The 42,420-nt window shown below is 72.1% G+C and carries 42 protein-coding genes and 1 riboswitch (1 of these 43 cut by a window edge); of the genes, 23 read left to right on the plus strand and 19 right to left on the minus strand.

The window, feature by feature from the left end; genetic code table 11:
• Nucleotides 1–12, plus strand: the 3' portion of a protein-coding gene (locus ACZ61C_RS45770; RefSeq protein WP_465314257.1) for a hypothetical protein. Its footprint begins 144 nt before the window's first position; the window shows 12 of its 156 coding nt (coding positions 145–156); the start codon falls outside the window, past its left edge; the stop codon is at nucleotides 10–12.
• 1 nt (nucleotide 13) lies between these two features.
• Here ACZ61C_RS45770 and ACZ61C_RS45775 read toward each other — a convergent pair whose 3' ends face one another.
• Nucleotides 14–313: a YciI family protein gene (locus ACZ61C_RS45775; protein ID WP_465314258.1), complete on the minus strand. Its 300-nt coding sequence runs from the start codon at nucleotides 311–313 to the stop codon at nucleotides 14–16.
• A gap of 172 nt (nucleotides 314–485) precedes the next feature.
• Here ACZ61C_RS45775 and trpS point away from each other — a divergent pair, with 172 nt between their 5' ends.
• Nucleotides 486–1,505 carry a tryptophan--tRNA ligase gene (gene trpS, locus ACZ61C_RS45780; RefSeq protein WP_465314259.1) on the plus strand — a complete coding sequence of 340 codons (1,020 nt, stop codon included), beginning with the start codon at nucleotides 486–488 and terminating at the stop codon, nucleotides 1,503–1,505.
• 78 nt (nucleotides 1,506–1,583) lie between these two features.
• On the opposite strand, the gene ACZ61C_RS45785 is transcribed toward trpS, so the two are convergent.
• The 3 genes from ACZ61C_RS45785 to ACZ61C_RS45795 form a co-directional block, all read right to left on the minus strand.
• Nucleotides 1,584–1,973: a (deoxy)nucleoside triphosphate pyrophosphohydrolase gene (locus ACZ61C_RS45785; RefSeq protein ID WP_465314260.1), complete on the minus strand. Its 390-nt coding sequence runs from the start codon at nucleotides 1,971–1,973 to the stop codon at nucleotides 1,584–1,586.
• A 144-nt stretch (nucleotides 1,974–2,117) separates the two neighbouring features.
• Nucleotides 2,118–3,437 carry an ATP-binding protein gene (locus ACZ61C_RS45790; protein ID WP_465314261.1) on the minus strand — a complete coding sequence of 440 codons (1,320 nt, stop codon included), beginning with the start codon at nucleotides 3,435–3,437 and terminating at the stop codon, nucleotides 2,118–2,120.
• Entirely contained in the window at nucleotides 3,434–4,150 is a 717-nt protein-coding gene (locus ACZ61C_RS45795) for a response regulator transcription factor (protein WP_465314262.1), read from the minus strand. The genes ACZ61C_RS45790 and ACZ61C_RS45795 overlap by 4 nt, the downstream gene beginning before the upstream one ends.
• Nucleotides 4,151–4,297: 147 nt before the next feature.
• Between ACZ61C_RS45795 and ACZ61C_RS45800 the strand changes: the two genes are divergently transcribed.
• Genes ACZ61C_RS45800 through ACZ61C_RS45810 form a run of 3 tightly spaced genes read left to right on the plus strand, consistent with a single transcriptional unit; the run spans nucleotide 4,298 to nucleotide 7,241 of the window.
• Nucleotides 4,298–5,395: a LolA family protein gene (locus tag ACZ61C_RS45800; protein WP_465314263.1), complete on the plus strand. Its 1,098-nt coding sequence runs from the start codon at nucleotides 4,298–4,300 to the stop codon at nucleotides 5,393–5,395.
• Nucleotides 5,392–6,366, plus strand: a complete 975-nt coding sequence (locus tag ACZ61C_RS45805) for an ABC transporter ATP-binding protein (protein WP_465314264.1) — start codon at nucleotides 5,392–5,394, stop codon at nucleotides 6,364–6,366. The genes ACZ61C_RS45800 and ACZ61C_RS45805 overlap by 4 nt, the downstream gene beginning before the upstream one ends.
• Entirely contained in the window at nucleotides 6,363–7,241 is an 879-nt protein-coding gene (locus ACZ61C_RS45810) for an ABC transporter permease (RefSeq protein WP_465314265.1), read from the plus strand. Before ACZ61C_RS45805 ends, ACZ61C_RS45810 begins: the two co-directional genes overlap by 4 nt.
• Here the strand turns inward: ACZ61C_RS45810 and ACZ61C_RS45815 are convergent.
• A complete protein-coding gene (locus ACZ61C_RS45815) occupies nucleotides 7,211–7,942 on the minus strand; it encodes a dienelactone hydrolase family protein (RefSeq protein WP_465314266.1) in 732 nt (243 codons plus the stop codon). The two genes, ACZ61C_RS45810 and ACZ61C_RS45815, sit on opposite strands and share 31 nt — an antisense overlap.
• 134 nt (nucleotides 7,943–8,076) lie before the next feature.
• Here ACZ61C_RS45815 and ACZ61C_RS45820 point away from each other — a divergent pair, with 134 nt between their 5' ends.
• Nucleotides 8,077–8,886, plus strand: coding sequence for a helix-turn-helix transcriptional regulator (locus ACZ61C_RS45820; protein WP_465314267.1), 810 nt, complete (start codon nucleotides 8,077–8,079; stop codon nucleotides 8,884–8,886).
• Between the two features lies 1 nt (nucleotide 8,887).
• Here ACZ61C_RS45820 and ACZ61C_RS45825 read toward each other — a convergent pair whose 3' ends face one another.
• From ACZ61C_RS45825 to ACZ61C_RS45835, 3 genes are all read right to left on the minus strand, one after another.
• Complete coding sequence (locus ACZ61C_RS45825) at nucleotides 8,888–9,895, minus strand: ABC transporter ATP-binding protein (protein WP_465314268.1); 1,008 nt, start codon at nucleotides 9,893–9,895, stop codon at nucleotides 8,888–8,890.
• A complete protein-coding gene (locus ACZ61C_RS45830; RefSeq protein ID WP_465314304.1) occupies nucleotides 9,895–11,457 on the minus strand; it encodes an ABC transporter permease in 1,563 nt (520 codons plus the stop codon). The genes ACZ61C_RS45825 and ACZ61C_RS45830 overlap by 1 nt, the downstream gene beginning before the upstream one ends.
• 110 nt (nucleotides 11,458–11,567) lie before the next feature.
• On the minus strand, nucleotides 11,568–12,617 hold the full coding sequence (locus tag ACZ61C_RS45835) for a thiamine ABC transporter substrate-binding protein (protein ID WP_465314269.1): 1,050 nt from the start codon (nucleotides 12,615–12,617) through the stop codon (nucleotides 11,568–11,570).
• A gap of 22 nt (nucleotides 12,618–12,639) precedes the next feature.
• Nucleotides 12,640–12,747, minus strand: a riboswitch (TPP riboswitch).
• 32 nt (nucleotides 12,748–12,779) lie between these two features.
• Between ACZ61C_RS45835 and ACZ61C_RS45840 the strand changes: the two genes are divergently transcribed.
• Entirely contained in the window at nucleotides 12,780–13,064 is a 285-nt protein-coding gene (locus ACZ61C_RS45840) for a 4a-hydroxytetrahydrobiopterin dehydratase (RefSeq protein WP_465314270.1), read from the plus strand.
• A 75-nt stretch (nucleotides 13,065–13,139) separates the two neighbouring features.
• Complete coding sequence (locus tag ACZ61C_RS45845) at nucleotides 13,140–13,268, plus strand: hypothetical protein (protein WP_465314271.1); 129 nt, start codon at nucleotides 13,140–13,142, stop codon at nucleotides 13,266–13,268.
• Nucleotides 13,269–13,445: 177 nt separating this feature from the next.
• Here the strand turns inward: ACZ61C_RS45845 and ACZ61C_RS45850 are convergent, their stop codons facing one another.
• Both ACZ61C_RS45850 and ACZ61C_RS45855 read right to left on the minus strand, forming a co-directional pair.
• Nucleotides 13,446–13,913 carry a hypothetical protein gene (locus tag ACZ61C_RS45850; protein ID WP_465314272.1) on the minus strand — a complete coding sequence of 156 codons (468 nt, stop codon included), beginning with the start codon at nucleotides 13,911–13,913 and terminating at the stop codon, nucleotides 13,446–13,448.
• On the minus strand, nucleotides 13,913–14,500 hold the full coding sequence (locus ACZ61C_RS45855) for an ArsR family transcriptional regulator (RefSeq protein WP_465314273.1): 588 nt from the start codon (nucleotides 14,498–14,500) through the stop codon (nucleotides 13,913–13,915). The genes ACZ61C_RS45850 and ACZ61C_RS45855 overlap by 1 nt, the downstream gene beginning before the upstream one ends.
• 50 nt (nucleotides 14,501–14,550) lie before the next feature.
• Here ACZ61C_RS45855 and ACZ61C_RS45860 point away from each other — a divergent pair, with 50 nt between their 5' ends.
• A complete protein-coding gene (locus ACZ61C_RS45860) occupies nucleotides 14,551–15,090 on the plus strand; it encodes a hypothetical protein (protein ID WP_465314274.1) in 540 nt (179 codons plus the stop codon).
• Nucleotides 15,091–15,102: 12 nt separating this feature from the next.
• Here ACZ61C_RS45860 and ychF read toward each other — a convergent pair whose 3' ends face one another.
• Nucleotides 15,103–16,185, minus strand: coding sequence for a redox-regulated ATPase YchF (ychF, locus tag ACZ61C_RS45865; protein ID WP_465314275.1), 1,083 nt, complete (start codon nucleotides 16,183–16,185; stop codon nucleotides 15,103–15,105).
• Nucleotides 16,186–16,287: 102 nt separating this feature from the next.
• Between ychF and ACZ61C_RS45870 the strand changes: the two genes are divergently transcribed.
• Entirely contained in the window at nucleotides 16,288–17,688 is a 1,401-nt protein-coding gene (locus ACZ61C_RS45870; RefSeq protein WP_465314276.1) for an AlkA N-terminal domain-containing protein, read from the plus strand.
• A 7-nt stretch (nucleotides 17,689–17,695) separates the two neighbouring features.
• Here the strand turns inward: ACZ61C_RS45870 and ACZ61C_RS45875 are convergent, their stop codons facing one another.
• Genes ACZ61C_RS45875 through ACZ61C_RS45885 form a run of 3 tightly spaced genes read right to left on the minus strand, consistent with a single transcriptional unit; the run spans nucleotide 17,696 to nucleotide 21,999 of the window.
• Nucleotides 17,696–17,878, minus strand: coding sequence for a DUF1737 domain-containing protein (locus ACZ61C_RS45875; RefSeq protein ID WP_465314277.1), 183 nt, complete (start codon nucleotides 17,876–17,878; stop codon nucleotides 17,696–17,698).
• A gap of 21 nt (nucleotides 17,879–17,899) precedes the next feature.
• Entirely contained in the window at nucleotides 17,900–20,851 is a 2,952-nt protein-coding gene (locus ACZ61C_RS45880; protein ID WP_465314278.1) for an AAA family ATPase, read from the minus strand.
• Nucleotides 20,848–21,999 carry an exonuclease SbcCD subunit D gene (locus ACZ61C_RS45885; protein WP_465314279.1) on the minus strand — a complete coding sequence of 384 codons (1,152 nt, stop codon included), beginning with the start codon at nucleotides 21,997–21,999 and terminating at the stop codon, nucleotides 20,848–20,850. The genes ACZ61C_RS45880 and ACZ61C_RS45885 overlap by 4 nt, the downstream gene beginning before the upstream one ends.
• A 226-nt stretch (nucleotides 22,000–22,225) precedes the next feature.
• Here ACZ61C_RS45885 and rmuC point away from each other — a divergent pair, with 226 nt between their 5' ends.
• Together rmuC and ACZ61C_RS45895 are read left to right on the plus strand one after the other, a co-directional pair.
• Nucleotides 22,226–23,140, plus strand: a complete 915-nt coding sequence (gene rmuC / locus ACZ61C_RS45890) for a DNA recombination protein RmuC (RefSeq protein WP_465314280.1) — start codon at nucleotides 22,226–22,228, stop codon at nucleotides 23,138–23,140.
• Between the two features lie 1,141 nt (nucleotides 23,141–24,281).
• Nucleotides 24,282–25,163 (plus strand): DUF6542 domain-containing protein, encoded by an 882-nt coding sequence (locus tag ACZ61C_RS45895; protein WP_465314281.1) that lies wholly within the window; start codon nucleotides 24,282–24,284, stop codon nucleotides 25,161–25,163.
• Nucleotides 25,164–25,226: 63 nt separating this feature from the next.
• Here the strand turns inward: ACZ61C_RS45895 and ACZ61C_RS45900 are convergent, their stop codons facing one another.
• Nucleotides 25,227–26,222 (minus strand): 4-hydroxy-3-methylbut-2-enyl diphosphate reductase, encoded by a 996-nt coding sequence (locus tag ACZ61C_RS45900; RefSeq protein WP_465314283.1) that lies wholly within the window; start codon nucleotides 26,220–26,222, stop codon nucleotides 25,227–25,229.
• Between the two features lie 151 nt (nucleotides 26,223–26,373).
• Here ACZ61C_RS45900 and ACZ61C_RS45905 point away from each other — a divergent pair, with 151 nt between their 5' ends.
• From ACZ61C_RS45905 to ACZ61C_RS45930, 6 genes are all read left to right on the plus strand, one after another.
• A complete protein-coding gene (locus ACZ61C_RS45905) occupies nucleotides 26,374–27,105 on the plus strand; it encodes a lipid droplet-associated protein (protein WP_465314284.1) in 732 nt (243 codons plus the stop codon).
• Nucleotides 27,102–28,337 (plus strand): exodeoxyribonuclease VII large subunit, encoded by a 1,236-nt coding sequence (gene xseA, locus ACZ61C_RS45910; protein WP_465314285.1) that lies wholly within the window; start codon nucleotides 27,102–27,104, stop codon nucleotides 28,335–28,337. Before ACZ61C_RS45905 ends, xseA begins: the two co-directional genes overlap by 4 nt.
• A complete protein-coding gene (locus ACZ61C_RS45915) occupies nucleotides 28,334–28,723 on the plus strand; it encodes a hypothetical protein (protein WP_465314286.1) in 390 nt (129 codons plus the stop codon). Before xseA ends, ACZ61C_RS45915 begins: the two co-directional genes overlap by 4 nt.
• On the plus strand, nucleotides 28,720–28,944 hold the full coding sequence (locus ACZ61C_RS45920; protein ID WP_465314287.1) for an exodeoxyribonuclease VII small subunit: 225 nt from the start codon (nucleotides 28,720–28,722) through the stop codon (nucleotides 28,942–28,944). Before ACZ61C_RS45915 ends, ACZ61C_RS45920 begins: the two co-directional genes overlap by 4 nt.
• Nucleotides 28,945–29,030: 86 nt before the next feature.
• Nucleotides 29,031–30,086 carry a class II fructose-bisphosphatase gene (gene glpX / locus ACZ61C_RS45925; protein ID WP_465314288.1) on the plus strand — a complete coding sequence of 352 codons (1,056 nt, stop codon included), beginning with the start codon at nucleotides 29,031–29,033 and terminating at the stop codon, nucleotides 30,084–30,086.
• Nucleotides 30,087–30,095: 9 nt separating this feature from the next.
• Nucleotides 30,096–30,848: a S1 family peptidase gene (locus ACZ61C_RS45930; RefSeq protein WP_465314289.1), complete on the plus strand. Its 753-nt coding sequence runs from the start codon at nucleotides 30,096–30,098 to the stop codon at nucleotides 30,846–30,848.
• 1 nt (nucleotide 30,849) lies between these two features.
• On the opposite strand, the gene ACZ61C_RS45935 is transcribed toward ACZ61C_RS45930, so the two are convergent.
• From ACZ61C_RS45935 to ACZ61C_RS45945, 3 genes are all read right to left on the minus strand, one after another.
• Complete coding sequence (locus ACZ61C_RS45935) at nucleotides 30,850–31,839, minus strand: NAD(P)/FAD-dependent oxidoreductase (protein ID WP_465314290.1); 990 nt, start codon at nucleotides 31,837–31,839, stop codon at nucleotides 30,850–30,852.
• A gap of 67 nt (nucleotides 31,840–31,906) precedes the next feature.
• Nucleotides 31,907–32,554, minus strand: a complete 648-nt coding sequence (locus ACZ61C_RS45940) for a TetR/AcrR family transcriptional regulator (protein WP_465314291.1) — start codon at nucleotides 32,552–32,554, stop codon at nucleotides 31,907–31,909.
• A 53-nt stretch (nucleotides 32,555–32,607) separates the two neighbouring features.
• The gene (locus ACZ61C_RS45945; protein ID WP_465314292.1) at nucleotides 32,608–33,918 is read right to left on the minus strand and encodes a lipase family protein; all 1,311 of its coding nucleotides are present in this window, start codon (nucleotides 33,916–33,918) and stop codon (nucleotides 32,608–32,610) included.
• Nucleotides 33,919–34,066: 148 nt separating this feature from the next.
• Here ACZ61C_RS45945 and ACZ61C_RS45950 point away from each other — a divergent pair, with 148 nt between their 5' ends.
• The gene (locus tag ACZ61C_RS45950; RefSeq protein ID WP_465314293.1) at nucleotides 34,067–35,464 is read left to right on the plus strand and encodes a class II fumarate hydratase; all 1,398 of its coding nucleotides are present in this window, start codon (nucleotides 34,067–34,069) and stop codon (nucleotides 35,462–35,464) included.
• A 4-nt stretch (nucleotides 35,465–35,468) separates the two neighbouring features.
• On the opposite strand, the gene ACZ61C_RS45955 is transcribed toward ACZ61C_RS45950, so the two are convergent.
• A complete protein-coding gene (locus ACZ61C_RS45955) occupies nucleotides 35,469–36,494 on the minus strand; it encodes an aldo/keto reductase (protein ID WP_465314294.1) in 1,026 nt (341 codons plus the stop codon).
• Nucleotides 36,495–36,593: 99 nt separating this feature from the next.
• Between ACZ61C_RS45955 and ACZ61C_RS45960 the strand changes: the two genes are divergently transcribed.
• From ACZ61C_RS45960 to ACZ61C_RS45975, 4 genes are all read left to right on the plus strand, one after another.
• On the plus strand, nucleotides 36,594–37,457 hold the full coding sequence (locus ACZ61C_RS45960; RefSeq protein ID WP_465314295.1) for a helix-turn-helix domain-containing protein: 864 nt from the start codon (nucleotides 36,594–36,596) through the stop codon (nucleotides 37,455–37,457).
• A 52-nt stretch (nucleotides 37,458–37,509) separates the two neighbouring features.
• Nucleotides 37,510–39,198, plus strand: a complete 1,689-nt coding sequence (locus tag ACZ61C_RS45965; protein WP_465314296.1) for a PstS family phosphate ABC transporter substrate-binding protein — start codon at nucleotides 37,510–37,512, stop codon at nucleotides 39,196–39,198.
• A 40-nt stretch (nucleotides 39,199–39,238) separates the two neighbouring features.
• Nucleotides 39,239–40,771 carry an ATP-dependent DNA ligase gene (locus tag ACZ61C_RS45970; RefSeq protein ID WP_465314297.1) on the plus strand — a complete coding sequence of 511 codons (1,533 nt, stop codon included), beginning with the start codon at nucleotides 39,239–39,241 and terminating at the stop codon, nucleotides 40,769–40,771.
• A gap of 249 nt (nucleotides 40,772–41,020) precedes the next feature.
• A complete protein-coding gene (locus ACZ61C_RS45975; protein WP_465314298.1) occupies nucleotides 41,021–42,313 on the plus strand; it encodes a S53 family peptidase in 1,293 nt (430 codons plus the stop codon).
• Nucleotides 42,314–42,420: the final 107 nt, after the last annotated feature.

Genomic DNA, 42,420 nt, shown 5'->3' on the forward strand with positions numbered 1-42,420 from the left:
CTCGCCGCCTAGCTCAGTGCGTGACCGCTTCGTTGAGCAGCCGCAGCTCCGGAGCGGTCTTGGTCGGCGAGAACTCGATGACCTCGTACTGGGCGAGGTGCTTCACCGCGAAGGGGTCCGCCGCCAGGATTGCGTCCAGCTTCCCCCGGGACATCGGGCGCGCGATGATCACCCCGCCGACCCGCGGCTTCCGCGCTCCGGAGGCGAGGAAGAGACCACGCTCGTACTGCCGGTCCAGCCACTCGACGTGGTCCGGCAGCGCCGAGTCGACTTCTTCGATCGGTGCGGTGTAGGTCAGCAGCACGGCGAACATGGTTACGACGGTAGACCCGCTCGGCTATGCTCGCTCCATGCACGCGCAGACTGCCAGCTGGTGGCCGCCCTCGGCGGCCCACTGACCCTGCGCTGAACTCCAGCGGCCGCCCCGGACGGGCGGCCTTTTTTGTGCCTTCTCCCGGGGTGGTCCCACCTCGAAGGGAAGACACATGAGCAAGCTGTCCGGCATCACGCCCTCGGGTCACGTCCACCTCGGCAACCACCTCGGCGCCGTCCGCCGCTGGGCTCGCGAAGGCGGGCCGGACGACCTGTACTTCGTCGCCGACCTGCACGGCATGACGACTCCGCACAACCCGGCGAAACTCCGATCCTTGGCGAGGGAGCAGCTCGCCGTGCTCATCGCCGCCGGCATCGACCCGGAGCGCGTGTTCGTCCAGTCCGACCTGGCCCGCGAGCTGGGCGCGCTGACCTGGGTCCTGGAGTGCACCTGCAACTACGGCGAGGCCGCGCGGATGATCCAGTTCAAAGAAAAATCAGCGGCGCGCAGCGCCTCCGTTGAGGGCGGTGGCGGGGGCATGGATGGAAAGTCGAAGGGCCAGGCGGGCGTGCGGCTGTCGCTGCTGACCTACCCGGCGCTGATGGCCGCGGACATCCTCCTGCAGGGCGCGGACGAGGTGCCGGTCGGTGAGGACCAGCGCCAGCACGTCGAGCTGACACGCACGCTCGCCAAGCGCTTCAACAGCACGTACGGCGAGGTGTTCACGATCCCGGAGGCCGTGCTCCCGCCCGCGGGCGCGCGGGTGAAGGACCTGACCGACCCGACGCGCAAGATGTCGAAGTCGACGCGGGACGCGGTCGGCGTGGTGTTCGTGCTCGACGAGCCCGACCAGGTCCGCCGCAAGATCCGCCGCGCGGTCACCGACGGCGGTTCCGTGCCGGTGCACAGCCCGGACACCCGGCCGGGGATGGCGAACCTGCTGGAGATCCTCGCCGCGTGCCGGGGTGGTTCCCCGGCGGACCTGGCCGAGGAGTTCACGTCGTACGGAGCGGTGAAGGACGCCGTCGCGGACGCCGTGATCGAGGAGCTGCGGCCCGTGCGTGAACGAGCGTTAACCCTGCTGGAAGACGCCGCCGAGCTGGAGAAGGTCCGCAAAGCGGGCGCCGAGCGCGCGCGGGAACGCGGCTCCCATCGGGTCGACGCGGCGCTGCGGATGATCGGCGCCTGTTGAAAGGCCGGGTGGCGGCGAAGCGGGCTCTCGCCGCCACCGCCGGGCCAGGCGTGCAGCCTCTCGAACCGGCGCACGCGGTCAGGCCAGCAGCGCGCGGAAGGCCGGCAGCAGGATGCGGTCGGCGGGCAGCCAGTCGACGTCGTCCAGGTCGTCGGGCCCGAGCCACTGGACCGCGAGATGCTCCACCGCGCGCGGCTCTTCGCCGGGCGAGACGAGCTTCGCGGCGTAGATGCGCAGGACCTTGTCCCCGGGCAGCGGCACCTCCGGCCCGACGCGGTCGCCGACCTCGATGACGACGTCGAGCTCCTCGCTACACTCGCGGGCCAGCGCGAAGGCGTCCGACTCCCCGGCCTCGACCCGTCCGCCGGGCAGCTCCCACTGCCCCGCGTGCCCCGGCGGCCAGGCCCGCTGCTGGGCCAGCAGCTTGCCGTCACGCACCAGGGCGGCACCCACGATCACACCGTTCACAGCCCCGGAATCTACCCGGAAGCCGCTTCCCCGGCCTCGCCGAGCCGTCACGACCCCCCGTCACGCGTGATGCCCCTCCAATCACACGTGATGCCCCCTCAATCACGCGAGATGCCCTTCCAGACACGCGAGCCGCCCCTCCGATCACGCTTCCCCGCCCGCGGCGGTACGCCAGACGGCCACGAACCGCGCGCCGCCGTCCGGCGACTCCCCCACCTGGACGCGGCCGCCGCGCCGCCGGACCGTCTCCGCCACCATGGCCAGCCCGAGTCCCGTCCCGCCCGACGACCGGGCCCGGTCGTCGGCGATCCGGTAGAAGCGGTCGAACACCTTCTCGCGGTGCTCCGGCGCGATGCCCGGGCCGTCGTCGTCGACGACCACCCGCACCGACGCCCGCGACGCCAGCACCGACACCACGATCTCGCCGCGCGCGTAGCGGCACGCGTTGCGCAGGAGGTTGTCCAGCACCAGCTCCACCTCGGCGTGCGCGGACGACGCCCAGGCCTGCGCGACGGCGTTGCTCACGCGCGTCTCCGGGGCTCCCGCCGGCAGCCGCGCGACGGCCGCGCGCACCTCGCTGACCAGCTCGACCGGCTCCGCCGCCGGCACCTCCCCCGCGTCCGAGCGGGCCAGCGACAGCAGCCCGTCGAGCAGCGACGAAAGCCGCTCGGCCTCGGTCAAGATGTCCGACAACGTCTCCTGCGAAAGCTCCGGATCGGGGTTCGTCACGGCCACCTCGGCCTGCACCCGGATCGACGCGACCGGCGACCGCAGCTCGTGCGCGGCGTCGCCGGTGAAGCGCCGGAGCCGGTCGCTCGCCTGCTCCTGCCGTTCCAGCAGCGCGTTGAACTCCTCCGCGAGTGCGCGCAGCTCGTCGTGGGAGTCAGGCAGGGCCAGCCGCGAGCCCGGCGGCAGCGAGCGCACCGAACCGCGCATGCGCGCCACCGGCCGCAGCGACAGCCGCACCACCAGCCACGTCGCCAGGCCCGCGACCAGGGCGCCGACAGACGCGACGACCACCAGCCACACCCCGCCGTAGTGCACGGCGGCCGAGAACCCGACCAGGCCGGCGCCCGCGACGACCAGCCGTTGCGCCCCGTCCGGCGCGCTGACGACCGTGCCGAGGTACCGCGCGCCGTCGACCTGGACCGGCTGCCCGGCCTTGAGCGTCGAGACGTCCGAAGGCGACAGCCCGGCCGGTGTGCCGCCGTCCACCGGCGCGCCCGAGATGTCCAGCACCCGCAGGGTCACCGGTGGTGTCCCGGACAGCGGCCGGCCCGCGCTCACCTCGGCGCTCGCCGGGCCGAGCGCGCCCGTCAGCTCGCGGTCGACCGAGTCGATGAGCAGCGGGGACAGCTTCGCCGCGGCCAGCGCGGCCAGCCCGAGCAGGCAGGCCAGGGTGATCGTCGCGGCCAGGACGGTGATCCGGACCTGCAGGGACCGCCCCCGCCACCACGAGATCACGGGGTGATGACCTCGTCGAGCTGGGCGTCCGAGGCCAGGTAGCCGTGCCCGCGCACGGTCCGCAGCAGCGCGCCCGCGCCGACGGCGTCGAGCTTGCGCCGCACGTACCCGACGTACACCTCGACGAGGTTGCGCGTCACGGCCTGCTCCTCACCCCACACCGCGCGCAGCAGCTCGTCCTTCGTGACGACCGTGCCCGCGCGCCCGACGAGCACCTCGAGCAGCGCGAACTCGCGGGGGCTCAGGCCGACCTCTTCGCCGTTCCAGTGCACCTGCCGCAGCCCGCGGTCGACCTCCAGCGCGCCGAGCTTCAGCGTGCCGCGGCCCGCTTCCGGCCCGGCGCGGCGCAGCACCGCGCGGACCTGCGCGACCAGCACCACGAAGGAGAACGGCTTGACGAGGTACCCGTCGGCGCCCAGGTCGAGGCCGTCGGCCTGGTCGACCTCGCCGTCCTTGGCCGAGACGAGCAGCACCGGCGTCGTGACGCCGTCCTTGCGCAGCCGCTCCAGCACGCGGTAACCGGACAGGCCCGGCAGCATGATGTCGAGCAGGATGACGTCGAACGAGCCGGTGCCCGCCAGCTGCAGGCCGGTGGGGCCGTCCGCGGCGGTGACCACGTCCATGTCCTCCGCGCGCAGCCCGCGCTGCAGCGCCTTCCGCACGCCCGGTTCGTCGTCGACCACCAGCACCCGAGGTTTCACGCTCCTCATCATGGCCGGTTTGCGCAGGTCCTGTGGGATCTCTCAGCACGATCTCAGCGTGGAAGGGAGAACCTTCAGGGGTATCTCAGCCTCGAGAGGGAAGCGTCGTGGCCAGGGAGCCGGGCACACTCGAGCCCGGGACACCACAGGGAGAGACGCATGAAACCGAAGACGAAGGGCATCACCGCCGCGGTCGTCGGCACCGCGCTCGGCGCCGGCGGGCTCGCGTTCGTCGCGATGCCGGCCAGTGCCGACGACAAGCCGGCGCTGCCTCAGGTGAGCGCCGAGGACCTCGTGCAGTCGGTCGTGAAGGCCAAGCCGGGCGCGTTCGACGGCACGGTGAAGGTCAGCAACGACCTGGGCCTGCCCGCCGTGGGCAACGCGGTGCCGGGGGCGTCGGCGCTGAACATGGACTCGGCGCACATCTTCACCGACGGCGCGGGCAAGAGCCGGCTGGCGGTCACGCAGGGCGCGAGCCAGGAGACCGTCGTCCACGACGGGACCACCGTCTGGGACTACAGCTCCAAGACGAACACCGCGACCAAGGTGACCATCCCGGCCGAGGTCGCGCAGCAGAAGGGCGCGGGCAGCGACAAGACCGCCGACCCGGTCGCGGCGAGCACCGAGCTGCTGGCGAAGGTCCGGGAGAGCAGCACGGTGTCGGTCGACGGCACCGCGACGGTCGCGGACCGCCCGGCCTACGAGCTGGTCCTGACGCCGAAGCCGACCGAGCGGACGCTGCTGCGCGAGATCCGCGTCGCGGTCGACTCGCAGACGCGGATGCCGCTGCGTGTGTCGGTGCTGAGCAACGGGACGTCGACGCCGGCCCTGGAGGTCGCGTTCACCGAGATCCAGTTCACCCAGCAGCCGGCCGACCTCTTCGCCTTCACCCCGCCGAAGGGCGCGAAGGTGCAGGAGAAGACGCCGACGGTCGACCAGCAGGACAAGGACCTCGCCGAGCAGGCCAAGCAGGCCACCAAGGTCGTCGGCGACGGCTGGGACACCGTCGTCACGGGCAAGGTCCCGGCGGACGCGCTGAACGCGGCGCCGAAGCAGCAGTCCGGTCGTGAAGGCCGCGGCGCCAACGCGGACCCGAAGGCGCTGCTCGAGCGCTTCGCCAAGAAGGTCAACGGCGCCTGGGGCAGCGGCTACCTCGTCACCACGAAGGTCGGCACCGCGGTGCTGACCGACGACGGCCGGTTCGCCGCCGGCGCGGTGCCGGAGCAGGTCCTCTACGAAGCGCTGGGTCAGAAGTGACCAGCACCACTGTGGAGTCCGGGGCGGACGTCTCTTCGGAGGCGTCCGCCCCGGCGGTTCCCCTGGCCGCGCGCACCCGGGGACTGCGCAAGGTCTACGGCAGCACCGTCGCCGTGGACCACGTCGACCTCGACATCCCGGAAGGCGCCGTCGTCGGGATGCTCGGGCCCAACGGCTCGGGCAAGACGACCACCATCCGGATGCTGCTCGGCCTGGTCCGGCCGACCGAGGGCGAGGTCGAGCTGCTCGGCCGTCGCATGCCCGAAGCCGCGGCGCACGCGCTGCCGGACGTCGGCGCGCTGGTCGAGGGGCCGGGCTTCCACCCGTTCCTGTCCGGGCGCGACAACCTGCTGCGCTTCGCCGCGGCCGAACCGCGGCTGGCGTCGTCCGGGATCCCGTCCGCGGTGGACTCCGCGCTGGAGCGCGTCGGGCTGACCGCCGCCGCGCGACGGCGGTACAAGGGCTACTCACTTGGCATGAAGCAGCGGCTCGGGCTCGCCTCGGCGTTGCTCGTGCCGCGGAAGATGGTCGTGCTCGACGAGCCGACCAACGGCCTCGACCCTGCTGGTACCAGGGAGATCCGCAGGATCGTCGCCGAGCTGCACGCCGACGGGGTGACCGTGCTCGTGTCGTCGCACCTGCTGGCCGAGGTCGAGGCGACCTGCACGCACGTGGCCGTGCTGCAGGCCGGGAACGTCGTCGCTCAGGGCGAGCTGGCCGAGCTGCTGGAGTCCGGGAACGCGGCCCTGCTGGTCCGCACGCCGGACGCCGAGCAGGCCGTGGAAGTGCTGCGGGAGCACCGGATCGGCGCGCGGCTCACGCCGGACGGCGTCCGCGCCGACCTGACGGCGACGGAAGCGCCGCGGGTGCTGCAGGTCCTGGTGGGCGCGGGGGTCGCGGTCCACGAGGCGACGCGGGCCCGCACCGGGCTGGAAGACCTGTTCGCGCGGCTGACGGAGGGGGCGGAATGACGGCGGTACTCGAGGCCCCGGTGGCCCGCACGGGCCACGACACGGTGCCGCTGCCGCGGCTGCTGGCCGCGGAGCTGCGCTGGATCTTCCGGCGGCCGCGCACGCTCGCCGTGCTCGGGCTGCTGGCGCTGATCCCGGTGATCATCGGCATCGGCCTGACCCTGGTCGACGACAACCCGGCCGGCGGGGGCGGCCCGGACGAAGGCGGCGGGGCGCTGCTGGCGTCCGCGGTCAACAACGCGTTCGTGCTGCCGATCGCGGCGGTCGTGATGTCCCTGGCGCTGCTCCTGCCGCTGGCCTCGGCCATGGCGGGCGCGGACGCGATCGCGGGCGAGACGGCCCACGGCACCCTGCGCGGCTGGCTGATCGCCCCGGTCGGCCGCGGCCGGCTGCTGGCGGTGAAGGCGTTCGGCGTCGCGACGGTGTCGGTGGTCTCGGTGCTGGCGATGTGCGTGACGGGCGTGGTGACCGGCCTGATCATCAACGGCACGGACTCGCTGTTCACGTTGTCCGGCACGACGTTGTCCCTGGGCGGCGCGCTGGCCCGGATCCTGCTGATGGCGGGCTGGGTGGTGCTCCAGCTGTGGGCGGTCGGCGCGGTGGCGCTGGCGATCTCCAGCTGGACCGAGCACCCGATGCTGGTGGTGGCGTCGGTCTTGGCGGCCGACATCGTTTTCACGATCCTCGGGTTCCTGACATCGCTCGACTGGCTGCACCCGTTCCTGCTGACGAAGGACTGGTCGATGGCCCCGGCCGAGGTCCTGCAGGACCCGATGGGCACGCAGATGCTGGGCGAGGGCGCTTTGCGAGCGGCGTGCTACATCGTGATCGGGCTGTCGCTGGCCTACGCACGACTGTCCACTCGCGACGGCTGAGTGAAGGCGAGGATGCGGCGCCACGCGTCGTCGCAGGCCTCGCCCCACTCCGCGTGTGACCGGTCGAAGAACGAATGCGGCGCGCCCGCGTACACGTGCTGTTCGTAAGGCACTCCGGCCGCGTCGAGCGAACCGGTGAAGGCGTCGAACTCGGCGCGGCTCGTCGCGACGTCTTCGCCGGCCAGCAGTAGCAACATCGGTGCTTCGAGGTCGTCGACGACGTCCTCGACCAGCTTCGGCAGGCCGTAGAAGCCGATCACCCCGGCGAGGCCGAGGTCCGCCGCCGAGAGCCGCCACGACTGACCGGCGCCGAAGCAGAAGCCCACGGTGAACACCGGCCCGTCGCCGAGGAAGTCCCGTGCGGCGGCGACGTCTTCCGCGACGTCGTCCGGCCGCACCTGCGGCAGGTGGCTTTCCCAGTCGAACGCGTCGTCCCGCGCACCGAGGCCCGCGGTGCGGCCGTAGTAGTCGACGGCGACCGTCTCGAACCCGGCTTCGGCGAACCGGCGGGTCAGGTCGCGGTAGAAGGCGTGCACCCCGCGCACGTCCGGCAGCAGGACGACCTTGCGGCCGTTCGGCGCGGCGGGCACCGCGTGGTGGGCGAGGAACTCGACGCTCGAGGTCAGCGTCAGGGGTCCGTCCGCCGCCACCTCGCCCCGGACCGGCGGTGCGGGCGGGCGGCTTTCGGTGCTGTGGCACATGGGAAGTCCTTTCGTCCCGGCCGAGCCTGCCGCGCACCGGCCCGCGGTCCCAGCCCCTGTCGTGGGGACGGTCCGCCGTTCCTGGTACCAGCAGGGCCAGGCCCGCGGCGCGGAAAAGCCGCACACTGGCACGCATGGACCGGGAACTGGGCCGCTTCCTGAAGTCGCGTCGCGAAGCCGCGACACCGGCCGGCAGCGGAATCCTCACCGGCCCCCGGCGACGGGTGGCCGGCCTGCGGCGCGAGGAGGTCGCGCAGCTCGCCGGGATCAGCGTCGAGTACTACGTCCGCCTGGAGCAGGGCCGGGCGCGCGGCCCGTCACCCGAGGTCCTGGACGCGCTGGCCCGGACGTTGCGGCTCGACGACGTCGAACGCGGTCACCTGCACGACCTCGCCTCGGCCCGGCCCGCCCGGCCGCCGTCGGCCCGCCGGGCACGCCCGGAGCTCGTGCAGCTGCTGGCGAAGCTGGACCGCGTCCCCGCCCTCGTCCTCGACCACCGGCTCGACGTCCTCGCGTGGAACCCGCTGTCCGCGCAGCTGTTCTTCGACTTCGCGGCGACGCCGGCGCGCAACCTCGCCCGGTTCTGCCTGCTCGACCCGGCGAGCCGTGCAGTGTTCCCGGACTGGCCCGACGTCGCCCGCGCCACCGTCGGCCAGCTGCGGCTGGTCGCGGCGCGCTACGCGACCGACCAGGCGCTCGCGACCCTCATCGGGGAGCTGACACTGCGGAGCGAGCCGTTCCGGACGCTGTGGTCGGGCCGGGTGGTGCAGCAGCGCACGCACGGGCGCAAGCGCTTCCGCCACCCGGTCGCGGGCGAGCTGACGCTGCGGTTCGAGAACTTCGAGCTGCCGGACTCCTCGGGCCAGCGGCTGGTGACCTTCAGCGCGGAACCTGGCAGCCCGTCGGAGTCCGCGCTGGACCTCCTCGCGCACTGGGCCGGCTGAGTCAGCCGACCAGTGCGACGCCGTCCGGGTCGAACTCCAGCGTCACCGCGTCCCCGGCCCGCAGGTCCGACGCCGCCGGCGCCACCGCGTCCACTGTGGACTCCGCGAGCTTCACGACGAGCCGGACGTGCTCCCGCCGGTGCACCGCTGCCACGACTTCGCCCGGCACGCCGTCCGCGGCCACTCGCAAAGCATGCGGCCGCAAGCCGAGCCGGAGCGGGCCGTCGTCGACGTCCGGGAGCGCGACGTCACCCAGCTCCGTGTGCACCACTCCGCCCGCCGCGACGCCGGCCACGAAGGTCGTCACGCCGAGGAACCGGGCCACGTCGTCGTCCGCCGGGTTGCGCCACACGCGCCGGACCGCGCCCTCCTGGCGGACGTCGCCCGCGTCGAGCACCGCCACGCGGTCGGCGAGCGTGAACGCTTCTTCCTGGTCGTGCGTCACCAGCAGCGCCGTGATCTTGCTGCGCCGCAACAGGTCCGCGAGGTCGATCGCCAGCTGCTCGCGCAACCCGGCGTCCAAACCGGACAGTGGCTCGTCGAGCAGCAGCAGCCGCGGCTTCGGCGCCAGCGCACGGGCCAGCGCGACCCGCTGCGCCTGCCCACCGGACAGCTCCGTGACGCGCCGGCGTTCGAAGCCGGAGAGTCCCACCAGCGCCAGCAGCTCGGCCACCCGCGAAGCCCACTGCGAGCGGGGAACGCCGTGCATCCGCAGGCCGAACGCGATGTTCGAGGCGACGTCGCGGTGGCCGAACAGCTGGCCGTCCTGGAAGACCAGCCCGAAACCGCGGCGGTGGACCGGCACCGCGCCGAGGTCGTCGCCGTCCCAGCTCACCGTGCCGCGCGCCGAGGGCTCGAGCCCGGTGATCGCGCGCAGCAGCGTCGACTTGCCCGAACCCGACGGGCCGAGCAGCGCCAGCACCTCGCCGTCGGCGATGTCCAGCCGGACGTCGCGCACCGCCGTGAACGATCCGTAGTGGACCGTCAGGTCCCGCACCGACAGCGCCATCAGAACTCTCCCACCCGGCCGCGCGCGGCCCCGAGCCGGTCGATCAGCGCGACCGCCAGCACCGTCACGAGCATCAGCAGCGCGCACGCGGCGTACGCCATCTGGTTGTTCAGCTCCCCCGGACGCGCCATCAGCGACGCGACGGCGACCGGCAGCGTCGGCGCCGTCGGCCGCGCGAGGAAGCTCGTCGCCCCGAACTCGCCGAGCGCGACGACAAAACCGAACCCCGCGGCGGCGACCAGCGGCCGCAGCGTCAGCGGCAGGTCGATCTCCCGCCACACCCGCAGCGGGCTCGCCCCGAGCGTCGACGCGGCCTGCCGCAATCGGACATCAACCGAGCGCAGCACCGGCAGCACCATCCGCACGACCAGCGGGATGATCACCAGCGCCTGGGCGAGCGGCACCAGGTAGGGCGACGTCCGGAGGTCGCCGGGCAGCGCGTCGAGCGTCACCAGGTACCCGAACCCGACGGTCACCGCGGACACCCCGAGCGGCAGCATCAGCACGGCGTCCATGGTTTCGCCCAGCCCGCGCGCAGCCCTTGTCGGCGACCGCCGCAGCGCCACCAGCACCACGGACGCGAGCACCCCGACGACCATCGCGAGCAGCGTCGCGTCGACCGCCACCTTCAGCGAGTTCACCGCGGCGTCCCAGCCGGACACCTGCAGCGCGCCCTTCTCGCCAGTGCTGGTCAACGCTCGATAACCGGCGAAGCTCCAGCCATCGGAACCGGACACCGACTCGGCGAGCAGCGCGACGATCGGCGTCAGCACCAGAGCCAGGACGACCCCCGCGGCGCCGACGGCCCACCACTCGCCGCCGCGCGGGCGCCGCGCCTGGCCGGACCCGGTCCGGACGCCTTCCTTGCGACGTCGCGCGAGTCCGCCGAGGACAAGAGCGGCGACCACGGCGGCGAACTGGATCAGCGAAAGCGCCGCCGCGCCCGAGAGGTCCAGGAGGTCGACCGTCCGGAGGTAGATCTCGGTCTCCAGGGTCCGGTACTTCGCGCCGCCGAGGATCAACACCACCCCGAAACTGGTGGCGCAGAACAGGAACACCACGGCCGCAGCGGACGCGATCGCGGGCGCCAGCGCCGGCAGCGTCACCGAGCGGAACGCCCGCCACGGCGACGCGCCCAGCGCGCGAGCGGCGTCGGTCGTCCGCGAATCCAGCCGTGCCCACAGCCCGGCGACGGTCCGCGCGACGACGGCGACGTTGAAGAAGGCGTTGGCCAGCACGATCGGCAGCACCCCGCCGTCCGGCCAGAGCGCCCGGAACGCCAGCCCGACCACCACGGTCGGCAGCACGAACGGCACCAGCACCAGCGTCCGCGCGAGGCCGACGCCGGGCAGCTTCACCCGGGCCAGCACGAACGCCACGGGCAGCCCGGCCAGCACGGCGACCACCGTCGACGCGGCCGCGCTCGCGACCGTGAACCCGGCCAGCTGCCAGGTCCGCGGGTCGCCCAGGACCGCGTCGAGCCCGCCCGCGGCGAACCCGCGGCCGACGATCGCCAGCACCGGCCAGGCGAAGAACACGACCAGGAAGCCGATCGGGGCCAGGCCGAGCAGCGCCAGGCCGAGCCCTCGGGCCGTCCCTGATGGGGTTAGGACTGGTGGTTTTCGGGGGCTCCGGGTGGCGGAGCCCCCGGCCCGGGGCGGAGCCCCGGAGGTCACTGCACGAGCGTGCGCCATTCGCCGATCCACTTCTCGCGTCCGGCTTGGACCTGGTCCGCCGTCAGCGTCTGCGGCTTCTGCGGCAGCGGCGCGACCTGCGCCCAGCCCGCGGGCAGGTCGACCCCCTGGCGCGCGGGGTAGACGTACATGTTCGCGGCCACCGTCGCCTGGAACTGCTGCGACAGCAGGAAGTCGACGACCTTGCGCGCGCTCTCGGTCTGCTTGCCGTTCGCCAGCACCCCCGCGTACTCGACCTGCCGGTAACAGGTGTCGAGCAGCGCCTTGGTGCGCGGCTTCCCGTCGTCACCCACCTCGGCGGCCGGCGAGGACGCGTACGAAACGACGATCGGGCGCGGTCCCTTGCCGGACGAGCCGGAGAAGTCCTTGGTGTAGGCCTCTTCCCAGCCGCTGACGACCTTGAGGCCGTTGGCCTTCAGCTTGGTCCAGTAGTCCTTCCAGCCCGCCTCGCCGTACTTGGCGACCGTGCCGAGGAGGAACGCCAGCCCGGGCGAAGCGGTCGCCGGGTCCTCCGCGACCAGCAGGTCCTTGTACTTCGGGTCGGCGAGGTCGTCGTAGGTCTCCGGGGCCGCGATGCCCTTGCTCGTGAAGTAGTTCGTGTCGACGTTGACGCAGACGTCGCCGACGTCGACCGCGGAGAGCCGGTGCTCGGGGTCGACGGCGTAGCGCTGCGGCCCGCGGTCGGCCTCCGGGCTGGTGTAGGGCTCGAAGACGCCTTCGGCGAGCGCGCGCGAGGCGAAAGTCGAGTCGACGCCGTACGCGACGTCGCCGACCGGGTTGGCCTTGGTCAGCACGAGCTTGTTGGTCAGCGATCCGGCGTCACCCTGCTTGAGCACGGAGATCTTGATGCCCGACTGCTTCTGGAAGGCGTCGAGCACCTCCTGCGGGGCCAGGAAGGAGTCGTGCGTCACGAGGGTGACGGTGGGCGTCTGCTGCGTGCCACCGTCTCCGTCCGACAGCGAGCACGCCGCGGCGACGGCACTGACGGCGGCGACGGCCGTCGCGGCGCGAACAGCCCTGCGTTTCATCTACCCTCCTGCACTTTCACCGGACGAGGAGGAAGAGCCCTCCCTTCGCCGGCATGATCCGGTCAGGTGCGAACGGTCGCGGGGTGACCCGCCTCTCAGCCCGGCTGACCGGACTCCCGTGGCAACCGTGCAGCGTAGTCCAGGACGTACGACCATGGAGACATGACGGAAATCTTGAGCGACTCCGAAGCCGACGGACGACTGGGCGCCGGCTGGACCCGGTCCGGCGCGGTGATCTCCCGCGAGGTGGAGCTGGCGAGCTTCCCGCAGGCGATCGAGGTGGTGGACCGCGTCGCGGTCCTCGCCGAAGCGGCCGACCACCACCCGGACATCGACATCCGCTGGCGCACGCTGACGTTCCGCCTCTCGACCCACTCGGCGGGCGGCTTGACGGAGAAGGACTTCTCGCTGGCCTCCGAGATCGACTCGGTGCTTTCTTCGCTGTGACCTCGGTTACGCTGAGTGCACTTTCTGGCCGTTTCGACGTCTCTCGGTAAACAACTTTGCTAGGAGAGACGAGTCATGACACAGGCGATCGTGGTCGGCACGGCGGCATTCGCGACGATGGTGGCAGCGGCCGGCGGTGTGCTCTGGTTCACCGCCCGCGGCCGCCGTCACCCGGATGCCGGTGAAGTCGGTCACAGCCGCTAACGAACCGCAAGATCAGCGCGCTGAGCAGGGCGGAAGCATCGGATTCGGCCTTAGGAAGAGCCATGAACAGCACCGCCACCCTCACCGCCGCCCAGCGCGCCTGGATCAACGCTCTCGCCCCCGCGGTGGTGCTGATCGCCATCGCCCTGATGGGCCTGCTCGGCTGACCCACCGCCGTCAGTACCGCGGCATGTTCGGGATCGCCTTCTCGGCCACTTCGATGAGGGCCTCCACTTTCGGGACGTCGGCCGCCACGTCCTCCGCCGTCAGCGAAGGCGCCTCCGAGGATCGGTAGGCGACTTCGTTGCGGCGGGCCCGCATCCGGTTGAAGGGGCGCAGCACGTGCCCCAGCGGCGGGTCGAGCTGAGCGAGCACAGCCTCGTAGACGGTGACGTGCCCACCCCGGCTCGTCACGCGCAGGCCCTGGTTCTGCAGGACGGCGGCCAACGCACGCCGCGCACCGTCGTAAGCCAGCGTGTACGCGCCTTCCGGATCGGTTTCCTTCAGCCGCAGCGCCGAAGCCAGGTGCGTGCGCGCTCGGACGAGCTCGGCCTCGGCGGCCTCCCGCGACGCCGGAACGTGCTCGATCGCGCCGCGGGTGATGAACGCGTCGATCCGCTCACGTCCTTGGTTCCACTGGGGCATCAGGCCTCCTGGCCGAGGTTCACCGGGACCAGCGGACGTTCACGCACGCTGGTGACAAACGGATCCGCCGTCTCCGCGGCCCACGACTCGGGCGAGATCCGGTGCACGTTGACCTCGCGGTTCAGCTGCCGCGACACGCCTTCGGCCAGGTCGAAGAGTTCGTCCGGATCGGGCGACCCGACAACGAGGACGTCGACGTCACCGGGCGGCGGGCCGGGTTCACCGCGGTAGCGCGCCGCCCAGGAGCCGTAGATGAAGGCCTCGGTCACACCGGCCAGCCCGGACAGCGCCTCGGCGAGCAGCGGCATCGGCCCGAAGGTGACCGCGATGAGGTCGCTCAACGGCCGGTAGAGGGGGGTGTCGGTGCGGGCTTTGACCAGCCGGCTCCGCCCGACCCGCCGGGCCTCCAGGATCCCGCCCTCGACGAGCCGCTCGACCTCGCGCAGGGCGGCGGTGGGCGTGACACCACAGGCGTCGGCGAGCTCGGTGATGGTGTACTCGCGGTCCGGGTGCAGCAGGACGAGCGCAAGTAGCTCACCCTGCATGCGCGAACGCAACAGAGGCAGCAGGCTCGGCGACGCTTTCATTGGGCGCAGTTTATCCTGCGTCCAATGAAAATAACAACCAGTGATCGAGCGTGACGATGATCGTCGAAGTGGAACGGCACGGCCTCGTCGCGATCGGCGAAGGCGATCACTCCGCGGCCTACCAGGCCGCGGAGTGGCTGCGATCGTCCCGGGCGGCGATCGGCGCCCCGGCAAACCCCATCCGGATGCACGTCGAAGTTCTGCGACGGTTCGGCAGTCTTGCTCCGCGCGCTCTTGTCGGCGGACAGTTCGTGCCCGGCCAGGGCGACCGGACTCAGTCGGCCGTCGCCGTGGCGACCTTCGGCCTGTTCGACGCCGATGAGGAGCCGACCTGCCCGAGCGAGCTTTGGAAGGCACCGTTCACCGTCGGGCTGCCCGGTGAGTTCGCCCGCGCAGTGGCCGATGCGCTCGACGAAGGGCCAAGTCTCCCGGCGGGGACACTCACGATCGACCGTGCAGGCTTCGACCTGGTCAACTCGTCCGAAATGATCTTCGGGCAGGCGGCTTCCGCGCTGAAGACCGCCATGGTCGCCCGAATTTCGGGCCAGGATGCCGACGCCGCGACCCGGACGCTCGTCAGCACCTGGTGACTCACGCAGCGCCTATACGTTGAAGCGGAACTCCACCACGTCACCATCGGCCATGACGTAGTCCTTGCCCTCCATGCGGACCTTGCCCGCCGCGCGGGCCGCCGCCATCGAGCCTGCCGCCATCAGGTCGTCGTACGAGACGATCTCCGCCTTGATGAAGCCGCGCTCGAAGTCCGTGTGGATCACGCCCGCCGCCTGGGGGGCCGTTGCGCCCTGGGGGATCGTCCAGGCTCGGGACTCCTTGGGGCCCGCCGTCAGGTACGTCTGCAGCCCCAGCGTGTGGAAGCCCGCGCGGGCCAGCGAGTACAGGCCCGGCTCCGGCTGGCCGACCGACTCGAGCAGCTCCCGGACCGACTCTTCGTCGTCCAGCTCCAGCAGCTCCGCCTCGACCTTCGCGTCGAGGAACACCGCGTCCGCGGGCGCGACGAGCTTCGCCAGCTCCTCGCGGCGGGCCTCGTCGGTGAGGATCGACTCGTCGGCGTTGAAGACGTAGAGGAACGGCTTCGTCGTCAGCAGGCTCAGCTCGCGCAGCGCGTCGAAGTCGACTTCCTTCTGGGCCTGGAAGAGCGTGCGCCCGGCGTCGAGGATCTCCTTCGCCTTCTGCGCGTTGTCCAGCGCCGGCTTGTTCTCCTTCTTCGTCCGCGCTTCCTTCTCCAGCCGCGGCAGCGCCTTGTCCAGCGTCTGCAGGTCGGCGAGGATCAGCTCGGTGTTGATCGTCTCGATGTCGCTCGACGGGTCGATCCGGCCGTCGACGTGGATCACGTCCGGGTCGTCGAACACGCGGATGACCTGGCAGATCGCGTTGGCCTCACGGATGTTCGCAAGGAACTTGTTGCCCAGCCCGGCGCCCTCGGACGCGCCCTTCACGATGCCCGCGATGTCCACAAAGGACACGACGGCCGGGACGATCTTCTCCGACTTGTGCAGCTCGGCCAGCTTGTCCAGCCGCGGGTCCGGCAGCGGCACCACGCCGACGTTCGGCTCGATCGTCGCGAACGGGTAGTTCGCGGCGAGCACGTTGTTGCGGGTCAGCGCGTTGAACAGGGTGGACTTGCCGACGTTGGGCAGGCCGACGATACCGAGGGTCAGACTCACGATCCCGCAGTCTACGTGGGGCACCCGGCCGGGCCCCACGCGCCCAGCGCCGCGTCGGATTTCCGCCAGCGACAGCGCTGACCTGCTGGCATGCTCGGATCCATGGTCACCGAAACGCTCGCACTCTGGCGCGACGCCGAGCGCTGCTACCGCGTGGTCACCGCCCGCGACTCACGCTTCGACGGCCAGTTCATCATGGCCGTCCGCACCACCGGCATCTACTGCCGCCCGTCGTGCCCGGCGTCGACGCCGAAGGAGCAGAACGTCCGCTTCTTCCCGACGTCCGCGGCCGCGCAGTCCAACGGCTTCCGCGCCTGCCGCCGGTGCCTGCCGGACGCCGTCCCCGGCTCGCCGGACTGGGACGTGCGCGCCGACCTCGCCGCGCGGGCGATGCGCCTGATCGCGGACGGGACCGTCGAGCGCGAAGGTGTGCCGGGCCTCGCGCGGCGCCTCGGTTATTCGGAACGCCAGCTCGGCCGGGTGCTCACCGCCGAGCTGGGCGCGGGCCCGCTCGCGCTGGCCCGGGCGCACCGCGCGCATTCGGCGCGGCTGCTGATCGAGATGTCCGGGCTGCCGCTGACGGACGTCGCGTTCGCGGCGGGCTTCTCCAGCGTGCGGCAGTTCAACGAGACGATCCGCGAGGTGTTCGCGACAACGCCGTCGCAGCTTCGCGCCTTCGCGGCTTCTCGACGTAGACGTCACGGCGACGTCAGCGGGACGCGCCTCAGCCTGCGGTTGCCGTTCAGGCCGCCGTTCGACGCTCCTGGGTTGCTTCGCTTCTTCGCGGCCTACGCCGTACCGGGCGTCGAGGAAGTCACGGCGACGTCGTACGCCCGCACTCTGCGGCTCGCCCACGGCAGCGGTGTTGTCCGGTTGACCCCGGAGCCGGACCACGTGCGCTGCGAGCTGCTGCTCACCGACCTGCGCGACCTCGGCAGCGCGGTCAGCCGGGTGCGCCGGCTGCTCGACCTGGACGCCGACCCCGCGGCGGTCACCCGTGTCCTCGGCGCCGACCCGGCGCTGGCGCCGATGGTCGAGGCCGCGCCGGGCGTCCGGGTCCCGGGCACGGTCGACGGTGACGAGCTCGTGATCCGTGCCTTGCTCGACAACCGCGTTCCCGCGGCGCTCGGCGACGAGGTGCCGGGTGAGTGGGGCGTGACGCGCCTGTTCCCGATGGCGGCCCAGATCGCGACGGCGGAGCTGGGCGAGGCCGTCACCGGTGTCGCGGCCGCGCTGGCCGAGGGCACGCTGGACGTCCACGTCGGCCGGGACGCGGCCGAGCTGCGCGCCGACCTCCTGGCGTGCCCGGGCATCACGGCGTCGACCGCGGACTACGTGCTCATGCGCGTGCTCGGCGCACCGGACGTCCTGCTCACCGGGGACACCGCCGTCCGACGGGGCGCCGAAACCCTGGGCATCACACCGGATTCGCTGGCCGAACGAGCCCGGGCGTGGACGCCCTGGTGCTCCTACGCCGGGATGTACCTCCGGCGCGCGGCCTGATCCGGCGTCAGCCCTGCCACAGCAAGGCTTGGGCCACGATCACCTGGTCACCGTCGAAGGTCGCGGCCGGTGAGCCGTGCAGGCGGTAACCAAGCTCCAGCGCCTCGCTGACCCGGTGGCAGAACTTCGCGTCGTCCGGTCCGGTGAGCAGGCGGTAGCGGGGCAGGCCGTTCGGCGGCTGGTCCGTCATGCCTTCATCTTGTCCGAGTCTTCAGCCGGCACGCACCTCCACGGTCGAGCCCGTGCGGGACTTCCGGACGCGCAGCCGGGTCGGGATGCGCTGCCGCAGCTCCTCGACGTGCGACACCAGGCCGACGACCCGGCCGCCCGCGCGGAGCTCGTCGAGGATGTTCATCACGACGTCGAGGGTTTCGGCGTCCAGCGTGCCGAAGCCCTCGTCGACGAACAGCGTGTCCAGCAGCGCGCCGCCGGTCTCCCCGGCGACGACGTCGGCCAGCCCGAGCGCCAAGGCCAGCGACGCGAGGAACGACTCACCGCCGGACAGCGTCTTCGCCGGGCGGATCGTGCCGGAGTAGTCGTCCAGCACGTCGATGCCCAGGCCGCCGCGGGTGCCGCGCGCGCCGGCCGCGTCCGAGTGCACAAACGAGTAGCGCCCCTGGCTCATCGTCCGCAGCCGGTGCGTGGCGGCCACCGCGACCTCCTCCAGGCGCGCGGCCAGCACGTACGAGCGCAGCGACATCTTCCGGCTGTTCTGCCCGCGCCCGTTGACCACATCGGCCAGCGCGCGCAGCTCGGCGTACTCCGCTTCGGCCGGGGCGAGCCCGGCCAGCGCCTTGCGCAACAGGCCAGCCAGCCGGTTCAGCTCCTCGTGCTGCGCGGTGGCGACCCGCAGCGCCGCGTACGCCGAGTCGGCGCGGGCCCGCGCCAGCTGCGCCGAGTCGGCCGCACGGCCGACGTCCGCGACGTCGTCCGGCGAGATCCCGAAGAGGTCCGGTTCGGACAGCAGCGCCCGCGCCCCCGCCGCGGCCGCTTCGGCCTCGGCGATGCCCTGCTCCAGCTTCTCGATCTGTTCGTCCGGCAGCATCGCGGCCCGCGCCTTCTTCAGCGACGTGAACCCCTTCGCCTTCACCGCCGCCTCGACCAGCGTGCGCTGCTGGGCGACGCGTTCCCGGGCGCCCGCGACCGCCGTCCTGGCTTCGGCGACCGCTTCCAAGGCGCCGGCGAGCCCGATCAGGTGTGTTCGCCGGGCGCCGACGTCCGCGAACTCGCCTCTTCCGGCGACCAGACGGCGTTCGCGCTCGGCGAGCCGTTCGTCCAGCGCCCGGACGTCGGCCGTGGCCTCGGCCATCGCCTGCTCCGCGCGGTGCCGGCGTTCGGTCCGCAGCTCGAGGTCGCGTTCCAGCAGGACGACCTGCTCGCCGAGCTTCGCCTTCGCCGCTGCCTGCTGCGTCAAAGAACCGACCGTGGCACGGGCTTCGGCGAGCTCGGCCGTGATCGACTCGGCCGTGCGCTCGCCTAGCCGCTCCAGCAGGCCCGCCAGCCGCGCCTTGGCCTCTTCCAGCGCGACGACGACCCGCTGCCGCACCGCGTCGGTGGCCTGCTCGGCTTCCTCGGCGGCCCGCTCCTCGGCCGGGTCGACGAGCTCGACGTCCCCGTTCGCGGGCGCCGGGTGCTCGGCCGATCCGCACACCGGGCAGGGCCCGCCCGCCGGCAGGGCGGCGGCCAGCTCGGCCGCCATCCCGTCGAGGCGCCGTTCACGCAGGTCGAGCCGGTGCTGCCGGGCCGCCTGGTGCGCGTCGACGACTTCGCGCAGCTTCGCTTCGCCACGCCCGACTTTCGCGCGAGCCTCGGGCAGCTCGGCCGCGTCACGCGCGAAGGTCCTCAGCTCGTCGACCCGGGCGCGGGCGCCGTCGAGCTTCGCCTCCGCTTCGGCCGCCGCAAGGGCGTCCGACCGCAGTTTGCCCAGCTGGCCGGGGATCGCGGCCAGCTCGGCCGTGAGTTCTTCGACCTGCTGCCCGGCGGTGACGGCGGCCAGCTTCCGGTCGTCGCGCCGCATGACGTCGAGCTCCTGCTGCTCGGCCTCGGCGACCAGCTCCGCCACCGCGCCGGCTTCTTCGCGCGCGGTGGCGGCCCGCGCCTTCAGGTCGCCGGTCGCCCGGGTGCCGAACTCACGCAGCTCGGCCCCTCGCGCCTTCTCCGTCTGCTCGGCCTCGGTCAGCTCGGCGGCGCGGCGGTCCAGCAGCTCGGCCTCGACGGCCACCCCGGCCGCCCGCCGCGCGGCCGCGACCTCCTGCGCCCACTCGGCGCGTTGCGGCGCCTGCTCGGTGATCTCGACGAGCCGCAGGTGCGCGGTGCGGACCCGGCGGATCTTCTCGGCGCCCGCGCGTTCTTCCTGCAGGTAGACGTCGGCGCGCTGCGCGGCGGACCGGGCCCGGTTCTCCTCCGCGGTGACCTGCCCGACGCGCTCTTCCGCCGTCGCGAGCACGCTGCCGACCCACTCGGCCACGGCTTCTTCGGGCGGATCCTGCTGCGCCTCCTGCGCGTACCTCGCCAGCAGCTCCCGCACTTCGCCCTGGCGTTCCGAGAGCAACCGCCCGCGCTCGGCGCGCAGGTCGACGAACCAGCGTTCGACGTCGGCGAAGCGCTCGGTGCCGAACAGCCGCTCCAGCAGCTTCTCGCGCTCGGCGGTGTCCGACCGCAGGAACCGGGCGAACTCGCCCTGCGGCAGCAGCACCACCTGGAAGAACTGGGCCGCGGTCATCCCGAGCAGCCGCTCGACGGTGCGCGCGACCTCCTCGATCCGGATCAGGCCCTCCGGCGGCAGGCCGGCGGGCGCGGCGCCGACCCAGCTCAGCGAGACGCGCGCCTGCTGGGTGGTCGTGCCCTCACCGCGCCGCTTCGGCCGCTGGTACTCGGGATTGCGCACGATCTTGAGGCGGTGTCCCTGCACGGTGAGCTCCAGCGCGACCTCGGTGACCTGGTCGCGCTCGGCCAGATCGCAGCGCAGCCGCTTCGCCTCGTTTCGCGCGCCGGGGACGACGCCGAACAGCGCGAACGCGATCGCGTCGAGCAAGGTGGTCTTGCCGGCGCCGGTTTCGCCGTGGAGGAGGAAGAGGCCGTCGGCGCCGAGCACGTCGAAGTCGACCACTTCGCGCGCGCAGTACGGCCCGAAGGCCTCGACCTCCAGCCTGTGCAGCCTCATTTCGCGAGCGCCCCCCGGTCGGCCGCTTCGAGGGCGTGGAAAAGGAGCTTCTCTTCGCTCTCGGTCGGCGGGGCGCCGCGGCAGTCGTCGAGGAAGCTGCGCGAGATCTCGATGTCGGACCGGCCGCGCACGGCGTCGGAGTACCGCAGCGGGGCGCCGGCGGACCCGCCCTCGGGTTCCCATTCCAGGTGCACGGCATGGGGGAAGCGCACGCGCAGCCGCCGCATCGCGTCCACCGGGCGCACCCGGTCGGTGACCGTGACCGAGAGGAAGTGGTCGAGGAGCGTGTCGTGTTCCGGCGCGACCAGCAGGCTTTCGAGCTCGCCGCGGAGGGTGGCCAGCTTGCGCGGGACGGGCAGCTCGTGCCGGCGGACCTCGGCGAGTCCACTGTGGTCCAGGTCGACCAGCCAGACGGATTTCCGTTGCCGCGCTTCGGAAAACGAGTACGCCAGCGGGCTGCCGGAGTACCGCAGGTGCTCGGCGAGCGTCTGCGGGCCGTGGAGGTGGCCGAGCGCGACGTAGTCGACGCCGTCGAAGACCGAGCCGGGCACCTGCTCGACCCCGCCGACCGCGATCGTGCGCTCCGAATCCGTGGGTTCGCCGCCGGTGACGAACGCGTGCGCGAGCACGACGGACCGGGTGCCCGGCCGGGTTCCGAGGTCCGCGCGGATCCGGCGCATGGCCTCGGTGAGCACGCCGGTGTGGCCGCGCGCCTCCGGCACGCCCAGCGCGTGGCGGGCCGGTTCCGGCTCCAGGTAAGGGATTCCGTAGACGGCGACCGGCCCGTGGCCGTCGTCGAACAGCACCGGCTCGGCCAGTCCGCCGACGGTGGTGCGCAGGTGCAGCCCGCCCGCCGCGGCGAACTCCGCGAAGGCGCCGAGGCGGGGCGCCGAGTCGTGGTTCCCGGGGGTGACGACCAGCTGCGCGCCGGCCGCGCGGATCCGGGCGACGGCCGCGGTGGCCACCCGGACCGCCTCGGCCGAGGGCACCGCGCGGTCGTAGATGTCGCCTGCCACCAGGACGGCGTCGATCGCCTCGCCGGCCACGAGGTCGGCGAGGTGCCCGAGCACCGCTTCCTGTTCCGCGAGCAGGTCGGCGCCGTGGAAGGTGCGGCCGACGTGCCAGTCGGAGGTGTGCAGGAATCTCACGGTGGCCAAGGTACGACCCGGCTCCGACGAAATCGCGCCGACTCGCCGCCGGCTCACTCGAACGTGTGTACTAACACGAGCGTGCGGATCGGACACGCCCTGCGTGCGGCCGATTTGTTCGCAGGTCAGCTACCCGGAGCGACGGAACGGGTGCGATTTTTGTCGGTGCGGTCCGCCATGATGTCCCCGCGGTCCGATCCAGGCGGCCCGGAGGGAGGAGAGACCAGTGGCGACAGTGCTGACCACGGCGGCGATCGTGCTCGCGGTCCTGCTGTTGTTCGCCGTGGCGGTGTTGTGGCGGCTGTACAACGACGGGATGCGCCGGGCGGACGCGGCGGCCCGGCTGGTGGCGGCGGAGCGGGCCAAGGCGGATCAGCAGCAGCTGGCGTTGCGGCGGTACGAGGTGGCGTTCGCGTCGATCAGCGGGCGCGGCGAGCTGGGCGAGCAGGTGCTGGTCGAGACGGCGCGGGCGCTGGGGTTGCGCGAGGAGCTCCACTTCACGCTGCAGACCGACCTGGCGGGCGGCGGCGCGGCGAAGCCGGACATGGTGCTGCGGGTGGGCGGCGGCCGCACGGTGCCGGTCGACGCGAAGGCGAGCATGGCCACGTGGTCCGAAGCGGTGGAGACGGACAACCCGGAGGAGCGGCTCGACGCACTGCGCACGCACGTCCGGCAGATCCGGTCGAGGGCGGCGGAGCTGGCAGGCAAGGGCTACCAACGCTGGGCGGACGCGATCTACGGCACGATCATGTTCGTCCCGTCCGACGCGGCGGTGGTCGCGGCGCTGGACACCGACCCGGAGCTGCTGCGCTGGCTCATCGACCGCCGGGTGTTCTTGTGCGGCCCGACCGGCTTCGGAGTCCTGGCGTCGGCGGCCCTGTTCGCGGCCAGCGACCGGACACTCGAAGCGGACATCGACGCGGTCCGCACGGGAGCAGCGGCGGCCCACCGAGCAGCGGGCGGCGCGGTGGACGCGCTGAACCTGTCGAGCACCCATCTCCAGCGGTTCTTGTCGGCCCGGAGGCGAGAGCTGGAGGCGCTGGAGACCTTCCGGGCGACGGTGGCTCCGCTCAGTGAGGCGTCGGGGAGCCCGGCGCCGGTTCCTCCGGTGCGGAAGGGGGACGAACTGGCGGCTAGCTGAGACTCCGCGGACGGCGGCCGGCTCTTCGCGCCGGTCGCGGTTGGACGGCGGGTCCTCGGGCCGGGTCACGGACGATGGCTCGGGTGCCCGGAGGCCGGTCGGCGAGGCGAGCGCTTGGGTACGCGAACCGGCCGTTCGGATGCCGCAGTGAGTGCCATGGCAGGGGCGAGGCCGCGGTGGCGAGCGGCCCGACTGTGGTCAGGGCGGGACGGCCCGCGGCAGTGCTGGCAGTGCGCGGGTCGGTGGCCACCGCGACAGTGCTGGCAGCGGGGCGGTCCTGCGCTCACGGCCAGATACGGTGCCCCGCGAGACAGCGATGTACGCGACCGCGCCCACCAACGCGCCCGCACTCACGGCCAGACATCGCGCCCCACGAGACAGCGACGTGCGCGGCCGCCCAGCAAGCCTGCGCTCGCAGCGCCCGGCGACCCTCGTTCGCGTCGGCCCGCCCTCGCGGCCAGACACGACACCGGGCGAGGTCCACATGCGCGGTGGCACGTTCGCGCAGCGAGCTGCGCTCGCAGCTCGCCTCGACACCCGCAAGGTGACGAGGTGCTCGGCGGCGCGTGGGCGCGATCGCACGCAGCGAACCTGCGTCTGCCGCAAGACTCGCCCTTGGCACGAGTCCTCCGCGGCTCGGACGGCGGGCGAGCGCAGCGGCCTGCGCTCGCGCCGGCCGAGGCAGCGGGTCGCCGCCAACGTCCCGGCGCTCGGCGGCCCCTGGCTCGACCGGCCGGCGGCTGGTGACCGCAGCGACCATCGCGCGGCCCGGCGGGCTGCGCTCGCGGCGACCCAGCGGCAGGTCGCGGCGATGGCCGGCATCCGGCGGCCACTCATCGCCGCGGCGATGCATGAGCGGGAACACGGCCGCGCAGCGGTTCGCGCCCGGCGCCAGCCGCGCAGCGGTTCGCGCCCGGCGCCTCGGCATCCGAGCGCACCCACCCCGCCGAACCACACCCCAAAGCCCCCACCTGCGACAACCCCGCCCCGGCACCTCGATCCGAAAGGACTGGACCACCACCCCGGCGCCACCACAGCACCACCCGCCCCGCCGGCGGAATCACGCCGCCGGGTGGCGATACACCCACGTCGGCGGCGGTGCTGGCAAGATCTTCACAACTACGAGATACGGTGTTGTGCTGTGACCGCGATTCGCGATCGCCAGAGCGATCCAGATGCCGACGACGTCCCCGTGCCGTGGGACGAGCGTCCTGTCGTCGGTTCGAGGCGGGGGCTTCCGTGGTGGGCGGCGGTTCTCGTCGGCCTCGGGCTCGCCGTTGTCGGCGCCCTCGTCGGGAAGCCGACCCAGACCACCATCCCCGTGATCTTCACGGTCCTCTACATCGGCGGGGCCGTGATCGCGGTCTGCGCGGTGCGCCGCCGCGGGCTGTTCGGGCCGATGGTCATGCCGCCGCTCGTGCTGGCCGTGACCGTGCCCGGCGTGATCCTGCTGACCTCGGGCTCCGAGGGCGACGACACGCTCTCGAAGGTGCTGAGCATCGGCACCCCGCTGATCAACGGCTTCCCGATCATGGCCATCACCACCGGCATCACGCTGCTGATCGGGTTCGTCCGGATCGCCCGCGAGCGCGACCCGGACGCTCCGAAGAAGGCCAAGCGCGCCGCCGACGACGACGGTGACGAGAAGCCGCGCGCGAGCCGGCCGCGGCCGGCGGGCTCGAACCGCACCGGCCAGACCCCGGTGCCGCCGAGCCGGCGTGGCCGGGAAGGCGAACCGCCGAGGCGGCCGCGCCCGCCCGCCGAGGGTGAACGTCGTCCGCAGCGGGCCGCGCCCGCCGAACGTGACCGTGGGGCGCGCAAGCCGCCGCCCGCTGCGGGACGTCGGGCGCCGCGGCCGGACGAAGGTGATCCGCGCCGCCAGCCTCGCGCTGCCGGTGATGCTCCGCGGCGACGTCCGCGTCCGCCCGCCGAAGACGGCCGGGACACGCCGCCGCGGCGGCCGTCCGGGGGCCGGGGTGCGCCGCCGCGCCGGAACCGTCCTTGGGACGACGAAGACCGCTGATCCGCGAAACGACGGCCACCTCCCTCGAGAGCGAGAGCGGGAAGTGGCCGCCGTTCACCAAGCTCAGACCTTGCGCAGCTCCTTCGGCGGCGCGAAGGTGATCTTCTCGTTGGCCGTCGTGACCTCTTTGACGTCGCCGTAGCCCCGCTCGGCCAGCCAGGCCAGCAGGTCCATGACCAGCTCGTCCGGCACCGAAGCGCCCGAGGTGACCCCCACCGTCGTCACGCCGGAAAGCCAGGCTTCGTCGACCTCGTGCGCGAAGTCGACCAGGTACGACGCCCGGGCGCCCGCCTTCAGCGCGACCTCGACCAGGCGCTTCGAGTTGGACGAGTTCGTCGACCCGACCACCAGCACCAGGTCGCACTCGGCGGCCATCGCCTTGACCGCGACCTGACGGTTGGTCGTCGCGTAACAGATGTCGTCGCTCGGTGGGTCCGCCAGCCCCGGGAAGCGTTCGCGAAGCTGGTCGACGCGCTCCATCGTCTCGTCGACCGACAGCGTCGTCTGGGACAGCCAGATCACCTTCGACGGGTCGCGCACCTCGACCTTGTCGACGTCCTCGGCCTTGTCGACCAGCTGGACCTTGTCCGGCGCCTCGCCGGCGGTGCCCTCGACCTCCTCGTGGCCTTCGTGGCCGATCAGGAGGATGTCGTAGTCGTCCTTCGCGAAGCGGTTGACCTCCTTGTGCACCTTCGTCACCAGGGGGCAGGTCGCGTCGATCGTGCGCAGGTTCCGGTCCGCCGCCTCCTGGTGCACCATCGGCGAGACGCCGTGGGCGGAGAACACCACGAGCGCGCCCTCGGGCACCTCGGAGGTCTCGTCGACGAAGATCGCGCCGCGCTCGCGCAGCGTCTCGACCACGTGCTTGTTGTGCACGATCTCCTTGCGGACGTACACCGGGGCGCCGTAGACCTCGAGAGCCTTCTCGACGGCGATCACCGCGCGGTCGACACCCGCGCAGTAACCACGGGGTTTGGCCAGCAGCACCCGCTTGCCGGAGGCGGTTCCGGTGATCGTCGGGGTACCCGCGGGCTCGATTCCGGGACTCGCTGAACTCATGGCACCCAGGGTACGGGCAGTCCCGAGACGAACTCGAAGTCCCTTTCGGGTGAGCTTCGTCCCTCTTCAGAGCTGTGCGTGGGGTCACGCTCAGCACCCGAACCCACCCTTTCGGTTGGGCAGGATGGCGTAGATGCGGCAGGCTATACGCATGAAGCCATTCCCGCTCCCCCTCCGGGTCGCCGCGGGCCTCGCCGTCAGCACCGCCGAGCGGGTTCGTGAGCTTCCCCGGCAGCTCGCCGGGCTCCCGGTGACCGTGGTCAGCCAGGTCCTGCAGGCGTCCATGCGGGTGCAGCAGCACGTCACCGAGCTGGCGATCAAGGGTGACAACGCCCTCTCGAGCCTGCGCCCGGTCGAGGACACGCCCAGCTGGGCGACCTTCGACGAAGACCTCGACGTCTCCCCCGCCCGGCCGAACCTGGCGCCGGTCGCCGACGTGCCCGAGCCCCGGTCCGAGATCACGGACATCAACGGTCACGTTCCGTCAGCGGCCGAGCTCGAAGAGGAGCTCGGCGACCCGTGGGCCGAGGAGGAGCGCGCGCTCGCCGAGGAGCACGCAGACGGCGAGAACGACGCCGCGGAAGAAAACAAGCCGAAGCCCGGCACGCCCGCGGTCGACAAGAAGACCAAGGACGAGACCCCGCGCACCAGCGCCGGCGGGTACGCCGGCCCGGCCGGGCTGACCGGCTACGACCAGCTCACCCTCCCGCAGCTGCGGGCGCGGCTGCGCCAGTTCTCGATCGCCCAGCTCGAGACGATCCTCGAGTACGAGCGCGCGAACGCCGACCGCTCGTCCTTCACCGGGATGCTCTCGCGCCGGATCGCCAACGCCCGCAAGGCCGAGCAGGCGAAGGAAAACGGCGACGGCGCGGAAGGCCCGTGACCGAGACCGAAGCGAGCACCGCCGAGAAGCCCTGGCCGGTCCGGACCGTCGCGCGCAAGATCGGCGACTGGATCCACCGGCTCGGCACGGTCTGGGTCGAGGGCCAGGTCACGCAGGTCAACTCCCGGCCGAACACGCAGACCGCGTTCCTGACGCTGCGCGACCCCTCGGCCGACGTCTCGATGTCGGTCACCTGCCCGAACTGGCTGATCCGCGAGATGGAGCCGCCGCTGCGCGAAGGCGCCAGCGTGGTGGTGCACGCGAAGCCGTCGTTCTTCTTCGGCCGCGGCACGATCAGCCTGCGCGCCGACCAGATCCGCGCGGTCGGCATCGGCGAGCTGCTGGCCCGGATCGAGCGCCTGCGGAAGCTGCTGGCCGCCGAAGGCCTCTTCTCACCGCAACGCAAACGGCCGATCCCGTTCCTGCCGAAGGGGGTCGGGCTGATCACCGGCCGCGCGTCGGCCGCCGAGCGGGACGTGCTGGTCAACGCCCAGACGCGGTGGCCGCACGTCCGGTTCAAGGTGCTCAACACCGCCGTCCAGGGCTCGCAGGCGGTGCCGCAGGTCATGCGCGCCCTGAAGATCCTGGACGCCGATCCCGAGATCGACGTCATCGTCATCGCCCGCGGCGGCGGCAGCGTCGAGGACCTGCTGCCCTTCTCCGACGAGGCGCTCTGCCGCGCGGTCTCGGCCGCGGGCACGCCGGTCGTCAGCGCGATCGGGCACGAGCCCGACACCCCGCTGCTCGACCACGTCGCCGACCTGCGCTGTTCGACGCCGACCGACGCGAGCAAGCGGATCGTCCCGGACCTGCGCGAGGAGACCGAGCGGGTCCGCCAGATGCGCGACCGCGGCCGCCGCGCGCTGCACGGCTGGGTCGACACCCAGACGCGGCTGCTGACCCAGATCCGCAGCCGCCCGTCGCTGGCCGACCCGCTGGGCCCGATCCAGCGCCGCCAGGACGACGTCGACGTCCACCGCGAACGCGCGCGCCGCGCCATGCTGACCCTGCTCGCCAAGGACCAGGCCGAGACCGCGAGCGCGCGGGCCCGGCTCACCGCGCTCGGGCCGGCCGCGACGCTGGCCCGCGGGTACGCGGTCGTGCAGTTCGTCGACGCCGAAGGCAACCTCCAGGTACTCCGCTCCGTCTCCGAAGTCGAGGCCGGTGCCCAGCTGCGCGTGCGGGTGGGTGACGGCGCGATCGGCGCGGTGGCGGAAGGAGAGCAGGGGTGACGTTCCTCCCGCTGACGGTGGACGCGGCTCGCCGCCTGGGCGCGTGGCCGCTGCTGGACCAGGCGGTGCGCACCGACCGGGCCGCGGCCGAGTGCTGGACGGCGCTGCTCGCCGGCTGCGGAACGGCCGCCCGCCGTGACCTGGGCCCGCAGCTGCGTCGGCTGTCCGAGGCGACGTCGATGCAGGTCGGTTCACGCTGGTGGTTCGCCGAGGGCGCCGGGCACCGCAAGCGCGTCGCGGGGGCGCAGGAGAACCTCGAAGAGGCGATCGCGGAGGGTGACGGCCAGGAGTTCGCGCTCGCCTTCGTCGGGTACGACCACGCCATGGCCAGCGCGGTAGTGTGCGCGCACAGCCCAAGCCGGAAGGTCGGAGAACGCCCAGCGTGAGTGAAGCCAGCGAGGAACTCGGCTACGAGCAGGCCCGCGACCGCCTCGTCGAGGTCGTCCGCGAACTCGAAGCCGGTGGCCTGTCCCTCGAGCAGTCGCTCGCGCTGTGGGAGAAGGGCGAGAAGCTCGCGAAGGTGTGTGAGCGGCACCTCGAAGGCGCCCGCGAACGCGTCGAGGCCGCTCTGGCGTCCGTCGAGGACGAAACCGACAACGGCCAGTGACGTTTGCCATGCTTCGGGCGACTGGACCGACCCGCGGTATCTGAGAGACTGGGCGTCCGCCGAACTCGCTTCCCCGGGAGGCCCGCATGACGACCCCCAGCGCCCCACAACGCCGTGAAGCGCCCGACCGCAACCTCGCGATGGAGCTGGTCCGGGTGACCGAGGCCGCCGCGATGGCCGCCGGCCGCTGGGTCGGCCGCGGCGACAAGATCGGCGGGGACGGCGCGGCCGTCGACGCGATGCGCCAGCTGGTGTCGACGGTGTCGATGCGCGGGGTCGTGGTGATCGGCGAGGGCGAGAAGGACGAAGCGCCGATGCTGTTCAACGGCGAAGAGGTCGGCAACGGCGACGGCCCGGACTGCGACGTCGCGGTCGACCCGGTCGACGGCACCACGCTGATGGCCAAGGGCATGCCCAACGCCCTCGCGGTGCTCGCGGTCGCCGAGCGCGGCGCGATGTTCGACCCCTCCGCGGTGTTCTACATGGAGAAGCTGGCCGTCGGGCCCGAGGCGGCGGGCAAGGTGGAGCTCGGCGCGCCGATCGCGGAGAACATCCGGCGGGTGGCCAAGGCGAAGCACAGCAGCGTCGGCGACGTCACCGTGTGCGTCCTCGACCGGCCGCGCCACGAGCAGATCATCAAGGAGATCCGCGACGCGGGCGCGCGGATCCGGTTCATCTCCGACGGCGACGTCGCGGGCGCGATCGCCGCGGCCCGCCCGACCACCGGCGTCGACATGCTGATCGGCATCGGCGGGACGCCGGAGGGCATCATCGCGGCCTGCGCGATGAAGTGCCTCGGCGGCGAGCTGCAGGGCCGGCTGTGGCCGAAGGACGACGCCGAGCGCGAGAAGGCCATCGGCGCCGGGCACGACCTCGACCGCGTGCTGCTGAACGACGACCTCGTGACCGGCGACAACGTCTTCTTCTGCGCCACCGGCGTCACCGACGGCGACCTGCTGCGCGGGGTCCACTACCGCGAGGGCGGCGCGACGACGCAGTCCATCGTGATGCGGTCCAAGTCCGGGACCGTCAGAATGATCGACGGTTACCACCGGCTCAACAAGCTGCGGGCGTACTCCTCGGTCAACTTCGACGGCCACCTGGACACGCCCGACGACGACATCGTGCCCCCGCTGCCGTAGAGGAGATCCGTGACCCGGCGACTGCTCACCCTGCTGACCGCCGGCCTGTTCGTCCTGGTCACCGGCACCGCCGGGGCCGAGCCCGGCATCGTCGGGGGCGCGAACGCGAGTGAGCCGTACCCCTTCGCGGTGTCGCTGCACTCGTCGACGGGGAAGCTGTTCTGCGCCGGCGCGCTGATCGCGCCGGCCTGGGTGGTCACGGCCGCGCACTGCGCGTTCGACAAGGTGCCGTCCGCGGTTTCGGTGCGGGCGGGGACGGCCGATTCGGGACAGGGCGGGGAAGTCGCCCCGCTCGCCGACATCATCGTGAACCCGGCGTTCAACACGCAGAGCCCGGCAGGTGACATCGCGCTGCTGCGGCTGGCGACGCCGGTCAAGGCCGCGCCGGTCGCGGTGGCGACGGCGGCGTCGCCGGGCACGGCGACCCGCATCCTCGGCTGGGGCCAGACGTGCCCGAAGGTCAACTGCGGCCAGGTCCCGGCGACGCTGCAGCAGCTCGACACGCACATCGTCGAAGGCGCGAAGTGCACGTCGGTGTTCGACGGCACGGCCGAGCTGTGCACGGACAACCCCGGCGGCAAGTCCGGGGCGTGCTTCGGCGACTCCGGCGGCCCGGAGGTCGTGCGCGACGGCGACCACTGGCTGCTCGTCGGCGTCACCAGCCGGCCGGGCAACAACAGCCCGGAATGCGCGACGGCGCCGTCGATCTACACCTCCGTCGTCGCGTACCAGCCGTGGATCGCGGAGAAGACGAAGGCCTGACCTACTCGGCGTTGCTGGAGTGGCCCGGGAACAGGTGCGCGTCCGGGTCGAGGGCGACGGCGATGTTGTTGACGGCCGTCGCCGCCTCGCCGAAGCCGGTCGCGATCAGCTTGACCTTCCCCGGGTACGCGGCGACGTCGCCCGCGGCGTAGACGCGTTCGCGCGCGGTCGCCATCGTCGAGTCCACGGCGATGGCGCGGTGGTCGATCTCCAGGCCCCAGCTCTCGATCGGCCCGAGGTCGGCGGTGAACCCGAGCGCTGCGACCACGGAGTGGGCCGGCAGCCGCTCGTCTTCGGCGCCCTTCACCGAAACGTCGACGGCTTCGAGCGCGCCGCTCGCGTCCTCGACGAACCGCGTCACCTCGGCGTCGGTGATGATCCGGACGCCGAGCTCACGCGCCTGCCGCACGATCGACTCGGCGGCGCGGAACTTGGCGCGGCGGTGCACGAGCGTCACGCTCGCGGCGATCGGGTGCAGCGCGAGCACCCAGTCGAACGCCGAGTCGCCGCCGCCGACGATCACGACGTGCTGGTCCGCGTGCGCGTCGAACGACGGGACGAAGTGGACCATGCCGCGGCCGAGCCAGCCGTCGCCGGCGGGCAGCGGACGCGGGGTGAACTCGCCGATGCCCGCGGTGATCAGGACGGCGCCCGCGCGCAGCGTCTCGCCGCCGTCGAGGGTGAGCTCGACGCCGTTTCCGAGCGTCTGCAGCTTCTCCGCCTTGCGCCCCAACAAGTACGTCGGCGCGAACGGCGCGACCTGCTTCACCAGGCCGTCGACGAGATCGCGGCCGCGGACCTCGGCGAACCCGCCGACGTCGTAGATCATCTTCTCGGGGTACATCGCGGTCACCTGGCCGCCGGGCTCGGGCAGCGAGTCGACGATGGCCATCGACAGCCCGCGGAACCCGGCGTAGTAGCCGGCGAAGAGGCCGGTCGGGCCCGCGCCGATGATCACGAGGTCGTACGAGTCCCCAGAAGCTTCAGTCATGCTCGCTCCAGCCAGTGGTGGATGGCGGTGATCGAGAACACAGCCGATCCTAGCCTTGCCGGGCGAGTCAGGCGGGGATGTCGCCGTGCCCGAACAGACCGAGCAGCCAGGTGTGGCGGATGGCTTCACGAGCGCGGTCGTAGGCCTCGTCGGTGGCGAGCCAGATGGCCTGGGTGAGCAGCTCGATCGTCGCGGCGATGACGGTGCGCGCGGTGAACGGCGGCGGGAGCGGCAGGTCCGGGTCGGTCGTGCGCAGCCACGCGGCCGTCCGGTCGAACACCGCTTCACTCGCGCGCAGCACCTCTTCACGCGCTTCGAGGCCCGCGTCGCCGAGGGCGTAGATCTCCAGGAGCACCGCGCGGGCGACCACCGGGCGGCGGCGCACGTACCCGACGACGAAGTCGCCGCACGCGGTGACGGCGGCCAGCGGGGTCGGCGCCTCGGCCGCGACCGCGACACCCTGGTCGAGGAACTCCCCCGTCAGCGCGCGGTAGGCGGCGAGGAAGGCGTCCTGCTTGCCGGTGAACTGCTCGTAGAACGACGTGCGTGACACTCCCGCGGACGCCGTGACGTGGCCGACCGTCGTGGCGGCGTACCCGCGTGCGCCGACGTTGGCCAGCACCGCCTCGACCAGCCGGGCGCGCTGGGCCCCGGCCACTTCCTCGCGGCTGAGGCTGTGCGGCCCCTTGGGCAGCCGGCGGTCCTGGGTTCTCATCCGCGGCACCGTACCCGGCGGACCGGCCGCGAGGACCGGTCCGCCGGTGAGCGTCAGGCCGGCTCCTCCGGGGCCAGGGAGTTCCCGGCCGGGATGTGCCCGCAGCTCGACGGCGCCGCCTTGCCCGCGAAGCGGTCGACCAGCCACGCGATCGCCGTCGGCGCCCACGCCGCTGCGCCGCCGACGTGGCTGAGCAGGTCGTACTGCGTGTACTTGATCGAGCCGTTGCCGGTGGCGCAGTACTGCCGGGCGAGCGCCCGCACGTCGCCGGCCACCATCACGCCGTCGCCGGTGCCGATGCCCGGGAGGTTGCTGGTGGTCCCTTCGAGGAACCCGGCGTTGCCCTGGGCGATGAAGCCGGGGACCGACGGCGTCGGCGCGGACCCGATGTTGACCTTGTTCACCGCGGCGACGAACGGCGGCACCGAGTTCGGGTTCGCGTACTCCGGCTTCGCGATCTTCTGCCACGTCAGCCCCGGGTACCGGCCGAGGGCGTTGATGATCGACGCGTGCTCCAGGTCGTCGAGCACCTTCAAGCCGTACTCGCTCGCGTACGGCCGCAGGTCGATGCCGAAGCCGCGCGCGACGCCGATCAGCGCCATCGGGATGACCCCGGACCAGACCGGGCTGCCGCCGACGTACTTGAGGTTGTGCGCGGGGTCGACGAGCACACCGCCTTCGGTGAAGCCGACGAGCTTCCGGTTGACGTCGGGGGCGTAGCTCGGCGCGAGCGCGGCCGCCCAGCCGGTCGCGATCGCGCCGCCCGAGTACCCGAGGAGCCCGAACTTCGTGCCGTCGTTCATGCCGGTGGCGGCCGAGCTCGTCACGGCGCGGATCGAGTCGAGCGTGTTCGTGCCGTACTCGGGTCCGGCGGCGAAGTTCGCGGTCTGCCCTTCGGTGTCGGGCACCACGACGTTGTAGCCCAGCAGAAGCGACGGGAGGAGCAGCAGCGACTCGCCGTTGGGCAGCAGGCCGCCGAGGGTGACGTCCCCGGCGATCGCCCGCGACGGCGCGTCGGCGGGGTCGAGCGAGTCGTAGGCCGACTGGTACGACACGGCTTTCGTGGTGTCGCCGGTGATGCTGCGGACGACCGAGGTGACGTTGGCGGCCGGCCGGCCCTGCGCGTCGGTGGTGCGGTAGAGCAGCTGAATGGCCTTCACCGGCGTCGCGAGCCCGACGACGTGGTAGTTCAGCGTCCGGGTCTTGAGGACCGTCCCGGGCGCGTACGACGACAGCGGTGTGCTGCCGTCGTAGGAGTAGAAGGAATCGGACGACGCGGCGGCCGCCGGGCTCGCCGGCGCGAGGGCGGCGGTCAGCGCGAATGCGGCGGTGAGCGTGGCGAAACGAACGCGGTTGCGGATCATGACTCCCCTTTGAATCATGAGGTGGATCACGCGGATCGCCATAACCTACCAGCGAGTAGGTGTCGTGTACAGGCGCGTACACGATCGACGGAACGGGGTGCGCAACGCCACCACGCGGTGACTCGCGAAAAGGTCAAGAATCGGTGTCATGGCTGACCAGGAGTACCGGATCGAACACGACACCATGGGCGAGGTCCGCGTGCCGGCCGCCGCGCTCTACCGCGCGCAGACCCAGCGGGCCGTCGAGAACTTCCCCATCTCCGGCCGGGGCCTGGAGCGGGCCCAGATCCGCGCGCTCGGCCTGCTCAAGGCCGCCGCCGCGCGCGTGAACCAGAAGCTGGGCGTGCTCGACGCCGACGTCGCGGAGGCCATCGCGGCCGCCGCCGACGAGGTCGCCGAGGGCGCCCACGACGCGCACTTCCCGATCGACGTCTTCCAGACCGGGTCCGGGACGTCGTCGAACATGAACGCCAACGAGGTCATCGCGACGCTGGCGACCCGCGCCCTCGGCCGGGACGTGCACCCGAACGACCACGTCAACGCGTCGCAGTCGTCGAACGACACCTTCCCGACGACCATCCACGTCGCCGCGACCGAAGCCGTCCTCAAGGACGTCATCCCCGCGCTCGAGCACCTCGCCGGCGCCATCGAGGTGCGCGCCGCGGAGTGGGCCGACGTCGTGAAGTCCGGCCGCACGCACCTGATGGACGCCGTGCCGATCACCCTCGGCCAGGAGGCCGGCGCGTGGGCGTCGCAGGTCCGGTTCGGCGTCGAACGGCTGAAGTCCGGCCTGCCGCGCCTCGGTGAGCTGCCGATCGGCGGCACCGCCGTCGGGTCCGGCCTCAACGCGCCGGACGGCTTCGGCGCTTCGGTCGCCGCGGAGCTCGCCACCGTCACCGGCCTGCCGCTGACCGAGGCCCGCGACCACTTCGAGGCGCAGGCGACCCAGGACAGCGTCGTCGAGACGTCCGGGCACCTGCGCACGATCGCCGTGTCACTGAACAAGATCGCGAACGACCTGCGCTGGCTGGGCTCCGGCCCGCGCACCGGCCTCGCCGAGCTGGCGCTGCCGGACCTGCAGCCGGGCTCGTCGATCATGCCGGGCAAGGTGAACCCGGTGATCCCGGAGGCGACCCTGCAGGTCGTCGCGCAGGTGATCGGCAACGACGCGGCCGTCGCTTTCGCCGGTGCCGCGGGCAACTTCCAGCTGAACGTCAACCTGCCGGTGATCGCCCGGAACGTCCTCGAGTCGGCGCGCCTGCTCGCCGCCGTCTCGCGACTGCTGGCGGACAAGGTCTTCGACGGCGTCACAGCGAACGTCTCGCGGGCGCGGGAGTACGCCGAGGGTTCACCGTCGATCGTGACGCCGCTGAACAAGTACATCGGCTACGAAGAAGCCGCCGCGGTCGCGAAGCAGGCTCTGAAGGAGCTGAAGACGATCCGCGAGGTCGTGATCGAGCGCGGGTATGTGAAGGACGGCAAGCTCACCGAAGAGCAGCTCGACGAAGCGCTCGACGTCCTCCGCATGGCCCGCGGCGGCAAGTGACTCCCTACCGCCGGCGCAGGCGCGCGTCCGCCAGCGCCGGCGGGGTGTAGTCCTTCTCGGCCGGGTTCAGGTCCGTGCCCGGCGGGACGATCTCGTCGATCCGGTCCAGCACCTCGTCGTCCAGCACCAGGTCCGCGCCCGCCAGCAGGTCGTCGAGCTGCGACGGCGTGCGCGGGCCGATGATCGCCGACGTCACGCCCGGGTGCGCCCGGACGAACGCCGTCGCCAGGTGGGTGAGGGGCCGGCCCAGGTCGTCGGCGATCTTCTTCAGCTGCGCGATCGCCTCGAACTTGACGGCGTTCTCCGGCAGCGCCGGGTCGAACTTGTGCGCCTGCAACGTCCGGCGGCCTTCGGAAAGGTCCACATCGGACGGTTGCAGGTACTTGCCCGACAGCCAGCCGCTGGCCAGCGGGCTCCACGTCAGCACGCCCATGCCGTACTTCTGCGCGGTGGGCAGCACCGCCGCTTCGATCGCCCGGTTGAAGATCGAGTACGGCGGCTGTTCGGCCCGGAACCGGGCCAGGCCGCGCTTTTCCGCCACCCACTGGGCTTCCACGATCTGCTCGGCCGGGAAGTCCGACGACCCGATCGCGCGGACCTTCCCGGCGCGCACGAAGTCCGTGAGCACCGAGAGGGTTTCCTCGATGTCGGTCGCCGGGTCCGGCCGGTGGACCTGGTAGAGGTCGACGTAGTCGGTGTCGAGCCGCCGGAGGCTGTCGTCGAGCGCGCGGGTGAGCCAACGTCGCGAAAGACCGCCCTGGTTGGGGTCGGAGCCCATCCGGAAGAAGCCTTTGGTGGCCAGCACGACCTCGTCGCGGCGGCCCTTCAAGGCCTTGCCGACGATCCGCTCGTTCTCGCCGTCGCTGTACATGTCCGCGGTGTCCCAGAAGTTCACGCCGGCGTCGAGCGCGGTGTGCAGCATCCGGACGCCCTCTTCGTGGTCCGGATTGCCCCACTTGCCCAGCATCATCGCGCCGAACGCGTACTCGCTGACCGAGATCCCCGTGCCGCCCAGAATTCGTCGTTTCATGCCACCACCCTGCGGCGGGCGAGCAGCACGGACCAGGTCACGCTCAACCTGGGTCCGCCAGTACCAGGCGGGCCGCCGCGAGCCGGGGATACTGGAGGCATGAGTGACGCAGCCGAGCTGGGCGCCTTCCTGAAGGCGCGCCGCGCCGCACTGGACCCCGCCGACCTGGGCCTGCCGCCCGGGATCACGCAGCGGCGCGTCCAGGGCCTGCGCCGCGAGGAGCTGGCGCAGCTGTCCGGCATCAGCGTCGACTACTACACGCGGCTGGAGCAGGGCCGCGCGAAGAACGTCTCGGACGCGGTCCTCGACGCGCTGGCCCGCGCGCTGCGGCTCAACTCCGGCGAGGAGGCCTACCTGCGCAACCTCGCCGCACCGAGGCGCCGGGACGAGCACACGCCGCAGCGGGTCCGGCCCGAGCTGCAGCAGCTGCTCGACGCCATCCAGGCGCCCGCGTTCGTCTTCGGCCGGTACCTGGACGTGCTCGCGTGGAACCCGCTCGGGGGTGCGGTCGCGTTCGCGTTCGCCGACCTCGACGAGCTGAACATGCCGAAGCTCATCTTCATCGACGAACGCGCGAAGCAGCTGCACCCGGAGTACGACGCGGTCTGCCGGGAGCTCGTCGCGAACCTGCGCGCGGAGAGCGGCAGGCACCCCGGTGACCCGCGGTTCGCCCAGCTGATCGGGGAGCTCTCCCTGGCCAGCGAGCGGTTCCGGAAGCTGTGGGCCGAGCACGCGGTGCAGGAGAAGGCGCAGGGGTGGAAGCTGCTGCGCAACCCCGTCGTCGGCGAGCTGCGGCTGCGGTACGAAACGCTGCGCCTACCCCAGGATCCCGACCAGGGCCTGGTGATCTACCACGCCGAACCCGGGTCGGAGACCGAGCGCGCGCTCGGCCTGCTGGCCAGCTGGATCACCGCCGGTGAACGACCGGTGAACACTCGGCAAGCACGCACCCACCCGGCGTGACCGCTGCCTAGACTGCTGCATCTGGGGGAGCCGGGGGCAGAGGAGCAGCACGGTGGGCGTCGGCGCGACGATGCAGTCTCTCGCCGAGATCCTGAGCTCGGACTCGGGCAGCCTGGTCCTCGGGCTCGCCGCGCTGGTCGCGATGGCCGCGCCGTTCGTGGACCGCTACTTCATCCGGCGCCGGCGCATGACGTTCCGGGTGCTCTACAACTCCAAGATCGGCCTCTCCCCGATCGACCTGCACGACGGCGAGAACGGCTCGGCGCAGGCGGCTCCCCAGCTGGAGCAGATGGCCCGGCTGCTCGAGCGGATGAGCATCGTGGTGATCCGCGTCCACAACACCGGCGGGTTCGACATCGCGCCGGAGGACTTCGAGATCCCGCTCTCGTTCACCTTCGGCAGCCGGATCGTCTGGGACGCCCGGGTGTCCGACGCCACTGACGACGGCCTGCGCCAGCACGTCCGCGACGGTCTCGAGTTCTTCACGCGCGACACCGCGACCCCGCAGCCCGCCGAAGGCGTGAAGCTCTCTCGAGTGCGCGCGCTGCTGCCGAAGCGCTTCGCCGGGCTCGTCGCGTCCGAAGCGCCGCCGCCTGAAGCGCCCGAGTGGCACGGCGTCCGGTTCGCGCGGCTTTCCTTGAAGCGCAAGGAGAAGTTCAAGCTGGTCGTCGTGCTCCGGGAGTCCGAGGGCCACGACGGCGAGATCAGCAAGGAGATCGACCACCACGCGCGGCTCGCCGCCGGCCGGATCAAGGACGACCGCAAGCAGCGCCGGTTCGGCTGGCCGGTGCTCACGACGGCGGTCGGGGTGCTGCTGACCGGCGCGTTGCTGGCGACGTTGATCGTGTCCTGGTCCCGGCCGGCGGTCGACAGCGCGCTGTGCGCCATCGGGAAGCTGTCGGTCCAGGGGTCGAGCGCGTTCGTCCCGATCATCAACGGCATCGCCGGCGAGTACCACAGCCAGTGCGACGGCGCGACGATCACGACCCAGGCGACCGGCAGTGTCACCGGCGTCCGCGCGCTCGCCGTTGTCGACGCCGCGGGCAAGGACGAGCTGGCGGTGCTCTCGGACGGCCGCTCGGGCGAAGCCGGCCCCGGCCTGGAGGCCAAGGCCGTCGCGGTGGTGGTCTACAGCCTGGTCGTCAACCGCGCGGCCGGCGTCGACCGGCTGACGACCCAGCAGGTCAAGGACATCTTCAGCGGCCGGGTGCGGAACTGGGACCAGCTGCGGCCGGGGCCGTCGGTGCCGATCGGGATCGTCGGGCGCGGGCAGGAGTCCGGCACCCGCAAGACGTTCGAGCAGAAGGTGCTCGGCGGCGCGGAGGACCGGCTGACGTCGGACTCGTGCCGCAACCCCGAGCGCGACCCGGCGGCCGCCACCACGCGCTGCGAGCGCGGCACGACCGCCGAGGTGCTCACCGAGGTCGCGGCGGTGCCCGGCGCGATCGGGTACGCCGACGTCCCGGCGGCCAAGACCGCGGCCGCGCGCGACCAGCAGGTGAGCGTCGTGCAGCTCGACGGCCACTACCCCGACGTCACGACCGTCGACGCCGGGTACCGCTTCTGGACCGTCGAGTACCTGTACACGAAGGGCGTGCCGTCGAACGGGAGCGTGCTGAAGCGGTTCCTGGACTACCTGGCCAGCCCGACCGCGCGGGCCGAGCTGCAGGACGCCGGGTACACCCCCTGCGTGGCCAAGGACGGGCTGCTCGACCTCCTCTGCACCAGGCCGGACATCTGACCGTCCTGAAATTGTCGGTGGTCCGGGTCATGATGTCCGGGTGTTGCTGAGCGAGATAGTCCGGGCGTCGGCCGAGCTGGCGGCGACGAGGTCCAGGAAGGCGAAGATCGCCCTCCTGGCCGCGGTGCTGCGCGCCGCCGAGCTCGTCGAGCTGCCGGTGGTAATCGCGTACCTGACGGGGCAGACGGCGCAGGACAGGCTGGGTGCGGGCTGGCGCACCCTGGCCGGGCTCGGCGCCGGGTCCGCGCCCGATCCGGTCGCGACGGTGCTCGAAGTGGATTCCGCGCTGACCGAGGCGGCCGGGGTGGCGGCGGGCACGGGGTCCTCGGGACGGCGGCAGGAGATCCTGCGGGCGCTGTTCGAGCGGCTCACGAAGAGCGAGCAGGAGTTCCTGTTCCGGCTGGTCACCGGTGAGCTGCGGCAGGGCGCGCTGGAAGGCGTGATGGTCGACGCGGTCGCGGCGGCGGCCGAGGTGCCGGCCGTCGACGTGCGGCGGGCGTTCATGCTGTCCGGGAAGCTCGGCGTCACCGGTGTCGCGGCGATGACCGGCGGGCAGGCCGCGCTAGCGGAGTTCCGGCTGACGCTGGGCACGCCGGTCAAGCCGATGCTGGCGTCCCCGGCGGAGTCGCTGGAGGAGGCCGTCGCCGAGCACGCCGAGGCGATCGTCGAGTACAAGATGGACGGTGCGCGGATCCAGGTGCACCGCCAGGGCGACGAAGTGCACGTCTGGACGCGGACGCTGCGCGAGATCACCGGGAGCGTCCAGGAGCTGGTCGAGCTCGTGCGGGCGCTGCCGTGCGAGTCGGTGGTGCTGGACGGCGAGACGTTGGCGCTGACCGACGCCGGGCGGCCGCGGCCGTTCCAGGACACGATGAGCCGGTTCGGCAGCACGCGCGAGGAGCAGGTGAAGGCGCTGCTGCTGCGGCCGTACTTCTTCGACTGCCTGCACCTCGACGGCGTCGACCTGCTGGACGCGCCGCTGTCCGAGCGCAACGCGGCGCTGCGGAAGGTAGCCGGGGCGCACGTCATCCCGGGCGAAGTCGGCGTCGCGCGCGCGGCCGAAGTGCTGGAGGCGGCGATGGAGGCCGGCCACGAAGGGGTGATGGTCAAGGACCTGGCGTCGCCGTACGCGGCCGGGCGGCGCGGGCGCGCGTGGCTGAAGGTCAAGCCGGTGCACACGATCGACCTGGTGGTGCTGGCGGCGGAGTGGGGCCACGGCCGCCGCACGGGCACGCTGTCGAATCTGCACCTGGGCGCCCGCGACCCGGACGGCGGCCCGCCGATCATGGTGGGCAAGACGTTCAAGGGCATGACCGACGAGATCCTGGCCTGGCAGACGAGGACGTTCCAGGAGATCGAGACCCACCGCGACGACTGGACGGTGTACGTCCGCCCGGAGGTGGTGGTCGAGATCGAGCTGGACAGCGCCCAGGTCTCGACCCGCTACCCGGGCGGCCTCGCGCTGCGCTTCGCCCGGGTGGTCCGCTACCGCCCGGACAAAGACCCGGCAGAGGCCGACACGATCGAAACAGTCCGCGGCCTCCTCCACGGCGACCGCCCAGAACAAACCTGACCTCCCACCCATGGCACGTGTCGCCCCTCCAATCACGCGTGATGCCCCTTCAATCACGCGAAATGCCCGCCCAGTCACGCGTGATTCCCCTGCCCACCCCCGAAAGGAGCCGCTACGAAAGTCTTGATCACGACATCGCGCGTCTTCGAGGTGCTTTCCTCCTAAAAGGAAAGACGAAAGTCGATGTTGCCTTCTCCCCGTCGTGAGCAGAGTGGCTGACGGAGTTTCCTTCAGCCACGGGAGAAAAGCATGAGACTGCGCGCTGTGTCCGGCTTGCTCGCGAGCACCACGCTGCTCGTGACCGCGTTCGCCGCACCCGCCGGCGCGACGCCGGTGCCGAGCACGCCGAACGCCGGGCACCAGCCGTCGAAGCACCACTTCTCGGCGGCCGCGCAGTCGTTCGTCGGCGCGAACACCGTGGAGAAGCGCGTCGCCAAGCTGGAAGCGGCGATGGCGTCGCTGCCGAAGGAAAGCACCGCGTACAACACGACGAAGCTGTGGAACGCCGGGATCACCGGCGCCGGCAGCACCGTCGCGACGCTGGTGTCCTTCGGCGACGACCAGGTCAAGCAGGTCCTGGACACCTACTCGAAGAACCACGGCCTGCCGCCGGCGAACGTCGAGGTCATCGAGCCGTCCGGGGCCGTCCCGGCCTGCACCGACCCCGGTGTCGACACCGCCACCTGCCAGGGCTGGGGCGGCGAGACCGACCTCGACGTCACGATGATGCACGCCCTGGCGCCGAACGCGAAGATCATCGTCGCCGCGACGCCGGTCGCCGAGACGCAGGGCTTCACCGGCCTGCCCGAGATGATGCACGCCGTCGACTACCTGACCGAGCACAAGCTGACCGACGTCATCTCGATGAGCTTCGGCACCACCGAAGAGAACTTCCCGTCGTTCGACTCGATCAAGACGCTCGACCCGGCGCTCGACCGCGCGAGCAAGGCCGGCATCACGATGGTCGCCTCCTCCGGTGACGACGGCCCGACCGGCGGTTACCTCTACGGCCCGGGCAACTACCCGTACCGCGTCGCGAGCTGGCCGGCGTCCGACCCGCGCGTCACGACGCTCGGTGGCACCCAGCTGCACCTCGACGCGGCCGGCAACCGCACCAAGGCGGACGACGTCGTGAACGTCAAGGACAACGGCTTCTCCGAAGGCGCGGGCCTCTCCAAGACGTACGCGCGGCCGAACTGGCAGGACGGCGTCAAGAAGATCACCGGCAGCAAGATGCGCTCGTTCCCGGACATCAGCATGGAAGGCGTCTTCGGGACGTCGCAGTCCGCGCCGCTGTTCGCCGGCGTGCTCGCGCTGGCCGTCCAGGCCAAGCACGGCAGGCTCGGCCAGATCAACCCCGCCCTCTACACGAAGCTGGGACCGGCCGGCACCAAGGCGGGCATCGTCGACGTCACCGAAGGCGACAACAGCCAGGACGGCGTCACCGGCTTCACCGCGGCGAAGGGCTTCGACGTCGCCAGCGGCTGGGGCACGGTCGACGCCTCGGTCTTCGTTCCCGCGCTGGTCAAGGCGCTGAAGTAGACCACCGGGTGGGGGGGGGGGGGGGGGGGGGGGGGGGGGGGGGGGGTGCAGGAGATGGGGCGGTGGATATTATTGGGGGGGGGAGAAGAGTGACACCACCTCATTTG

The sequence above is a fragment of the Amycolatopsis sp. NPDC104587 genome (assembly GCF_055583645.1).

Coding starts and splice junctions, on each gene's coding strand:
- ACZ61C_RS45905 (WP_465314284.1), top strand. CDS start 26,374: ATGAAGCCATTCCCGCTCCCCCTCCGGGTCGCCGCGGGCCTCGCCGTC.
- ACZ61C_RS45880 (WP_465314278.1), bottom strand. CDS start 20,851: ATGAGGCTGCACAGGCTGGAGGTCGAGGCCTTCGGGCCGTACTGCGCG.
- ACZ61C_RS45850 (WP_465314272.1), bottom strand. CDS start 13,913: ATGCCCCAGTGGAACCAAGGACGTGAGCGGATCGACGCGTTCATCACC.
- ACZ61C_RS45810 (WP_465314265.1), top strand. CDS start 6,363: ATGACGGCGGTACTCGAGGCCCCGGTGGCCCGCACGGGCCACGACACG.
- ACZ61C_RS45820 (WP_465314267.1), top strand. CDS start 8,077: ATGGACCGGGAACTGGGCCGCTTCCTGAAGTCGCGTCGCGAAGCCGCG.
- ACZ61C_RS45855 (WP_465314273.1), bottom strand. CDS start 14,500: ATGAAAGCGTCGCCGAGCCTGCTGCCTCTGTTGCGTTCGCGCATGCAG.
- ACZ61C_RS45795 (WP_465314262.1), bottom strand. CDS start 4,150: ATGATGAGGAGCGTGAAACCTCGGGTGCTGGTGGTCGACGACGAACCG.
- ACZ61C_RS45800 (WP_465314263.1), top strand. CDS start 4,298: ATGAAACCGAAGACGAAGGGCATCACCGCCGCGGTCGTCGGCACCGCG.
- ACZ61C_RS45900 (WP_465314283.1), bottom strand. CDS start 26,222: ATGAGTTCAGCGAGTCCCGGAATCGAGCCCGCGGGTACCCCGACGATC.
- glpX (WP_465314288.1), top strand. CDS start 29,031: ATGACGACCCCCAGCGCCCCACAACGCCGTGAAGCGCCCGACCGCAAC.
- ACZ61C_RS45935 (WP_465314290.1), bottom strand. CDS start 31,839: ATGACTGAAGCTTCTGGGGACTCGTACGACCTCGTGATCATCGGCGCG.
- ACZ61C_RS45945 (WP_465314292.1), bottom strand. CDS start 33,918: ATGATCCGCAACCGCGTTCGTTTCGCCACGCTCACCGCCGCATTCGCG.
- ACZ61C_RS45960 (WP_465314295.1), top strand. CDS start 36,594: ATGAGTGACGCAGCCGAGCTGGGCGCCTTCCTGAAGGCGCGCCGCGCC.
- trpS (WP_465314259.1), top strand. CDS start 486: ATGAGCAAGCTGTCCGGCATCACGCCCTCGGGTCACGTCCACCTCGGC.
- ACZ61C_RS45870 (WP_465314276.1), top strand. CDS start 16,288: ATGGTCACCGAAACGCTCGCACTCTGGCGCGACGCCGAGCGCTGCTAC.
- ACZ61C_RS45950 (WP_465314293.1), top strand. CDS start 34,067: ATGGCTGACCAGGAGTACCGGATCGAACACGACACCATGGGCGAGGTC.
- ACZ61C_RS45840 (WP_465314270.1), top strand. CDS start 12,780: ATGACGGAAATCTTGAGCGACTCCGAAGCCGACGGACGACTGGGCGCC.
- ACZ61C_RS45845 (WP_465314271.1), top strand. CDS start 13,140: ATGACACAGGCGATCGTGGTCGGCACGGCGGCATTCGCGACGATGGTG.
- ACZ61C_RS45975 (WP_465314298.1), top strand. CDS start 41,021: ATGAGACTGCGCGCTGTGTCCGGCTTGCTCGCGAGCACCACGCTGCTC.
- ACZ61C_RS45835 (WP_465314269.1), bottom strand. CDS start 12,617: ATGAAACGCAGGGCTGTTCGCGCCGCGACGGCCGTCGCCGCCGTCAGT.
- ACZ61C_RS45955 (WP_465314294.1), bottom strand. CDS start 36,494: ATGAAACGACGAATTCTGGGCGGCACGGGGATCTCGGTCAGCGAGTAC.
- ACZ61C_RS45940 (WP_465314291.1), bottom strand. CDS start 32,554: ATGAGAACCCAGGACCGCCGGCTGCCCAAGGGGCCGCACAGCCTCAGC.
- ACZ61C_RS45775 (WP_465314258.1), bottom strand. CDS start 313: ATGTTCGCCGTGCTGCTGACCTACACCGCACCGATCGAAGAAGTCGAC.
- ACZ61C_RS45815 (WP_465314266.1), bottom strand. CDS start 7,942: ATGTGCCACAGCACCGAAAGCCGCCCGCCCGCACCGCCGGTCCGGGGC.
- ACZ61C_RS45875 (WP_465314277.1), bottom strand. CDS start 17,878: ATGACGGACCAGCCGCCGAACGGCCTGCCCCGCTACCGCCTGCTCACC.
- ACZ61C_RS45825 (WP_465314268.1), bottom strand. CDS start 9,895: ATGGCGCTGTCGGTGCGGGACCTGACGGTCCACTACGGATCGTTCACG.